This window comes from Saccharothrix sp. DSM 118769 (assembly GCF_052936295.1).
Genome location: NZ_CP193627.1, coordinates 8,523,388 through 8,580,228 on the forward strand (window position 1 = coordinate 8,523,388; position 56,841 = coordinate 8,580,228).

The 56,841-nt window shown below is 73.5% G+C and carries 52 protein-coding genes (2 of these 52 cut by a window edge); 27 read left to right on the top strand and 25 right to left on the bottom strand.

Features of this window, described 5'->3' with window-relative positions; all coding sequences use genetic code 11:
- Both ACRAKJ_RS36195 and ACRAKJ_RS36200 read left to right on the top strand, forming a co-directional pair.
- Positions 1-1,278 carry the 3' portion of a 1,4-alpha-glucan branching protein domain-containing protein gene (locus ACRAKJ_RS36195; protein ID WP_438924993.1) on the top strand. 255 nt of this gene lie to the left of the window's left edge, so 1,278 of the gene's 1,533 nt are visible here — the last part of the coding sequence; its start codon lies beyond the left edge, outside the window; the stop codon is at positions 1,276-1,278.
- Positions 1,279-1,318: 40 nt separating this feature from the next.
- A complete protein-coding gene (locus ACRAKJ_RS36200; RefSeq protein ID WP_438924992.1) occupies positions 1,319-2,569 on the top strand; it encodes a glycosyltransferase in 1,251 nt (416 codons plus the stop codon).
- A 15-nt stretch (positions 2,570-2,584) separates the two neighbouring features.
- Here the strand turns inward: ACRAKJ_RS36200 and ACRAKJ_RS36205 are convergent, their stop codons facing one another.
- A complete protein-coding gene (locus tag ACRAKJ_RS36205; protein ID WP_438924991.1) occupies positions 2,585-3,004 on the bottom strand; it encodes a winged helix-turn-helix transcriptional regulator in 420 nt (139 codons plus the stop codon).
- Between the two features lie 87 nt (positions 3,005-3,091).
- On the opposite strand from ACRAKJ_RS36205, the gene ACRAKJ_RS36210 reads away from it, so the two are divergent.
- Positions 3,092-3,934: an NAD(P)H-binding protein gene (locus ACRAKJ_RS36210; RefSeq protein ID WP_438924990.1), complete on the top strand. Its 843-nt coding sequence runs from the start codon at positions 3,092-3,094 to the stop codon at positions 3,932-3,934.
- A gap of 46 nt (positions 3,935-3,980) precedes the next feature.
- Here ACRAKJ_RS36210 and ACRAKJ_RS36215 read toward each other — a convergent pair whose 3' ends face one another.
- A complete protein-coding gene (locus tag ACRAKJ_RS36215; RefSeq protein ID WP_438924989.1) occupies positions 3,981-4,745 on the bottom strand; it encodes a DapH/DapD/GlmU-related protein in 765 nt (254 codons plus the stop codon).
- Between the two features lie 79 nt (positions 4,746-4,824).
- On the opposite strand from ACRAKJ_RS36215, the gene ACRAKJ_RS36220 reads away from it, so the two are divergent.
- Positions 4,825-5,772 (top strand): nucleoside hydrolase, encoded by a 948-nt coding sequence (locus tag ACRAKJ_RS36220; protein ID WP_438924988.1) that lies wholly within the window; start codon positions 4,825-4,827, stop codon positions 5,770-5,772.
- On the opposite strand, the gene ACRAKJ_RS36225 is transcribed toward ACRAKJ_RS36220, so the two are convergent.
- The 4 genes from ACRAKJ_RS36225 to ACRAKJ_RS36240 form a co-directional block, all read right to left on the bottom strand.
- A complete protein-coding gene (locus ACRAKJ_RS36225; protein WP_438924987.1) occupies positions 5,713-6,897 on the bottom strand; it encodes a THUMP-like domain-containing protein in 1,185 nt (394 codons plus the stop codon). The genes ACRAKJ_RS36220 and ACRAKJ_RS36225 overlap by 60 nt on opposite strands.
- Positions 6,897-7,868 (bottom strand): methyltransferase domain-containing protein, encoded by a 972-nt coding sequence (locus tag ACRAKJ_RS36230; protein WP_438924986.1) that lies wholly within the window; start codon positions 7,866-7,868, stop codon positions 6,897-6,899. The genes ACRAKJ_RS36225 and ACRAKJ_RS36230 overlap by 1 nt, the downstream gene beginning before the upstream one ends.
- Positions 7,858-8,637, bottom strand: coding sequence for an enoyl-CoA hydratase-related protein (locus tag ACRAKJ_RS36235; protein WP_438924985.1), 780 nt, complete (start codon positions 8,635-8,637; stop codon positions 7,858-7,860). Before ACRAKJ_RS36235 ends, ACRAKJ_RS36230 begins: the two co-directional genes overlap by 11 nt.
- A 73-nt stretch (positions 8,638-8,710) precedes the next feature.
- Positions 8,711-9,481 carry an ATP-binding cassette domain-containing protein gene (locus ACRAKJ_RS36240; protein WP_438925008.1) on the bottom strand — a complete coding sequence of 257 codons (771 nt, stop codon included), beginning with the start codon at positions 9,479-9,481 and terminating at the stop codon, positions 8,711-8,713.
- A gap of 176 nt (positions 9,482-9,657) precedes the next feature.
- On the opposite strand from ACRAKJ_RS36240, the gene glgX reads away from it, so the two are divergent.
- From glgX to ACRAKJ_RS36260, 4 genes are all read left to right on the top strand, one after another.
- Positions 9,658-11,766, top strand: a complete 2,109-nt coding sequence (gene glgX / locus ACRAKJ_RS36245) for a glycogen debranching protein GlgX (RefSeq protein WP_438924984.1) — start codon at positions 9,658-9,660, stop codon at positions 11,764-11,766.
- A gap of 466 nt (positions 11,767-12,232) precedes the next feature.
- Entirely contained in the window at positions 12,233-12,811 is a 579-nt protein-coding gene (locus ACRAKJ_RS36250) for a cysteine dioxygenase (protein ID WP_438924983.1), read from the top strand.
- Positions 12,808-13,194 (top strand): rhodanese-like domain-containing protein, encoded by a 387-nt coding sequence (locus ACRAKJ_RS36255; protein ID WP_438924982.1) that lies wholly within the window; start codon positions 12,808-12,810, stop codon positions 13,192-13,194. The genes ACRAKJ_RS36250 and ACRAKJ_RS36255 overlap by 4 nt, the downstream gene beginning before the upstream one ends.
- 209 nt (positions 13,195-13,403) lie before the next feature.
- Positions 13,404-14,510: a hypothetical protein gene (locus ACRAKJ_RS36260; protein ID WP_438926262.1), complete on the top strand. Its 1,107-nt coding sequence runs from the start codon at positions 13,404-13,406 to the stop codon at positions 14,508-14,510.
- Between the two features lie 8 nt (positions 14,511-14,518).
- Here ACRAKJ_RS36260 and ACRAKJ_RS36265 read toward each other — a convergent pair whose 3' ends face one another.
- From ACRAKJ_RS36265 to ACRAKJ_RS36275, 3 genes are all read right to left on the bottom strand, one after another.
- Entirely contained in the window at positions 14,519-15,004 is a 486-nt protein-coding gene (locus ACRAKJ_RS36265; RefSeq protein ID WP_438926263.1) for a hypothetical protein, read from the bottom strand.
- A 203-nt stretch (positions 15,005-15,207) separates the two neighbouring features.
- Positions 15,208-17,784: an alpha-glucan family phosphorylase gene (glgP, locus tag ACRAKJ_RS36270; RefSeq protein ID WP_438926264.1), complete on the bottom strand. Its 2,577-nt coding sequence runs from the start codon at positions 17,782-17,784 to the stop codon at positions 15,208-15,210.
- A gap of 154 nt (positions 17,785-17,938) precedes the next feature.
- The gene (locus ACRAKJ_RS36275; protein WP_438926265.1) at positions 17,939-18,169 is read right to left on the bottom strand and encodes a hypothetical protein; all 231 of its coding nucleotides are present in this window, start codon (positions 18,167-18,169) and stop codon (positions 17,939-17,941) included.
- Positions 18,170-18,292: 123 nt separating this feature from the next.
- Here ACRAKJ_RS36275 and ACRAKJ_RS36280 point away from each other — a divergent pair, with 123 nt between their 5' ends.
- From ACRAKJ_RS36280 to ACRAKJ_RS36315, 8 genes are all read left to right on the top strand, one after another.
- Positions 18,293-19,138, top strand: a complete 846-nt coding sequence (locus tag ACRAKJ_RS36280; RefSeq protein ID WP_438926271.1) for a Scr1 family TA system antitoxin-like transcriptional regulator — start codon at positions 18,293-18,295, stop codon at positions 19,136-19,138.
- A 2-nt stretch (positions 19,139-19,140) separates the two neighbouring features.
- Positions 19,141-19,323, top strand: a complete 183-nt coding sequence (locus ACRAKJ_RS36285; protein ID WP_438926266.1) for a DUF397 domain-containing protein — start codon at positions 19,141-19,143, stop codon at positions 19,321-19,323.
- A 285-nt stretch (positions 19,324-19,608) separates the two neighbouring features.
- Positions 19,609-21,585 carry a maltotransferase domain-containing protein gene (locus tag ACRAKJ_RS36290; RefSeq protein ID WP_438926267.1) on the top strand — a complete coding sequence of 659 codons (1,977 nt, stop codon included), beginning with the start codon at positions 19,609-19,611 and terminating at the stop codon, positions 21,583-21,585.
- Between the two features lie 151 nt (positions 21,586-21,736).
- Positions 21,737-23,548 carry a maltose alpha-D-glucosyltransferase gene (gene treS, locus ACRAKJ_RS36295; RefSeq protein WP_438926268.1) on the top strand — a complete coding sequence of 604 codons (1,812 nt, stop codon included), beginning with the start codon at positions 21,737-21,739 and terminating at the stop codon, positions 23,546-23,548.
- Positions 23,549-23,553: 5 nt separating this feature from the next.
- Positions 23,554-24,894 carry a maltokinase N-terminal cap-like domain-containing protein gene (locus tag ACRAKJ_RS36300; protein ID WP_438926269.1) on the top strand — a complete coding sequence of 447 codons (1,341 nt, stop codon included), beginning with the start codon at positions 23,554-23,556 and terminating at the stop codon, positions 24,892-24,894.
- Positions 24,891-27,236: a 1,4-alpha-glucan branching protein GlgB gene (gene glgB / locus ACRAKJ_RS36305; protein ID WP_447008807.1), complete on the top strand. Its 2,346-nt coding sequence runs from the start codon at positions 24,891-24,893 to the stop codon at positions 27,234-27,236. The genes ACRAKJ_RS36300 and glgB overlap by 4 nt, the downstream gene beginning before the upstream one ends.
- A 119-nt stretch (positions 27,237-27,355) precedes the next feature.
- Positions 27,356-28,732 carry a neutral zinc metallopeptidase gene (locus ACRAKJ_RS36310; protein WP_438924808.1) on the top strand — a complete coding sequence of 459 codons (1,377 nt, stop codon included), beginning with the start codon at positions 27,356-27,358 and terminating at the stop codon, positions 28,730-28,732.
- 85 nt (positions 28,733-28,817) lie between these two features.
- Positions 28,818-30,251, top strand: a complete 1,434-nt coding sequence (locus ACRAKJ_RS36315; RefSeq protein WP_438924809.1) for a neutral zinc metallopeptidase — start codon at positions 28,818-28,820, stop codon at positions 30,249-30,251.
- Positions 30,252-30,366: 115 nt separating this feature from the next.
- Here the strand turns inward: ACRAKJ_RS36315 and ACRAKJ_RS36320 are convergent, their stop codons facing one another.
- Genes ACRAKJ_RS36320 through ACRAKJ_RS36330 form a run of 3 tightly spaced genes read right to left on the bottom strand, consistent with a single transcriptional unit; the run spans position 30,367 to position 32,592 of the window.
- The gene (locus tag ACRAKJ_RS36320) at positions 30,367-31,353 is read right to left on the bottom strand and encodes a co-chaperone YbbN (RefSeq protein ID WP_438924810.1); all 987 of its coding nucleotides are present in this window, start codon (positions 31,351-31,353) and stop codon (positions 30,367-30,369) included.
- A 41-nt stretch (positions 31,354-31,394) separates the two neighbouring features.
- Positions 31,395-32,240 (bottom strand): SCO6745 family protein, encoded by an 846-nt coding sequence (locus tag ACRAKJ_RS36325; RefSeq protein ID WP_438924811.1) that lies wholly within the window; start codon positions 32,238-32,240, stop codon positions 31,395-31,397.
- A gap of 55 nt (positions 32,241-32,295) precedes the next feature.
- The gene (locus tag ACRAKJ_RS36330) at positions 32,296-32,592 is read right to left on the bottom strand and encodes an MTH1187 family thiamine-binding protein (protein ID WP_438924812.1); all 297 of its coding nucleotides are present in this window, start codon (positions 32,590-32,592) and stop codon (positions 32,296-32,298) included.
- A 44-nt stretch (positions 32,593-32,636) separates the two neighbouring features.
- Here ACRAKJ_RS36330 and ACRAKJ_RS36335 point away from each other — a divergent pair, with 44 nt between their 5' ends.
- Positions 32,637-33,140, top strand: a complete 504-nt coding sequence (locus ACRAKJ_RS36335; RefSeq protein ID WP_438924813.1) for a MarR family transcriptional regulator — start codon at positions 32,637-32,639, stop codon at positions 33,138-33,140.
- Between the two features lie 67 nt (positions 33,141-33,207).
- On the opposite strand, the gene ACRAKJ_RS36340 is transcribed toward ACRAKJ_RS36335, so the two are convergent.
- From ACRAKJ_RS36340 to ACRAKJ_RS36355, 4 genes are all read right to left on the bottom strand, one after another.
- Positions 33,208-33,522 (bottom strand): DUF3817 domain-containing protein, encoded by a 315-nt coding sequence (locus ACRAKJ_RS36340; RefSeq protein WP_438924814.1) that lies wholly within the window; start codon positions 33,520-33,522, stop codon positions 33,208-33,210.
- 60 nt (positions 33,523-33,582) lie between these two features.
- The gene (locus ACRAKJ_RS36345; RefSeq protein ID WP_438924815.1) at positions 33,583-34,626 is read right to left on the bottom strand and encodes an ABC transporter permease; all 1,044 of its coding nucleotides are present in this window, start codon (positions 34,624-34,626) and stop codon (positions 33,583-33,585) included.
- On the bottom strand, positions 34,623-35,537 hold the full coding sequence (locus tag ACRAKJ_RS36350) for an ATP-binding cassette domain-containing protein (RefSeq protein WP_438924816.1): 915 nt from the start codon (positions 35,535-35,537) through the stop codon (positions 34,623-34,625). The genes ACRAKJ_RS36345 and ACRAKJ_RS36350 overlap by 4 nt, the downstream gene beginning before the upstream one ends.
- Before the next feature lie 130 nt (positions 35,538-35,667).
- Positions 35,668-37,860: a GH92 family glycosyl hydrolase gene (locus ACRAKJ_RS36355; protein ID WP_438924817.1), complete on the bottom strand. Its 2,193-nt coding sequence runs from the start codon at positions 37,858-37,860 to the stop codon at positions 35,668-35,670.
- Between the two features lie 151 nt (positions 37,861-38,011).
- Between ACRAKJ_RS36355 and ACRAKJ_RS36360 the strand changes: the two genes are divergently transcribed.
- Genes ACRAKJ_RS36360 through ACRAKJ_RS36380 form a run of 5 tightly spaced genes read left to right on the top strand, consistent with a single transcriptional unit; the run spans position 38,012 to position 42,749 of the window.
- Entirely contained in the window at positions 38,012-38,995 is a 984-nt protein-coding gene (locus ACRAKJ_RS36360) for a substrate-binding domain-containing protein (protein WP_438924832.1), read from the top strand.
- Positions 38,992-40,002 carry a class I mannose-6-phosphate isomerase gene (locus ACRAKJ_RS36365; RefSeq protein ID WP_438924818.1) on the top strand — a complete coding sequence of 337 codons (1,011 nt, stop codon included), beginning with the start codon at positions 38,992-38,994 and terminating at the stop codon, positions 40,000-40,002. The genes ACRAKJ_RS36360 and ACRAKJ_RS36365 overlap by 4 nt, the downstream gene beginning before the upstream one ends.
- 4 nt (positions 40,003-40,006) lie before the next feature.
- A complete protein-coding gene (locus tag ACRAKJ_RS36370; protein WP_438924819.1) occupies positions 40,007-40,768 on the top strand; it encodes an ATP-binding cassette domain-containing protein in 762 nt (253 codons plus the stop codon).
- Positions 40,765-41,763, top strand: coding sequence for an ABC transporter permease subunit (locus ACRAKJ_RS36375; protein ID WP_438924820.1), 999 nt, complete (start codon positions 40,765-40,767; stop codon positions 41,761-41,763). Before ACRAKJ_RS36370 ends, ACRAKJ_RS36375 begins: the two co-directional genes overlap by 4 nt.
- 14 nt (positions 41,764-41,777) lie before the next feature.
- Positions 41,778-42,749: an ABC transporter substrate-binding protein gene (locus tag ACRAKJ_RS36380; RefSeq protein ID WP_438924821.1), complete on the top strand. Its 972-nt coding sequence runs from the start codon at positions 41,778-41,780 to the stop codon at positions 42,747-42,749.
- A 66-nt stretch (positions 42,750-42,815) separates the two neighbouring features.
- Here the strand turns inward: ACRAKJ_RS36380 and ACRAKJ_RS36385 are convergent, their stop codons facing one another.
- Both ACRAKJ_RS36385 and ACRAKJ_RS36390 read right to left on the bottom strand, forming a co-directional pair.
- Positions 42,816-43,454: a methyltransferase domain-containing protein gene (locus tag ACRAKJ_RS36385; RefSeq protein WP_438924822.1), complete on the bottom strand. Its 639-nt coding sequence runs from the start codon at positions 43,452-43,454 to the stop codon at positions 42,816-42,818.
- Positions 43,455-43,466: 12 nt separating this feature from the next.
- A complete protein-coding gene (locus tag ACRAKJ_RS36390) occupies positions 43,467-44,417 on the bottom strand; it encodes a hypothetical protein (protein ID WP_438924823.1) in 951 nt (316 codons plus the stop codon).
- 176 nt (positions 44,418-44,593) lie between these two features.
- Between ACRAKJ_RS36390 and ACRAKJ_RS36395 the strand changes: the two genes are divergently transcribed.
- Positions 44,594-46,132: an alpha/beta fold hydrolase gene (locus ACRAKJ_RS36395; RefSeq protein WP_438924824.1), complete on the top strand. Its 1,539-nt coding sequence runs from the start codon at positions 44,594-44,596 to the stop codon at positions 46,130-46,132.
- A gap of 13 nt (positions 46,133-46,145) precedes the next feature.
- Here the strand turns inward: ACRAKJ_RS36395 and ACRAKJ_RS36400 are convergent, their stop codons facing one another.
- The 5 genes from ACRAKJ_RS36400 to ACRAKJ_RS36420 all read right to left on the bottom strand — a co-directional run bounded on the left by ACRAKJ_RS36400 (position 46,146) and on the right by ACRAKJ_RS36420 (position 51,386).
- Positions 46,146-46,826, bottom strand: coding sequence for a response regulator (locus ACRAKJ_RS36400; protein WP_438924825.1), 681 nt, complete (start codon positions 46,824-46,826; stop codon positions 46,146-46,148).
- Positions 46,827-46,850: 24 nt separating this feature from the next.
- Positions 46,851-48,425, bottom strand: coding sequence for a GAF domain-containing protein (locus ACRAKJ_RS36405; protein WP_438924826.1), 1,575 nt, complete (start codon positions 48,423-48,425; stop codon positions 46,851-46,853).
- A 78-nt stretch (positions 48,426-48,503) separates the two neighbouring features.
- Entirely contained in the window at positions 48,504-48,902 is a 399-nt protein-coding gene (locus ACRAKJ_RS36410) for a pyridoxamine 5'-phosphate oxidase family protein (RefSeq protein ID WP_438924827.1), read from the bottom strand.
- A 331-nt stretch (positions 48,903-49,233) separates the two neighbouring features.
- On the bottom strand, positions 49,234-50,199 hold the full coding sequence (gene meaB, locus ACRAKJ_RS36415; RefSeq protein WP_438924828.1) for a methylmalonyl Co-A mutase-associated GTPase MeaB: 966 nt from the start codon (positions 50,197-50,199) through the stop codon (positions 49,234-49,236).
- Positions 50,199-51,386: an acetyl-CoA C-acyltransferase gene (locus ACRAKJ_RS36420; RefSeq protein ID WP_438924829.1), complete on the bottom strand. Its 1,188-nt coding sequence runs from the start codon at positions 51,384-51,386 to the stop codon at positions 50,199-50,201. Before ACRAKJ_RS36420 ends, meaB begins: the two co-directional genes overlap by 1 nt.
- Before the next feature lie 124 nt (positions 51,387-51,510).
- Here ACRAKJ_RS36420 and mce point away from each other — a divergent pair, with 124 nt between their 5' ends.
- The 3 genes from mce (at position 51,511) to ACRAKJ_RS36435 (ending at position 54,925) form a co-directional block, all read left to right on the top strand.
- Positions 51,511-51,954 (top strand): methylmalonyl-CoA epimerase, encoded by a 444-nt coding sequence (mce, locus tag ACRAKJ_RS36425; RefSeq protein WP_438924830.1) that lies wholly within the window; start codon positions 51,511-51,513, stop codon positions 51,952-51,954.
- Positions 51,955-52,291: 337 nt separating this feature from the next.
- The gene (gene ccrA / locus ACRAKJ_RS36430) at positions 52,292-53,605 is read left to right on the top strand and encodes a crotonyl-CoA carboxylase/reductase (RefSeq protein WP_438924833.1); all 1,314 of its coding nucleotides are present in this window, start codon (positions 52,292-52,294) and stop codon (positions 53,603-53,605) included.
- Positions 53,606-53,674: 69 nt separating this feature from the next.
- Positions 53,675-54,925: a chromosome segregation protein gene (locus ACRAKJ_RS36435; RefSeq protein ID WP_447008808.1), complete on the top strand. Its 1,251-nt coding sequence runs from the start codon at positions 53,675-53,677 to the stop codon at positions 54,923-54,925.
- A gap of 72 nt (positions 54,926-54,997) precedes the next feature.
- Here ACRAKJ_RS36435 and ACRAKJ_RS36440 read toward each other — a convergent pair whose 3' ends face one another.
- On the bottom strand, positions 54,998-55,708 hold the full coding sequence (locus tag ACRAKJ_RS36440; protein WP_438926049.1) for an alpha/beta fold hydrolase: 711 nt from the start codon (positions 55,706-55,708) through the stop codon (positions 54,998-55,000).
- 38 nt (positions 55,709-55,746) lie between these two features.
- Between ACRAKJ_RS36440 and ACRAKJ_RS36445 the strand changes: the two genes are divergently transcribed.
- Positions 55,747-56,277, top strand: coding sequence for a GNAT family N-acetyltransferase (locus tag ACRAKJ_RS36445; RefSeq protein ID WP_438926050.1), 531 nt, complete (start codon positions 55,747-55,749; stop codon positions 56,275-56,277).
- Here the strand turns inward: ACRAKJ_RS36445 and ACRAKJ_RS36450 are convergent.
- On the bottom strand, positions 56,253-56,841 hold the 3' portion of the coding sequence (locus ACRAKJ_RS36450) for an alpha/beta hydrolase (RefSeq protein WP_438926051.1). It continues 167 nt past the right edge of the window; only the last 589 of its 756 coding nucleotides appear in the window; its start codon lies off the right edge, out of view; its stop codon occupies positions 56,253-56,255. The two genes, ACRAKJ_RS36445 and ACRAKJ_RS36450, sit on opposite strands and share 25 nt — an antisense overlap.

Sequence of the window (56,841 nt, forward strand, 5' to 3'; positions counted from 1 at the left end):
GACGACCCGTACTCGCTGCGCGGCCTGCACGACTGGCTGGGGAACTGGCAGCTGCGGGCGCACGGCGCGGCCCGCCGCCTGCCGGACCTCGCGACCTACGAGCACCGGGCGTCGGCGTGGGCGCTGGAGCGCTTCGAGTCGCGCTGGCGGCACGGCTTCTCGCCCGTGCTGCGGTCCCTGGTGGACTCGCGGGTCGTCGAACTGCTCGGCGGGCCGGCCGCGCACCCGTTCCAGCCGCTGCTGGACCCGCGGCTGCGGGCGTTCTCGCTGCGCACCGGCCTGGCGGACACCGCGCTGCGGGTCGGCTCCGCGCCCGAGGGGATCTGGGCGCCGGAGTGCGCCTACGCGCCGGGCATGGAGCACGACTACGCGCGGGCCGGCGTGCGGCGGTTCCTGGTGGACGGTCCGTCGCTGCGCGGCGACACCGCCGCGGGCCGCCCGGTCGGCACCTCCGACGTGGTCTGCTTCGGCCGGGACCTGGAGGTGTCCTACCGGGTGTGGTCGCCCAGGGTCGGCTACCCCGGCGACCCGGCGTACCGCGACTTCCACACCTACGACCACCCCAGCGGGCTCAAGCCGTCCCGGGTGACCGGCAAGGGCGTCGCGCCGGAGGACAAGCTGCCCTACGAGCCGGGCGCGGCGGCGCTCGCCGTGCGGCGGCACGCGGCGGACTTCGTGGACGTGGTCGTGGCGCGGCTGCGGGCGCTCAGGGAGCGGCACGGCAGGCCGTCGCTCGTGGTGGCCGCCTACGACACCGAGCTGTACGGGCACTGGTGGCACGAGGGGCCGCTGTGGCTGGAGGCCGTGCTGCGGCTGCTGCCCGAGGCGGGCGTGCGGGTCACGTCGCTGCGCGGCGCGGTGGAGGCGGGGCACGTGGGCGCGCCCGTCGAGGTGCCGCCGTCGTCGTGGGGCGCGGGCAAGGACTGGCACGTGTGGAACGGGCCGCAGGTCGCCGACCTGGTGGACCTCAACGCGTCCGTGCAGCGGGAGCTGCTGGAGCTGGACCTGTCCGGCCCCGCGCGGTCCCCGGTCGCCGACCAGGCGGTGCGCGAGGCGCTGCTGGCCCTGTCCAGCGACTGGGCGTTCATGGTCACCAAGGACTCGGCCGCCGACTACGCCCGCTACCGGGCCAAGGTGCACGCCGACCGGTTCGCCGAGCTGGCCGCGCTGCTGCGCGCGGGGGCGCCGGCCGCCGGGCGGGGGCTGTCCCGCGCCCGCGAGCTGCGCGCGGTCGACGGCCCGTTCGGGCACCTCGACGCACGGGGGCTCGCCCGGTGATCGGTCGAACCGCACCCGCCGGCGAATGCGAGGATGCCCCATGCGCGTGCTGATGTTGTCGTGGGAGTACCCGCCGGTCGTCGTGGGCGGGCTGGGCAGGCACGTGCACGCGCTGGCCACGTGCCTGGCGGCGCAGGGGCACGAGGTCGTCGTGCTGTGCCGGCAGCCCGCGGGCACGGACGCGGTGACGCACCCGACGTCCGACGAGGTGGTCGAGGGCGTGCGGCTGGTGCGCGTCGCGGAGGACCCGGCGCACCTGGTGTTCGAGCGCGACCTGGTGGCGTGGACGCTCGCCATGGGCCACGCCATGACCCGGGCCGGGCTGGCGCTGCTGCGCGGGTGGCGGCCGGACGTGGTGCACGCGCACGACTGGCTCGTGACGCACCCGGCCGTCGCGCTGGCCGAGGCGGCCGGGGTCCCGCTCGTGGCGACCGTGCACGCGACCGAGGCGGGCCGGCACAGCGGCTGGCTGTCGCAGGTGCTCAACCAGCAGGTGCACTCGATCGAGTGGTGGCTGGCGAACCGGGCGGACGCGCTGATCACCTGCTCGTCGGCGATGCGGACCGAGGTGGCGCACCTGTTCGAGGTGGAGCCGTCGCCGATCACCGTGCTGCACAACGGCATCGAGCCGCGCCGGTGGCGGGTGCGCGCGGCGGACGTGGCGGCGGCCCGCGCGGCCCACTCCCCGACCGGCGCGCCGCTGCTGCTGTTCTTCGGCCGCCTGGAGTGGGAGAAGGGCGTGCAGGACCTGCTCGCCGCCCTGCCGCGGGTCCGCCGCGCCCACCCCGGCACGCGCCTCGTCGTGGCCGGCACCGGCACGCACCGCGAGTGGCTCGCGGAGCAGGCCCGCAAGCACAAGGTGCGCCGCGCGGTCGACTTCGCCGGCCACCTGCCCGACCGCTCCCTGGCCGCCGTCCTGGCCGCCGCCGACGCGGTGGTCCTGCCGTCCCGCTACGAGCCGTTCGGCATCGTCGCCCTGGAGGCCGCCGCCGCGGGCGCGCCGCTGGTCGCCTCCACGGCGGGCGGCCTGGGCGAGGTCGTCCTCGACGGCCGCACGGGTCTGTCGTTCCCGCCGGGCGACGTGGAGGCGCTGACCGCCGCCGTGCGCGCCGTGCTGGACGACCGCCCCTCCGCCGCGCGCCGGGCGAAGGCCGCCAAGGCCCGCCTGGCGACCGACTTCGACTGGCGCCGCATCGCCGCCGGCACCGCCGAGGTCTACCGCGCGGCGACCGTGCGCGGCCGCGACCCCCTGGGCAGGCCGAAGATCGCGACCGGCAACGCGTTCCTCTGACCCGCGCGCCGGGGGTCAGCCGCGCGGTGGACCGGACGCGACCTGGTCCTCGTCGTACCGCCGCCGGGCCTCCAGCACGTCGGGGACGTGGTCGCCGACCCAGTCCAGCACGACGCCCAGCCGAGCGGTGAACCGGCGACCCAGCGGGGTGAGGGCGTAGGTCACCCGCGGCGGGGTCGCCGGTTCCACCTCGCGCGTCACCAGGCCGTCGCGGACCAGGTCGCGCAGGTTCTGCGAGAGCACCTTCTCGCTGATCCCGCCGGCCAGGTCGCGCAGCCGGTGGAAGCGCCGGGGGCCGGGGAACAACGCGGTCAGCAGCACGATCCCCCACCGGCTGGTGGCGTGGCGGAACAGCACCTGCCCCGGGCAGTCGGGGTGAAACCCGTCACCCGGCGCCCACGCGGGGTCCTGCTCTTCCCGGACTCCTACCGCCACGCCCGGAGCTTACCCGCGGGTGCGCCCTTACCCGGCGGGTCGTCGCGCGCCTACGGTCGCGGCCGACGACGAGGAGGGGTTCCGTTGGTGCGAGGCGAGGTCCTGGTGACGGGCGCGACGGGGAACGTGGGCGCGCAGGTGGTCCGCGGGCTGCTCGCGGCGGGCGAGGTGCCGCGGGCGCTGAGCCGGCGGGCGGACGCCGGGCTGCCGGACGGCGTCGAGGTCGTGCGGGGGCACCACTTCGACCCGGCGACCCTGGAGGCGGCGCTGGTCGGCGTCGACCGGGTGTTCCTGGTGTGGCCCGCGTTCACGGCGGACGCGGCCGACGCGGTGGCCGGGGTGATCGGCGCGCGACGGGTGGTCCTGCTGTCCTCCGGGGCGGTGGTGGACGGCGTCGAGGAGCAGCCGCACCCGATCGGGCGGTTCCACGCCGAGGTCGAGCGGGCGGTCGCGCGGGCCGGGGCGGGGTGGACGTTCCTGCGCCCGCACGGCTTCGCCGCCAACACCCGCGCCTGGGCGCCGGACGTCCGCGCCGGTGACGTGGTGCGGGGCGCGTACGGGCGGTCGGCGGCGACGGCGATCCACGAGGCCGACGTCGCGGCGGTGGCGGTGCGGGCGTTGACGGAGGACGGGCACGCCGGGGCACGCTACGAGCTGACCGGACCGGAGGTGCTGACCAAGGTCGAGCAGGTGCGCGTCATCGGCGAGGTCGTCGGCCGGCCGCTGCGCTGGGAGGAGCTGTCCCGCGAGGAGGAGCGGGCGCGGTCGCTGTCCTGGCTGCCGGGGTCGGTGGTGGACGCGGTGCTCGACGGCCAGGCCGCGATGGTCCACCGGCCGCTGCCCCCGACGAGGACGGTCGAGGAGGTGACCGGCACGCCCGCGCGCCCGTTCCGCGAGTGGGTGGCCGACCACGTGGACGACTTCCGCTGAACCCGCCCCGGCCGGCTGGTCCCGGGGCCGCCCCGGTGGCCCGGGGTCAGCCCTGCCCGGCGTCGGCGGAGCCGTTGCGCGACCGCTCCAGCGCCTCCCGCGCCTTGCGCGCCATGTCCGCCACCGCCGCCCGCCGCACGGCGTCCGCCTCGTAGTCCGCCCGCCGGTCCTTCACGACGCGCGCCGGGATGCCGACGGCGATCTTGTAGTCCGGCACGTCGCCCCGCACGACGGCGTGCGCGCCCAGCACGCAGCCCCGCCCGATCCGCGTGCCGCGGGTGACGGTGACCTTCGTGCCGAGCCAGCAGTCCGGGCCGATGCGCACCGGGGACTTCACGATGCCCTGGTCCTTGATCGGCAGGTTCACGTCGGCCGTCACGTGGTCGAAGTCGCAGATGTAGACCCAGTCGGCGACCAGCGTGGCCGCGCCGATCTCCACGTCCAGGTAGCAGTTGACGGTGTTGTCCTTGCCGAACACCGCCTTGTCGCCGATGCGCAGCGAGCCCTCGTGGCAGCGGATGGCGTTGCCGTCGCCGATGTGCACCCACCGGCCGATCTCCAGCCGGCCGTAGCCGGGGCGGCAGTGCAGCTCGACGCCCTTGCCGAGGAACACCATGCCGCGCAGCACCACGTGCGGGTTCGCGATCCGGAACCGCAGCAGCCGCCAGTACCGGACCAGGTACCAGGGCGTCCAGGCCCGGTGCCGCAGCACCCAGCGCAGCGACGCGAGGGTGAGGAACCGGGCCTGCTGCGGGTCGCGGTGCGACCGGCGCCACCTCGTCCACACGGGAGCGCCCCACATGCTCGTCACGCGGGCACTCTAAGCCGGCGCCCGACCGCCGACCCCGGCACACGGGTCGCGCGGCGGCGGCGTGGCAGGATCGGAGCACGTGACGACACCTCTCATCATCGACACCGACCCGGGCGTGGACGACGCCTTCGCCCTGGCCCTCGCGGTCGCCAGCCCGGAGGTGGAGCTGCTCGGCGTGACCACGGTGTTCGGCAACGTCGCCCTGCCCGACACCACGGAGAACGCCCTGCGCCTGCGCGCCCTCCTGGGCCGCGAGGACGTGCCGGTCGCGGTGGGCGCGTCCCGCCCGCTCGTGCACCCGCAGCCCCGGCTGTCCAGCGCGCACGGCTCGGACGGCCTGTCCGGCTTCCGCCACACCCTGCCCGAGCCGACCGCGCCGGTGGACGGGCGCGACGCCGTCACGCTGCTGCGCGAGCTGCTGGAGGCCGCCGACCGGCCGGTCACGGTCGTGCCGGTCGGCCCGCTGACGAACATCGCCCTGCTGCTGGCCGCGCACCCGCACGTGAAGCCGAAGATCGCCCGCCTGGTGATCATGGGCGGCGGCCTGGAGGGCGGCAACGCCACCGCCTCCGCCGAGTTCAACCTGTGGTGCGACCCGGAGGCGGCGCGGCGCGTGCTGGCCGACGAGGACGTGCCCACGACCCTGGTCACGATGGACCTGACCAGCCGGTGCGCGGTGAGCAGCGGGTGGTTGGGCGACCTGGCGAAGACCTCGCGCCGGGCCGCGAAGCTGGTCGGCCTGACCCCCGACTACCTGGCCACCTACCGCCGCTTCCTCGGCATCGACGGCATGGCGGTGCACGACGCCGTCGCGGTCGCGGAGGCGGTCAGCCCGGGTCTGCTCACCACCGCCGCCTACCCGGTGGACGTCGAGTGCGCGTTCGGCCCGAGCCGGGGCGCGGTCGTCGCGGACCGCCGCCTGGACGCGCCCGCCGGTCGGCGCGTGGACGTCACGACGGGCGCGGACCTACCGGCCGTGCGCGACTTCCTGTTCGAGCGGCTGGGTGCGCTCGGCGACGGCGAGTAGGCACACCGGCTGCCGGCCGATCCTGGTCAGCACGACGGTCCGCTCGACCGACCCGCTGAGCTTCAACCGGCGGCGCAGCGCGTTCGGGTCCACGTCGAGGCCGCGGACCAGGATCTCCAGCCGGCCGACGTCGTGCGCGCGCAGGAGCGCCTTCAGGGACTTCTCGTTGTAGTGGCCGTGCTCCAGGACGCGGAACGCGCGCACGCCCGGCGGCGGGGTCGGGCCGGTCAGGTAGGCGATGCGCTCGTCGAGCTGGGCGAGGCCGTGGCGGGCGGCGTAGTGGCGCACCAGGCCGGCCCGCACCACGGCGCCGTCCGGGTCGACCAGCCACTCGGCGGGCGGGGTGACGGGGCAGTCGTCTGGGTCGGCGGAGGTGATCGTCCACCCGGCGCCCGAGGAGGACAGCACGGACGCCCGCCGCGCCACGCCCGGCGTGGCCAGGCCCCGGGTCCACAGGCACGCCTCGCGCACCGCGCCGTCCAGCGAGACCAGCTCGACCTCGTCGGCCCACGGCGCGACCGCGAAGTCCACGCCGGGCGAGCACTTCACGGCCAGGTCGCGGCCCGCGAAGGCGTCGGCGAGCCCGTCCAGGGGCGGCAGGAAGTCGGCCGGTCGCCACGTGCGGCGGCCCGCCGGGTCGCGCCGCGCCGGGTCGGCCAGCACGGGCACCCGGCGCGACACCGGGCGCAGGGCGTCGGCGCGCACCACGACCGCGCCGGGCACGTTGTGCCGGGCCATGGCCAGCCGCACCGGGTCGAGGTCGGAGCCGAACGACCCGGGCGGCAGCGCGGCGAGGTCCGCGCCGACCGAGCACGTCACGTCGTGCGCCGGACCGGTGAAGCGGCGCGCCCGGTGCACGGCGACCGGGTGCGCGGTGGCCTGCTGGAGCGCGTCGGCGGTGAACAGGCCGTCCTCCGCGAACGGCACCCGCCCGACGGCCTTGCGGCGCAGCAGCAGCGTGTCGAGCACGGCCGCGAAGCGGTCCGGGGAGACCGCGCGCGCGGCGGCCACGTCGGCCAGCCGCGACGCGTCGGTCAGCGGCAGGCCGGACAGCGCCGACAACGCGGCGCGACCGGCGTCGGAACGCAGGTGCGCCACGTCGTCGAGGCTGAACGAGTACCCCACTAGACCGGCTTGCGGCCCGTCACGGAGACGTTGTAGAAGACCTCGCGCGGCAGGACCTTCGACAGCACGTTCTCGTCCACCCAGGACAGGCGCTGCCACGTGCGGTAGGCGAACATCGCCCAGCCGAAGCCGAGCTTCTCGCGCGGCACGGCGGCCTCGAACGTGCGCACCGGCCACCCGAACAGCGCGGCCGACAGCTCCTCGGTCACCGCGCGCACGTCCACCGCGCCCGCGCCCCGCGCGGTCCGCTCCAGGTCGCCCGGGTCGAACGTGTGCAGGTCCACGACGGCCTCCAGCGCGGCGGCGCGGGACGACTCGTCCAGCTCCTCCTGGGGCCGGCGCCAGTCGTTCAGGGGGCCCAGCTTCGTCACGGTGGTGGTCAGCCACCAGGTGAGCTGCCCCAGCTTGCGGGCGTAGAAGTTGCCCACGTTCGTGGGGTCCCCCGCGAACACGAACGTGCCGCCGGGCTTGAGCACCCGCAGCACCTCGCGCATGGCGGCGGGGATGTCCGGGATGTGGTGCAGCACCGCGTGCCCGACGACCAGGTCGAACGTGTCGTCGTCGTACGGGATGCGCTCGGCGTCGGCGACCCGGCCGTCCACGTCCAGCCCGAGGCCCTCGGCGTTGCGCAGGGCGACCTGCACCATGCCGGGCGACAGGTCGGTCACGGACCCCTTCTTGATCACACCGCCCTGCATGAGGTTCAGCAGGAAGAAGCCGGTGCCGCAGCCCAGCTCCAGGGCGTGCTCGTACGGGCCGGTCCCGCCCGCGACCGCCCGGAAGCGGTCGGTGGCGTAGGTGATGCAGCGCTCGTCGTAGGAGATCGACCACTTCTCGTCGTACGTGCCGGCTTCCCAGTCGTGGTAGAGCACGTTCGCGAGCTTGGGGTCCTGGTAGGCGGCCCGCACCTCCTCCGCGGTGGCGTGCGGGTGGGGCGCGGGGTCGACGGGACCCTCGGGATCAACGGCCACTGAACTTCGCCTTCCCCGGGCCGTTCTCGATGAACGACGCCATGCCGGTCTTCTGGTCCTCGGTCGCGAACATGGCCGCGAACAGCTGGCTCTCCAGCTTCAGGCCGCTGCCGAGGTCGGTGTCCAGGCCGCCGTCGATCGCGGCCTTGGCGGCGGCGTAGGCGCGCACCGGCCCGTTCACGAACTGCCCGGCCCACCGCTTGGCCGCCTCGTAGACGTCGTCGGGCGCGACGACCTCGTCCACCATGCCGATGCGCAGCGCCTCCTCGGCACCCACGAACCGGCCGGTGTAGACGAGGTCCTTGGCCTTCGACGGGCCGATCAGCCGCGGCAGGCGCTGCGTGCCGCCCATGCCGGGGATGACGCCGAGCAGGATCTCCGGCTGGCCGACCTTGGCGTTGTCGCCCGCGACGCGCCGGTCCGCGCACAGCGCCAGCTCGAAGCCGCCGCCCAGCGCGTAGCCGGTGATGGCCGCGACGGTCGGCTTGGGGATCTCCTCGACGGCCCGCAGCGCCGAGGAGAACGCGCCCGCGCGGGCGGCCATCTCGGCGTAGGACAGCCCGGCCATCTCCTTGATGTCCGCGCCGGCCGCGAACACCTTCGGACCGCCGTAGACGATCACCGAGAACACGTCGGCGCGGTCGGTCGCCTCCAGCGCGGCGGACCGGATCTCCTCCTGGACCTGCCTGTTGAGCGCGTTCATCGGCGGGCGGTCCAGCCGGATGGTGCCGATCCCGCCCTCGACTTCGAGCTTCACGAACTCAGCCACGCAGTCCTCCTCGACCGTGCGTCGGTAGCCGCCTCGCAGGTTACTACTGGGTAGCCCGAACGGCCGTCGAGCCTCACGCCCGCTTGCGGCGGGCGAAGTAGCGGTCGCCCGCGCGCTGGAGCTCCAGCGGCTGGTCGAACGTCTTGGTCAGGTTCTCCTCGGTCAGCACGTCGTCCAGCAGGCCCTGCGCCACCACGCCGCCCTCGCGCAGCAGCAGCACGTGCGTGAAGCCCGGCGGGATCTCCTCCACGTGGTGCGTGACCAGCACCATCGCCGGCGCGTCCGGGTCGAGCGCCAGCTCCGAGAGCCGCGCCACGAGGTCCTCGCGCCCGCCCAGGTCCAGCCCCGCGGCCGGCTCGTCGAGCAGCAGCAGCTCGGGGTCGGTCATCAGCGCACGGGCGATCAGGGTGCGCTTGCGCTCGCCCTCCGACAGGGTGCCGAACGTGCGGTCGGCCAGGTGCTCGATGCCCAGCGCGCCGAGCAGCTCCTTCGCGCGGCCCGTGTCGAGCTTGTCGTACTCCTCGCGCCACCGGCCCAGCACCGCGTACCCGGCGCTGACCACCAGGTCGACGACCTTCTCCTCGTTCGGGACGCGGTTCGCCAGGGCCGCCGAGCACAGGCCGATGCGCGGGCGCAGCTCGAACACGTCGGTCTTGCCGATCCGCTCGCCGAGCAGGTGCAGCTTGCCCTTGGTCGGGTGCAGCTCGGCGGCGGCCAGGCGCAGTAGCGTCGTCTTGCCCGCGCCGTTGGGGCCGAGCACGACCCACCGCTCGTCGAGCTCCACGCCCCAGTCCACGTCGCCGACCAGCGTGGTCTTGCCACGTCGAACCGAAACACCCTGCATGTGGATGACCAGATCTTCGTTTTCCACGCTCGTCCTCGCCCCGATCGACACCAACCCCGGGCCATTGTTCTGCAAAGCCCCCGGCGGGCGGTGCGGTGGGTGCGGGTTCGTGTGACGTTCCGGTCGCGTGGCGCGCTCATCCCCAAACAGTCGGTGGCTACTGGAAGGATCGCGGTATGCCAGCCGACTCGATCCTGCTTGCCGGCCGACCGTTCCCCCTCGGGGCCCACCCCGAGGCCGGAGGTGTGCGCTTCGCGGTCTCCGCCCCGCCCGCGGACGCGGTCGAGGTGTGCCTGATCAGCGAAGACGGCACCGAGGAGCGCGTGGAGCTGACCGAGCGCACGTTCGGCGTGTGGCACGGCCTGATCTCCGGCGTCACCCCCGGGCAGCGCTACGGCTACCGCGTGCACGGCCCGTACGACCCGTCGCGCGGCCTGCGCGCCAACCCGGCGAAGATCCTCGTGGACCCGTATGCGACGAGGATCACGGGCGCGCTGACCGACCTCGACGCCGCCCTCGGCTACGTGGGCGACCCGATGCTCGGCGGGCCGTCGCCGGTCGACTCGCTGGGCAGCGTGCCGCTGTCCGTGGTGACCTCGCCGGGCGGGCCGGACACGGGCGTGAAGCCCGAGGTGCCGTTCGAGGAGGCGGTGGTCTACGAGCTGCACGTCAAGGGCTTCACCCAGCGGCACCCCGGCGTGCCCCAGCACCTGCGCGGCACCTACCTGGGCCTGGCCCACCCGTCCGTCGTCGAGCACCTGACGCGGCTGGGCGTGACGACGGTCGAGCTGCTGCCCGTGCAGGCGTTCCTGGACGAGCCGTCCCTGGTCAAGGCCGGTCGGCACAACTACTGGGGCTACTCGCCGCTGGCGTGGTTCGCCCCGCACCCCGGCTACGCCAGCGAGCCCGGCCGCGAGGTCGAGGAGTTCCGCACGATGGTGTCCGCGCTGCACTCGGCGGGCATCGAGGTGCTGATCGACGTCGTCTACAACCACACCTGCGAGGGCGGCCCGGAGGGGCCCACGCTGTCCTACCGGGGTTTCGACGCGCCCGGCTACTACCTGCACATCGACGGCGGCGGCACGCTCGACATCACCGGCTGCGGCAACACCACCGAGGCCGGGTCGCCGCAGTTCGTGCGCCTGGTGACCGACTCGCTGCGGTACTGGACGACCGAGCTGGGCGTGGACGGGTTCCGGTTCGACCTGGCGTCCACGCTGGGCCGGCCGGGCGGGCGCGGTTTCGACCGGGCGTCGGCGATGCTCACCGCCATCACCTCCGACCCGGTGCTGTCGCGGTGCAAGCTGATCGCCGAGCCGTGGGACGCGACCGGCGACGGCTACCGGGTGGGCGACTTCGGCGTGCAGTGGGCCGAGTGGAACGGCCGCTACCGCGACACCGTGCGCGACTACTGGCGCGGCATGACGAGCGTGCGCGACCTGGCCTACCGACTGTCCGGGTCGTCCGACCTGTACGCCGACGACCTGCGCCGACCGTGGCAGTCGATCAACTTCGTGACCGCGCACGACGGGTTCACGCTGCGCGACCTCGTGTCGTACAACGACAAGCACAACGAGGCCAACGGCGAGGACAACCGCGACGGCACCAACGACAACCGGTCGTGGAACTGCGGCGTCGAGGGCGAGACGGACGACGCCGAGGTGCTGGCGCTGCGCGCCCGGCAGGCCCGGAACCTGTTCGCCACGCTGCTGCTGTCCACCGGCACCCCGATGCTGACCGCCGGTGACGAGCTGTGGCGCACCCAGCTCGGCAACAACAACGCCTACTGCCTGGACGACGAGACGGCGTGGGTGGACTGGGAGCTGTCGACCGAGGCCGAGTCGATGCTGGCGTTCGCCCGCCGGGTCATCGCGCTGCGCGCGAACAGCCCGGCGCTGCGGCAGCCCGCGTTCTTCGACGGCCGCACCACGCCGTCCGGCGCGCCGGACCTGGTGTGGTTCCGGCCGGACGGGGAGGAGATGGCCGAGACGGACTGGTTCGACGACGGCCGCCGCTTCCTCGGCATGTGGATCGACGGCTCCACCTCCCTGTCCCGCTCGCGCGACGGCGAACTGGTGTCCGACGACTCGTGGCTGCTCCTGCTGCACGCCGGCGCCGAGCCGCTGGAGGTCACCCTCCCGGGCCCGGAGTACGGGGGCCGCTACGAACCGGTGGTCGACTCGACGACGGCGGACGGCTCGCCCGCCACACCGGGCAGCTTCGCGGCGGGCGACCCGGTGGTGCTGGGCAGCCGGTCCCTGCTGCTGCTCCGCGTGCCCGGCTGACCGCCGCCCGTCGACGGTTGCCCGGGCCGGGCCGACGGTTGCCCGGGCCGGGCCGACGGTTGCCCGGGCCGGGCCGGCGGCCGCCCAGCGTGACGACCGCCGGCCCGACCCGCGCACCCCTCCGCCGGTCCGGCCGGGTGCGCGCTGGGCGCTGGGCGCTCCCGCAGGCTCGTCGGGGACACGCGGGGAGGGCTCGCGGGGGCGCGCCCACATCACCCGGAATGCTCGGCCACCGAGTCAATCCTGGCTGTTGAGAGCACTTGAGCGGGGTACCCGGGATCGTGACAGGATGCCGACGTGGCCCGCCCGTTGCTCACCTGGCGCGACCGCACGATCGACCTCCTCCTGGTGGCGTCGTGCGGCTGTAGCCGGACGCGACGCGGCCGGTAGAACACGCTGGGCACACCGGAAGCCGCGTCGCGTCTTGATCGCTACCCACACGCACCGTAGCCATCAGGAGCGACCAGTGACCTCGACGATCCCCCGTGCCGACCTGCACCCGAAGTTGGACGTGCGGCTGCTGCGCGACATCATCCACCCCGACCGCGACCTGTGGACGCCGCGCGAGCTGCGCGAGCTGACCTCCACCGTGGCCTCCGAGCTGACCACCCCGCTGCTGGAGATCCTCCGGTACGACCCGGGGCGGCGCTGGTGGGCGCGCCTCGGGCTGACCGAGGGTGTGGAGCTGTGGCTGCTGAGCTGGCTGCCCGGCCAGGGCACCGAGCCGCACGACCACGGCGGCGCGGCGGGCTCGTTCACCGTGCTGACCGGCGAGCTGGCCGAGGACTACCGCTACCCGGGCGGGCCGGTCCGCAGCGCGGCGCGCCCCGTCGGCAGCGCCCTCGGGTTCGGCGCCGGTCGCGCCCACCAGATGGTGAACCGGGGCACGGCCGGCGCGGCGAGCGTGCACGCCTACTCGCCGCCGCTGGTGCCGACGCGGGAGTACCCGAGCCTGCTCGACATCCCGGACGAGATCCAACCCCTGCCCGCGCTGCGGCTGCCGCTGGAGCGGCTGCGCGAGCTGGCCGACCAGGAGGGCCCGTGAGCGTCGAGCTGTACTTGGAGGAGGCGCGGCGGTCGCTGACCCGCGTCGAGCCGCACGAGCTGGCCGGGCTCACCGACGCGCTGGTCGTCGACATCCGGCCGCAGCACAACCGCGCCGCCGAGGGCGAGGTGCCGGGCTCGGTGCCGGTGGAGCGGATCGTGCTGGAGTGGCGCCTGGACCCGAACGGCGAGTGGCGCATCCCCGGCTTCACCGCCGAGACCACCGTGGTCGTCCTCTGCAACGAGGGCTACTCCTCCAGCCTCGCCGCGCGCGACCTCCAGCGCATCGGCCTCCCCAACGCGACGGACCTGGTGGGCGGCTTCCGCGCCTACGCCGCGACCGGCCTCCCCGTCCGCCCCGGCCCCACCCCCGCCATCACCTGACCCGACCGCATGACCCGAGGGTCGCGACCGCATGACTCGCGCGTCCCCAACGCATGACTCGCGGGTCGCGAACGCATGACTCGCGCGAGTCATGCGTTGGGGACCGGCGAGTCATGCGCTCATGACTCGCGAGTCATGCGTTCGCGACCGGTGAGTTGTGCGTTCGGGGGCGGGGGAACCCGTGGCGGGCCGGTAGCGTCTCCTGCTCTGTGTGGAAATGGCTGACCGGGCTGGTCCTGGTGGTGTTGGCGGTCTGGCGGCCGAGCGCGGCGGGGTTCGCCGGGGCCGCGGTGGGGGCGTGGGCGCTGCCCGCGCTGATCCAGCTCGGGCTGCTGGTGGGCGCGCTCGCGTTCGGGGTGCGGGTGCCGCTGGTCGTCATCGGCGTGGGCGGTGAGCTGCGCACCTGGACCGGCCCGCGCCGGCGGGTGGTGTGGCGGACCGTGCCGCTGCTGTTCAGCGTCGGCCTCAGCTCGGTCAAGGCCCCGGTGCGCAGGCGGCTGTTCCTGACCGCGCTCACGTCGCTGGTGCCGGCCGCGGCGGCGGCGGCGGGGGCGTGGCTCGGGTCGGGGCACGGGTTCTGGCGGGGCTTCGCGGTCGCCGGCACGGCCGTGCTGGTCAACGCCCTGTGGCCGAGGCGCGGCGCGGGCACGACGTCGTCCGGCTGGTTCCTGTTCGCGCTGCCCCGGCTGACCGGGCGCACCGCCGAGGAGTACGAGGCGACGCCGCTGCTCAACGAGGTGACGGACCTGCTCGCGGTCGGCGACCTGGACCGGGCCGAGGTGGTCGTCGAGGAGATGGCGCGGCGGCACCCGACGCTGCTGCTGTCGACGTCGGCCAAGGTCGCGGTGCTGACGCTGCGCACCCGGTACGCCGAGGCGCTGCACGCGGTGAGCACCCTCGTCGGCCGCACGGACCTGGAGCCGCGCGACATGGCGTTCGTGATGGCCGAGATGGCGAGCGCCACCGCCAACGCCGTGGAGGGCGGCCAGCTGCCCGCCGACATCGGCCTGCCCGCCGCGCGCCGGGCCGTGGAGGGCGCGATGGAGCTGGGCTACCCGCGCTACCGCTGCACGGGCACGTTGGCGCAGCTCGCGCTGCTGGAGGACGACCACGCCACCGCGATCACCCTCGCCACGCAGGCCGGGCACGCCAGCGAGAGCGGCCTGGGCAAGGCGGACGCGCTGGCCACGATGGCCCGCGCGCAGATGGCGTCCGGCGACAACGCGGCGGCCCGCCGCACGCTCGTGGAGGCGGTGGAGCTGGCCGGCTGGATGCCCCGCGTGGCCGAGACCAACGCCCGGCTCAACCTCGTGTGAGACGGGGGTCAGGCGGGCGGGGCGGGCATCGTGGGCAGGCCGCCCTCCGGCGGGGGCAGGGCGCAGTGGGACAGCAGGTCGTTGAGCGTCTTGAGCACGCCCGACACCTCGTTCTTCAGCTTGCCCGGGTCGGGGGCGACGGCGCCGGGCACGACCTTGGCCAGCACGCTGTAGACCCCGGCGAACGAGGCCATCGCGCCGGACGCGCACAGCTCCGGGCCGGCGAACGCCTCACCGGCGGGTGGTGGCGCGCTCACCGGCGGCAGCGGCAGGCACCTCGCGCCCTGCATCGCGGTCAGCAGCCCGAGCGCGTCGCCGAGCGCCTCCGCGACGGCCTTGCCCTGGGGCGGCTCCGCCACCGCGCCGTCGACCACCTTCTTCACCGACGCCGACAGCTGCGCCACCAGGCCCGCGCACGCCGGGGGCGGTTCGGCCCCGGCCGAGGGGACGGCGAGGACCGCCCCCAGCACGGCCAGGGAGACAGCGGACGCCACTGATGTGCGGATCGTTCCCATTCGCCCTCCGGTGACCACCCACCACCCGTCGGTGGATCGTTCGACGATTGAGCGTAAGCCGCCGAACAGGGCTCTACCAGCGGAAACGGGGTTTTCACCCGAAGGTCGAACGCGGTTCTGAAGTGGTCGCGCGCACGCGGTCAGGATGACCGCCGGTCACCGCCGGCGGTCACCCGACCGGGTCACCAGCCCGCGAGCACCACGCGACCGAGTTCAGCCGGTGACGCCAGCAGGTCGTGCCGGGGCAGCACGCGCACCGTGTACCCGACGGCCCCCGCGTGCGGCAGCGGCACCTCGACCTCGTAGTTGCCGTTGCCCGCGTAGTCCATGCCGTGCGTGACCACGTCGTACAGCTCGTCCGAGTCGCCGACCCGGCCGAGCGCCACCTGCACGTCCACCTCGGACGGCTCCAGCCCGGCCAGCTCGACCCGGGCCCGGACGGCGACCGGCGCGCCGAGCAGCGGCGCGGCCGACCCGTTGAGCGAGAGGTCCGAGTCGAGCACCCGCACCCGCGTCCACGACGCGCGCAGCCGCTGCCGGTAGGCGGCCAGCTCCTTGGCCCCCCGGTAGCCCTCGCCGACGACCGAGGCGGCCGAGGCGGCGGCGGGCGCGTACAGGCTCTCCACGTACTCGCGGACCATGCGCGACGCCTGCACCGCCGGGCCGAGCGAGGCCAGCGTGTGCCGGACCATGGCGAGCCAGCGCGTGGGCACGCCGTCCTCGCCGCGGTCGTAGAACAGCGGTGCGACCTGGTTGCCGAGCAGGTCGTAGAGCGCCGCGGCCTCCAGGTCGTCGCGCCGCGTCGGGTCGGTGACGCCGTCCGCGGTCGGGATGGCCCAGCCGTTGCTGCCGTCGTACAGCTCGTCCCACCAGCCGTCGCGGATCGACAGGTTGAGGCCGCCGTTGAGCGCCGACTTCATGCCGGACGTGCCGCACGCCTCCAGCGGGCGCATCGGGTTGTTCAGCCACACGTCGCAGCCCCAGTACAGGTACCGGGCCATGGACATGTCGTAGTCGGGCAGGAACACGATCCGGTGCCGCACGCCCGCGTCGTCGGCGTAGCGCACGATCTGCTGGATCAGCGCCTTGCCGCCGTCGTCGGCCGGGTGCGACTTGCCCGCGACGACCAGCTGCACCGGCCGCTCGGGGTGCAGCAGCATCGCGCGCAGCCGCTCCGGGTCGCGCAGCATCAGGGTCAGCCGCTTGTACGTGGGCACGCGGCGGGCGAAGCCGACGGTGAGCACGCCCGGGTCGAACACGGAGTCGGTCCAGCCGAGCTCCAGCGCGGACGCGCCGCGCTGGAGCCAGGACGCGCGGGTGCGCCGGCGGACCTCGTCGACGAGCTTGCCGCGCAGGTCGTTGCGCAGCTCCCACAGCCGCTGGTCGGTGACCGGCTCGAACCCGCGCAGGCCCACGCCCGGGTCGCCCTCGGACTCGCCGAGGAGCCTGCTCATCTCGGTCGCCGCCCACGTCGGGCCGTGCACGCCGTTGGTGACCGAGCCGATGGGCACCTCGGTGGCGTCGAAGCCGGGCCACAGGCCGCGGAACATGTCGCGGCTGACCCGGCCGTGCAGCTTGGACACGCCGTTGGCGCGCTGCGCGAGCCGCAGGCCCATGTGGGCCATGTTGAACAGCCCCGGGTTCTCCTCCGCGCCGAGCGCGAGGACGCGCTGCGTGTTCACGCCGGGGAGCAGGGTCTCGGAGCCGAAGTAGTGCTGCACGAGGTCGACGGGGAACCGGTCGATGCCCGCCGGCACGGGGGTGTGCGTGGTGAACACGGTGCCCGCGCGCACGGCGGCCAGCGCCTGGTCGAAGTCGAGGCCCTGGCCGGTGACCAGCTCGCGGATGCGCTCCAGGCCGAGGAACCCGGCGTGCCCCTCGTTGGTGTGGAACACCTCGGGCCCCGGGTGGCCGGTCAGGTCGCAGTAGGTGCGCACGGCCCGCACGCCGCCGACGCCCGCGAGGATCTCCTGGCGGATGCGGTGGTCCTGGTCGCCGCCGTAGAGGCGGTCGGTGACGCCCCGCAGGTCCTCGTCGTTCTCCTCCACGTCGGAGTCGAGCAGGAGCAGCGGGATGCGGCCGACCTGGGCCTTCCACACCTTGGCGCGCAGCACCCGGTCGCCGGGCATGGCGACGTGGACGAGCAGGGGCGCGCCGGACGGCTCGGTCAGCAGCTCCAGCGGCAGGCCGCGCGGGTCGAGCACCGGGTAGTGCTCGATCTGCCAGCCGTCGAGGCTCAGCGCCTGCCGGAAGTAGCCGGACCGGTAGAGCAGGCCGACCGCGATCAGCGGCACGCCCAGGTCGGACGCCGCCTTCAGGTGGTCGCCGGCGAGCACGCCGAGGCCGCCGGAGTAGTTCGGCAGGGCCTCGGTGACGCCGAACTCCATGGAGAAGTAGGCGACGGCCGACGGCAGCGGCGGGAGGTCGTGGTCGCCGTGCTCCCGGCGCTGCCGGACCTCGTCCTGGCGGCGCTGGAACCAGCGGGGGCCGGTCGTGTAGCGGTGCAGGTCGTCGGCGAGCGCCCGGACGTGGGCCAGGAACTGCTCGTCGCCGGCGAGCGCGTCGAGGCGCTCGGGCGACACGGTGGAGAGCAGCCGGAGCGGGTCGCCGCTCTCCGCCCACAGTTCCGGGTCCACGGACGCGAACAGGTCCTGGCTGGGCTGGTGCCAGGTCCAGCGCAGGTTGGTGGCGAGGGTGCCCAGCGCCCCGAGGGGCTCGGGCAGGCTGGCTCGGACGGTGAACCGGCGAAGTGCTCGCATGGCGTCGGACCTTATCCCCCATCCAGCGGTGTCGAGCAACGGTCACCCGAACCGATGCAGGGACCGATACAGCCGGACCTGCGACAACGCTTCCCTGCAAGTTATTTCGCAGAAGCGGCGCAAGCGTTAACAGGGGTGGCGGGAACCCGCATGATCAAGCCCCCGATCGTGTGACACCGCGCCCGGCCGCCGCAGCCCGATAATCGATCAGGGCTTGCGGGAACAGCGCGGCGCACTCCTCCAGCACCCCCTCCGCCAGGACCAGCTGGAAGGTGTTGTCCCCCTGGAACGAGAACTCGACCGCCCCGTCCTCGACGTCGACCACGTGACCCACCCGGGTCCCGTCGTGCGCCTTGACCCACCCACCGGCTTCCACTCGTCCCACGGCGTTGTCTCCTCTGCTTGATACATCTGCTTGTTGTCCCTGCTTAACACCCCTTACCTAACCTGCTTTAAGCAACTTGTGTAAGTACTCGAAGGAGTGATCGTGGGCCAGACCGCCCAGACCATGCCCCGCCGACTGTTCGGTGCGGAATTGCGCCGACTGCGCCTGCGCGCGCAGCGGTCACAGGCTGAGGCGGCTCGGGCGATCGGTCGCGACCAGGGCCGGATCAACAAGGTCGAGGCAGGTCGGAGCAACCTCCGCACAGAGGAGCTGGACCTGCTCCTGACCTTCCTGGGGGTCACCGCCGACGAGCGCGTTCGCATGCTTGATTTGAGCGTCGAAGCACGAAAAAGGTATCCGAGATCACGTGCTTATGTAGATCAGCTACCGGACTCGTACCGCCGGTTCGCGACCCTTGAAGCGCAGGCCAGCGTGATCATGACGTACGAACGGGGCATTTTCCCGGGGCTGCTCCAGACCGGGGAGTACGCCGAGGCGGTGATGCGCGCCGGGGACGGGCTGTGGTGGGAACCGTCCTACGAGGAGCGGGCCAACCGGGTCGCGTTCCGGCTGGAGCGGCAGCGGCTGGTGCTCGACTCGACCCCGCCGCGCAGGGCCGAGTTCATCGTGACCGACGACGCCCTCACCGCCGGGTTCGGCGGCCACGAGGTGATGCGGCGGCAGGTCGAGCACCTGCTGGAGGTGGCGGGCAGGCCGGGGATCGGCGTGCGGCTGCTGTCGGCGCGGACCAGGGACAACCCGGCTTCCCACGCCGGGTTCACCCTCCTGCGCTTCGAACCCCCGTCCCCGGCGGTCGGCTTCGCGTCGGTGGCGTACGGCCCCTCGCCCTACCTGGACGACCCGGCCGACACTGGCCACCTGGGCCGGGTGTTCGAGTGGCTCAAGCGGTTCTCGTTCGACCCGGCAGAATCGAAGGACGTCCTGCGAGAGGCACTGAGGAGGTTCTGACCATGTCCGCGACCCCCACCGACTGGTTCAAGAGCAGCTACAGCGGCGCGGCCACCGACAACTGCGTGGAGGTCCGGTTCGCCGGCTCCGCCGTCGGCGTGCGCGACTCGAAGAACACCCGCGAGTCCCTGACCGTCTCCCCCGCCGGCTGGGCGGCCTTCACCGGGGCGCTGCGCCGGCGCTGACCGGCCCGCGGGCACCCCACCGGCGTGCGCTCCACCCCGCCATCGTTGATCATGTTCACCGGAGGTTCCCGCGCCGTCGCCCGAACGGTGACGGCGCGGTAACCGGGCGGGACCTCAAGACCTGAGAACCTGCCCTCCACGGCGAGAACCACGTGCTCGTCACGTGTGCGACACCGGCAAACGGGGTAGGAACAGCAGGGTGGGTCCCGGTGACGGCTGGTCCGGCCGCTGCGGGCAGACTTGACCGTGCACGCGTCACACCAGGTGAGAGGGGCGCTGCTGCCGATGAGTGGACGACTCGGGATCGACGACGTCTCCCCGATCGTGAGCGGTGGTCGCTACCCGGCGAAAGCCGTGGTCGGCGAGCACGTTCCGGTCGAGGCGACGGTCTGGCGCGAGGGGCACGACGCCGTCGCCGCCACCGTCGCGTGGCGAGGGCCGAACGACCGGGTCGCCAGACAGGTCCGCATGGTCCCCGTCGGCACGGGGCTGGACCGCTGGGCGGCCACGATCGTGCCCGACGCCGAAGGCGCCTGGACGTTCCGGGTGGACGCCTGGAGCGACCCGTGGGCGACCTGGCTGCACGCCGTCGAGGTGAAGATCGCCGCCGGGCAGGGACCGGAGGAGCTGGCCAACGACCTGGAGAGCGGCGCACTGCTGCTCGACCGCGTCTCCCGCCGCCCCGACCGCCGCCGGGAGAAGCCGCTGCTGGCCAACGCCGCCGCCGCCCTGCGCGACGAGCACCGGCCGCTGGCCGAGCGGGTGGCCCCCGCGCTGGCGGCCGACGTCCGCCAGGTCATGCACGACCACCCCGTGCGCGAGCTGATCACCAAGGGCAAGCCGCAGAAGGTCTGGGTGGACCGCAAGCGCGCCGCGTTCGGCTCCTGGTACGAGTTCTTCCCCCGCAGCACGGGCGGGGTCGACGAGTCGGGCGTCCCGGTGCACGGCACGTTCGCCACCGCGACCCGCGAGCTGGACCGCGTCGCCGCCATGGGCTTCGACGTCGCCTACCTGCCGCCGATCCACCCCATCGGCCGGGTGAACCGCAAGGGCCCCAACAACACGCTGCACGCCACCGAGGACGACCCGGGCTCGACGTGGGCCATCGGCGCGGACGAGGGCGGGCACGACGCGATCCACCCGCAGCTGGGCACGATCGAGGACTTCGACGCCTTCGTGGCCCGCGCCCGCGAGCTGGACCTGGAGGTCGCGCTCGACCTGGCCATCCAGTGCGCGCCCGACCACCCGTGGGTGCTGAAGAACCCGGAGTGGTTCACCACCCGCCCCGACGGCTCGATCGCCTACGCGGAGAACCCGCCGAAGAAGTACCAGGACATCTACCCGGTCAACTTCGACAACGACCCGCAGGGCATCTACAACGAGGTGCTGCGCGTCGTCCTGCACTGGGTCGACCACGGGGTGAAGATCTTCCGGGTCGACAACCCGCACACCAAGCCGCCGGACTTCTGGGCGTGGCTGATCTGGGCGGTCAAGGACCGCCACCCGGACGTGCTGTTCCTGTCCGAGGCGTTCACCCGCCCGGCCCGCCTGTACGGCCTGGCCAAGCTCGGCTTCACGCAGAGCTACACCTACTTCACCTGGCGCACGACCAAGGAAGAGCTGACCGAGTTCGGCAACGAGCTGGTCGCGCACTGGGACGAGGCGCGCCCCAACCTGTTCGTGAACACGCCGGACATCCTGCACGAGTCGTTGCAGGTCGGCGGTCCGGGCATGTTCGCGCTGCGCGCGGCGCTGGCGGCGACGATGGCGCCGACCTGGGGCGTGTACTCGGGCTACGAGCTGTTCGAGCACGAGCCCGTGAAGCCGGGCAGCGAGGAGTACCTGAACTCGGAGAAGTACCAGCTCCGCCCCCGCGACTACGCGGCGGCGGTGGCCGAGGGCAGGTCGCTCGAACCGTGGTTGCGCAAGCTGAACGCGATCCGCCGGGCCCACCCGGCGCTCCAGCAGATGCGAACACTGCGGTTCCACCACGTGGACAACCCGGCGCTGATCGCCTACTCCAAGCAGGACCCCGACAGCGGCGACACGGTCGTCGTCGTGGTCAACCTCGATCCCCACGACGCGCAGGACGGCACCGTCTGGCTGGACCTGCCCGCGCTCGGCGTCGACTGGCAGGAACGGCTGATCGCGCACGACGAGGTCTCCGGGGAGACCTGGGACTGGGGGCAGGCGAACTACGTCCGCCTCGAACCCTGGCGCGCCCCGGCGCACGTCGTGGGCGTGCTGCGCCGATCCGGCTGACGCCGGTCCGGCCGGGTCCGGCGGTCCGCGAGGCCCGCCGACCCGGCCGACAACCGATCCGGTCCCCTTTTCACGCAGTCCCCGCGCCCGTCGTCGAGCGCGCGGGACGATCGAACGTACCCCCAATGAGGTGGGACGAGGTGGAGCACAGATGCACGAAGAGGTCCGACCCGACGCCGCCCTGGTAGGGCTGGAGGACGTCCCCCACACCGGTGAGGGCATCCGCGCGGACGGCATGCTCGTCGAGCCGCAGGCCGAGGACTTCCGCTCGGCCAAGCTGGTGCCGCGCGAGCCCGGCTGGTTCAAGGGCGCGGTGTTCTACGAGGTCCTGGTCCGGGCGTTCAGCGACTCGAACGGCGACGGCACCGGCGACCTGCGCGGTCTCGCGTCGCGGCTGGACTACCTGGAGTGGCTCGGCGTGGACTGCCTGTGGCTGCCCCCGTTCTACGCCTCGCCGCTGCGCGACGGCGGCTACGACATCTCCGACTTCCGCGCGGTGCTGCCCGAGTTCGGCACGGTCGAGGACTTCGTCTACCTGCTGGACGAGGCGCACCGGCGCGGCATCCGGGTGATCACCGACCTGGTGCTCAACCACACGAGCGACGCGCACCCGTGGTTCCAGCAGTCGCGGGCCGACCCGGACGGGCCGTACGGCGACTACTACGTCTGGAGCGACGACGACCAGAAGTACCCGGACGCGCGGATCATCTTCGTCGACACCGAGTCCTCGAACTGGACCTACGACCCGGTGCGCGGCCAGTTCTACTGGCACCGGTTCTTCTCCCACCAGCCGGACCTGAACTTCGAGAACCCGCACGTCCAGGAGGCCATGCTGGACACGCTCCGGTTCTGGCTCGACCTGGGCATCGACGGGTTCCGGCTCGACGCCGTGCCGTACCTGTTCGAGCAGGAGGGCACGAACTGCGAGAACCTGCCGCGCACGCACGACTTCCTCAAGCGCTGCCGCAAGGTCGTGGACGACGAGTACCCCGGGCGCGTGCTGCTGGCCGAGGCGAACCAGTGGCCGTCGGACGTGGTCGAGTACTTCGGCGACCCGGAGGTCGGCGGCGACGAGTGCCACATGGCGTTCCACTTCCCGCTGATGCCGCGCATCTTCATGGCCGTGCGGCGCGAGTCGCGGTTCCCCATCTCGGAGATCCTGGCGCAGACGCCGCAGATCCCGTCCGGCGCGCAGTGGGGCATCTTCCTGCGCAACCACGACGAGCTGACGCTCGAGATGGTCACCGACGAGGAACGCGACTACATGTACGCGGAGTACGCCAAGGACCCGCGGATGAAGGCGAACATCGGCATCCGCCGCCGACTGGCGCCCCTGCTGGAGAACGACCGCAACCAGCAGGAGCTGTTCACCGCGATGCTGCTGTCGCTGCCCGGCTCACCGGTGCTCTACTACGGCGATGAGATCGGCATGGGCGACAACATCTGGCTCGGCGACCGGGACGCGGTGCGCACGCCGATGCAGTGGACCCCCGACCGCAACGCAGGGTTCTCCTCCTGCGACCCCGGCCGGATCTACCTGCCGGTGATCATGGACCCGGTGTACGGCTACCAGGGGCTCAACGTCGAGGCCCAGCTCAACAACCAGTCCTCCCTGCTCAACTGGACCCGCCGGATGATCGAGGTGCGCAAGCAGCACCACGCGTTCGCCGAGGGCGACTTCACCGACCTGGGCGGGTCCAACCCCAGCGTGCTGGCCTACCGGCGTCGCTACTGCCGGCCCGACGGTCGCGAGGACGTCGTGCTGTGCGTGAACAACCTGTCGCGGTTCCCGCAGCCGGTCGAGCTCGACCTGTCCGAGCACCGCGGTTCACGGCCCGTCGAGCTGACCGGTGGCGTCCGGTTCCCGCGCATCGGCGACCTGTCGTACCTGCTCACGCTGCCGGGCCACGGCTTCTACTGGTTCCAGCTCGTGGACGCGGGCGACGACAGCGAGAGCAGGTGAAGGACGTGACCGAACCGCACGACCTGGTCGACAAGGTGGTGACCGAGCTCCCCGCGTGGTTGCCGGAGCAGCGGTGGTTCGGCGGCAAGGACCGCCCGATCACCTCGGTCCGCCCCCTCCGGACGGCCGTGCTGCGCGAACGGGAGCCGCTGCTGGTGCACCTCGTGGTGGAGGTGGAGCAGCACGACCGGCGCGAGCCGTACCAACTGCTGGTCACCGACCAGCCGGACAACCACGACGCGACGGCGGACTCCGAGCTGACCGGACCGCTGCTCGACCTGATCGCGGAGGGCCGCGAGGTCGACGGGCTGGTGTTCGCGCACGAGCCCGGCGTGGAGCTCCAGACCGGCCTGCGCGGCCGGCGCATCACGTCGGAGCAGTCGAACACCTCGCTGGTGTTCGGCAGCCAGTACATCCTCAAGCTGTTCCGCAAGCTCACGTTCGGCGAGAACCCGGACCTGGTGCTCCAGCGGGCGCTGCACGAGGTGGGCTGCGAGCACATCGCCCGGCCGCTCGGGTCGATCACCGGCGAGCTGGACGGCCGCCGCACGACCGTCGGGATGCTCCAGCAGTTCCTGCCCGACGCGGTGGACGGCTGGGCCATGGCCACCACGAGCGTGCGCGACCTGATGGCCGAGGGCGACCTGCACGCCGACGAGGTCGGCGGCGACTTCGCGGGCGAGGCGCAGCGGCTGGGGCAGGCGGTGGCCACCGTGCACGCCGACCTGGAGCGCGCGCTGGGCACCGAGCACGCCGACGCCGACGACATCGAGCGCAGCGTCCAGGCGATGATCACCAGGCTGGACGACGTGGTCGCCCGGGTGCCCGCCCTGGAGCCGTACGTGCCGGCGCTGCGCGAGGCGTTCGAGCAGGCCAGGGACACGCCGGGGGCCATCGCGATCCAGCACATCCACGGCGACCTGCACCTGGGCCAGGTGCTGCGGACCGTCCACGGGTGGCTGCTGATCGACTTCGAGGGCGAGCCGGGCGCGCCGATCGCCGAGCGGACCGCGCTGCGGTCACCGCTGCGGGACGTGGCCGGGATGCTGCGGTCGTTCGACTACGCGGCGCACCAGCTGCTCGTCGGCCGGCCGGAGGACCACCAGCTCGCCGTGCGGGCGCTGGAGTGGTCTCGGCGCAACCGGGCCGCCTTCACCGAGGGCTACGCGGAGTCGGCGTCGGCCTCGGTCGGCGACCCGCGCAAGCGCGGCTACCTGCTGCGGGCGTTCGAGCTGGACAAGGCCGTGTACGAGGTCGCCTACGAGCACGCGAACCGACCGGAGTGGTTGACGGTCCCGTTGTCGTCGATCGCCCGCATCACTGGAGAGGGAGCGGTGCAGTCATGATCTCGCCCCAGGACGTCGACCGGCTGCTGGCCGGGTCGCACCACGACCCGCACTCGGTGCTGGGCGTGCACCACGTGCCCGAGGGCGTGGTGGCCCGCGCCCTGCGGCCGGGCGCGTCCGCGGTGGCCGTGATGGCCGGTGACAAGAGGGTCGAGCTGGACCGCGTCACCGACGGGCTGTTCGCGGGCGACCTGCCCGAGCACCCCGGCGACTACCGCCTGGAGGTCGAGTACGGGTCGCACGTCGTCGAGGTGGACGACCCGTACCGGTGGCTGCCGACGATCGGCGAGCTGGACCTGCACCTGATCGGCGAGGGCCGCCACGAGCGGCTGTGGGACGTGCTGGGCGCGCACGTGCGGACCTACGACACGCCGAACGGCGTGGTCACGGGCGTGTCGTTCGCGGTGTGGGCGCCGACCGCGCGGGGCGTGCGGGTGTGCGGCGACTTCGACGGCTGGGACGGCCGGGCGAACCCGATGCGGTCGCTCGGCTCGTCCGGCGTGTGGGAGGTCTTCATCCCCGGCGTCCCGGCGGGGACCCGGTACAAGTACCGCATCCTCGGCCAGGACGGCGCGTGGCACGAGAAGGCCGACCCGATGGCGTTCGCCACCGAGACGCCGCCCGCGACCGCGTCCGTGGTCACCGAGTCGCGGCACGCGTGGGGCGACTCGGAGTGGCAGGCCAGGCGGGACGCGACGCAGTGGGTCAACGCGCCCGTGTCGGTGTACGAGGTGCACCTCGGCTCGTGGCGGCCCGGCCTGTCCTACCGGGAGCTGGCGGTCGAGCTGGCGGACTACGTGGAGTCGGCCGGGTTCACGCACGTCGAGCTGATGCCGGTGGCCGAGCACCCGTTCGGCGGGTCGTGGGGCTACCAGGTCACCTCGTACTACGCGCCCACCTCGCGGTTCGGGTCCCCCGACGACTTCCGCCACTTCGTCGACGTCCTGCACCAGCGGGGCATCGGCGTGATCATGGACTGGGTGCCCGCGCACTTCCCCAAGGACGCCTGGGCGCTCGCCAAGTTCGACGGCACCGCGCTCTACGAGCACCCCGACCCCCGCCGCGGCGAGCACCCCGACTGGGGCACGCTCGTGTTCGACTTCGGCCGCAACGAGGTGCGCAACTTCCTCGTCGCGAACGCGCTGTACTGGATCGAGGAGTTCCACATCGACGGCCTTCGGGTCGACGCGGTGGCCTCCATGCTCTACCTCGACTACTCGCGGCAGGCCGGGCAGTGGCTCCCCAACCAGTACGGCGGCCGGGAGAACCTCGACGCCGTGCGGTTCCTCCAGGAGCTCAACGCCACGGTCTACAAGCGGCACCCCGGCGTGGTGATGGTCGCCGAGGAGTCGACCGCGTGGCCGGGCGTCACGCGGCCCACGCACCTGGGCGGGCTCGGGTTCGGCTTCAAGTGGAACATGGGCTGGATGCACGACACCCTGCACTACCTGTCGCGCGAGCCGATCCACCGCTCGTTCCACCACAACGAGATCACGTTCTCGCTGGTGTACGCGTGGAGCGAGAACTTCGTGCTGCCGCTGTCGCACGACGAGGTCGTGCACGGCAAGGGCTCGCTGTGGCAGCGGATGCCGGGTGACGACTGGAACAAGGCCGCGGGCCTGCGGTCGCTGCTGGCCTTCATGTGGGCGCACCCCGGCAAGCAGCTGCTGTTCATGGGCGGCGAGTTCGGCCAGCGCGGCGAGTGGTCGGAGTCCCGGTCGCTGGACTGGCACCTGCTCGACGACCCGCTGCACGCGGGCCTGCGGTCGCTGATCGCCGACCTCAACGGGGTCTACAAGGCGTGCCCGGCGCTCTACAGCGCCGACGACCGCCCCGAGGGCTTCTCGTGGATCGACGCGAACGACTCGGGCGGCAACGTGCTGAGCTTCCTGCGCGTCGGCGACGACGGGTCGCTGCTGGCGTGCGTCGCCAACTTCTCCGGTCAGCCGCACCACGACTACCGCGTGGGCCTGCCCGCGGCCGGCCGGTGGCGCGAGGTCGTGAACACGGACTCGGCCGTCTACGGCGGTTCGGGCGTGGGCAACCTGGGCGTCGTCGAGGCCGAGGAGAGGCCGTGGCACGGGCGCCCGGCGTCCGCGGTGCTCCAGCTGCCGCCGTCGGGCGTGCTGTGGCTGACCCCGGAGCAGCCGGTGGCCGGTGAGACGGCGGCGATGGCGTTGTCCGAGGTGAGCGAGTCGGGTGAGGTGACGGAGGCGCCGAAGGTGGTGCGCACGCCGGGATCGGCCCCGACCGCCCCCGCCCCCGCGGGTGGGGCGGACGCGGCGGCTGGGGCGGACGCGACCGGCGGGGTGGACGCGGCCGGCGGGATCACCGGGCCCTGAGGTCCGGGCGACGCGCGGCGGGGGTCCTCGTGGGACCCCCGCCGCGCGTCGCGGGCCGGGCGGGAACGACCTGGCTCGTCCGCCACCCCGCGGGGGGTCGCGGCAGGCACAATGGTCGAATGCGGCTCGCTTCGGCTCGGCTGGTCCTGCTGGCGACGGTCCTCGTCACGACGACCGCCTGCACGCACCTCGTGGCGGGCACCCCCTCGGCCGGTGACTCGGTCACCAGGGGCACCGTCGACCCCGCGTTCATCCAGGGCACCGACGGCGGCCCCATCGACCAGTTGGCGGCCACCGCCGTCACCGACGTCGACACGTTCTGGCGGGAGGCGTTCCCGGCGGCGTTCGGCGAGCCGTGGCAGCCCCTGGAGGGCGGCATCTACTCGGTCGACACGTCCGACCCGGCCGCGAAGCCGCCGCCGTGCACGGAGAAGGCCAGCGACGTGGAGGGCAACGCCTTCTACTGCCCGAGCGCCGACGCCATCGCCTGGGACCGGGCCGCGCTGCTGCCGGTGCTCAAGGAGCAGTTCGGCGACGCCGCCGTGGTGATCGTGCTGGCCCATGAGATGGGCCACGCCGTGCAGAACCGCATGGGCATCACGCCCGAGGCGGAGCGGCGCGACCCCGAGAAGTACCCGACGATCCTCACCGAGGCGATGGCCGACTGCTTCGCCGGCGCGTTCGTCAAGTGGGTGAACGACGGCAGGTCCGAGCACCTGGACATCGGTTCGGACACGCTCGACTCGGCGCTCGGCGCGCTCATCACGTTCCGCGACCCGGTCGGCACGTCGCCGGACGACCAGTCGGCGCACGGCAACGCGTTCGACCGGGTGTCCGCGTTCCAGGACGGCTACCAGCAGGGCACGAAGTTCTGCGCGGCGATGACCGTGCAGAACCGGCCGTTCACGCAGCAGGCGTTCACCAGCGCGGACGACCGCGACCGGGGCGGCAACCTGCCGTTCGACGAGATGCTGGAGTCGATCACCCCCGACCTCAACGCCTACTACAAGGCGCTGGTCGAGCGCGCGGGCAAGACGTGGACCGAGCCCAGGGCGACGCCCACCGAGGACGAGCCGGCCTGCTCCGGCGACCAGGGCCCGGTGGCGTTCTGCCCGGCGGAGAAGTCGGTGGAGATCGAGGTCGAGCGGGACCTGCCCGAGCTGCACGCCGAGATCGGCGACTACGCGACGGGCGTGCTGCTGGCCAGCCGCTACGGCCTGGCCGCGATGTCCCAGGTGGGCGTGGACGTCGAGGGCGAGGCGGCGGCGACCGGGGCGCTGTGCCTGGCCGGGTCGTACACGCGCGAGGTGTTCACCCGGCAGCAGGGCTTCGGCCTGTCCCCCGGCGACCTGGACGAGGCGGTGCGGGTGCTGCTGGCGTACGACTACGCGGCACGGGACGCGAGCGGCGGGACGTCCCTCGACCCGGGCTTCCGGCGCGTCGAGGTGTTCCGCGGCGGCGTGCTGGAGGGCGTGGGCTCCTGCGGGGTGGGCTGAGGGATTCGCCGGCCCCCACCCGAACGGGCGATCCGCTGGGTAGGGTTCGGGATCACACGCGAACCGCGGGACGATGGGGCTGGGCATGGGGCGACGGGCTTCTCTCTTCACGGCGCTCGTCGCCGTCGTGTCGTTGACGGGGTGCACCCAACTGGTGAGCGGCGAGGGCCGCTCCGAGCGCCCGGACGTCACCAAGGTGTCCGGGCTGGAGATCACCACCGGGGAGAGCGGGCCGAAGCCCGGTGTGCCCGACGCCGACCTCCAGGTGGAGAACGGCGACGGCGGCGAGATGGACCGGCTGGCCATCAACACCCTCGCCGACGTCGAGGAGTACTGGTCCGAGCAGCTGCCCGAGGTGTTCGGCGTCGAGTTCCAGCCGGTCAAGCGGCTCGTGTCGTACGACTCGAACGGCAAGGGCGTCGAGATCTGCCGCACCAACACGGCGGGCGTGGCCAACGCGTTCTACTGCTCCCTGGACGACTCCATCGCGTGGGACCGGGGCGAGCTGCTGCCCATGCTCGACGACGCGTTCGGCCCGGTGGCCGTGGTGACCGTGCTGGCGCACGAGATGGGCCACGCCGTGCAGTACAAGCTCGGCGACAAGGGCGGCATCAACCAGGCCACGCCGACGATCATCAAGGAGCAGCAGGCCGACTGCTACGCGGGCAACTTCTTCCGCTGGGTCGCCGAGGGCAAGTCCGAGCACTTCCGCATCTCCACCGGGCCCGGGTTGAACCAGGTCCTGGCGACGATGTTCTTCATCCGCGACGCGGCGGGCACGTCCGCCGAGAAGCAGGGCGCGCACGGCAGCGCGTTCGACCGGGTCTCGGCGTTCCAGTTCGGCTTCGCGGGCGACCCGGCGCGGTGCGCCGCCATCGACGAGGCCGAGGTCAAGGCCCGCATCACGCAGCAGAAGTTCGACGCGCAGGACGAGGACCAGGGCTTCGGCAAGGGCAACCTGAAGGTCGACGACCCCCGCTACCTGGAGCTGCTGGAGCAGTCGCTCCAGGACGCCTACAAGCAGTCCGGCGCGACGCCGCCCGCGTTCACCACGGAAGAGGACGACTGCCCGGACGCCTCCGAGACCTCGCCCGCGTCGTACTGCCCGGCGACCAACTCGGTGGCCATCGACCTGGCCGACCTGGTGAAGATCGGCACCCCGCCCAAGCGCGGGCAGAAGGGCGGGATCGGCGACTTCGCCGCGTTCGCCGAGATCGCGTCCCGCTTCGCGCTGTCCATCCAGAAGGCGACGGGCTACTCGCTGGAGGGCCCGGCGGCGGGGCTGCGGACGGCCTGCCTGACCGGCGCGTGGGCGGGGACGACGACGGGCAGCTCGGCGCGGCTGCGGCTGTCGTCGGGTGACCTGGACGAGGCCGTGGCCGAGCTGCTGGCCGACAAGAGCCTGATCGCGGCGGACGTGAACGGGACCGTGGTGCCGTCCGGCTTCGCGCGGGTGGAGGCGTTCCGGGACGGCTTCTTCGAGGGTTCCGGGCTGTGCACGCGGAAGTACTCGGGCTGAGCGGGAGCACTGGGGCTGATCCGACTCGCGGGACGAGACGCGGATCACCCGTCAGGCCCAGCGAGACGCGACGAGGGGCCCGCCCGGACCGGGCGGGCCCCTCGTCGCGCACGGGTCAGAACAGCGCGCTGGCCAGGTTGCGGCGGGCCTTGGCGACCCGCTCGTCGTCCGCCGGGAACAGCTCGAACAGCGACACGAGGTGCTCGCGCACGCGGTCGCGGTCGTCGCCGAACACCCGGCGCACGGTGTCGACCAGGCGCTTGAACGCCTGCTCGACGTCGTTCGTGGCGACCTCCAGGTCGGCGGCGGCCAACTGGGCGGCCACGTCGTCCGGGTTCGCGTCGGCCTTGGCGATCGCGTCGCCGCCGACCTCCTCGGCGCGGGCGGTGAAGCGGACCTGGGCCAGGGCGGCCTTCGCGTCGGCGTTGCCGGGTTCGGCGGCCAGGATGGCCTCGTAGGCGGCCTCGGCGGCGGCGAAGTCGCCCTGCTCGAAGGCTTCCTCGGCGGCGACGAAGCGGGGGTCCTCGGGTTCCGGTTGCGGTTCGCCGCCGACGGCGTCGGGCCGGTTGGCCTCGGCGGCCTTGATGCCGGGCAGGCGGTCGCGCAGGGCGTCGAGCAGGCGCGCGACCCACTGGCCGAACTCGGCCTCCGGCAGGGGGCCCGCGAAGGCGTCGATCGGCTGGCCGCCGGCGATGGCGACGACCGTGGGCACGGACTGGACGCCGAACACCTGGCCGATGCGCGGGCTCGCGTCCAGGTCGACGCGCGCCAGCAGCCAGGTGCCGCCGCCGGCGCGGGCGGCCCTCTCCAGGACCGGGGAGAGCTGCCCGGCCTCGGGGCTCCACGACGCGGTCAGCTCGACCACGACCGGGACGTCCAGGGAGCGCTCGACGACGGACTGGAACGTCGCCTCGGTGACGTCCAGGACCCACGGGCTCGGACCGGCGTCCGGCCCGGCGTCCTGGCCTGCTCCCGCGGGCGGGGGTGGGGTGGAGGAACGCTGCCTCGCGGCATCGGCCCGGGCCTTGAGCGCGCCGAGGTCGACGGCCCCGGACAGCGCGGCGGACAGTGCGGCGGTCTTGCGCGGGTCTGGCCTTGTCACGCCCCCATCCTGGCACGAGGGCCGCGCGGGGCCACGTCGGGTCAGCCGGTGATCTGGGCGACCGGGTCGATGCCCATCGGGTTGGTCCGCATGGCCTCGTTGAGGTGCCCCAACCGGAGGGCGACGGGGGTCATCAGCTCGGCGAACCTGGCCGCGTCCGCCCCCGCCCAGCAGTCGCGCGCGGCGTCGTCGGTGGCGCGTTCGACGTCCTCGCGCAGCGCCCGGCCGGCCGGGGTGAGGTCGTCGCCGACGAGGCCGCGTTCGCGCAGGGCGGACTCGGCGGCGGCCCACTCGTCCCCGTCCCAGCCGCGCGCCTTGCGCAGGTAGGCCGCGTCGAGGCCCTTGTCCGCGCCGAACAGCACCAGCGCCTCGCACGGGCCGAGGCCGGCCGCGACCAGGGCGGCGACGTGGGCGTCGCCCCGCGACTCGCGCAGCACGGTGCACGCCCACCACAGCGCGAGGTGCGGTTCGCCCGGCACGGGCAGCGCCCGGTTCGCGGCGGCCAGCACCCGGCCGGCCAAAGGGGTCGCGCCGGCCGCGCGGCAGGCCAGGTCGGCGGCCTCGGCGAGGTCGAGCGACTCCAGCATCCGCCGCAGCGCCCGGTCGACGCCCTCCAGCCGCGCCTCCAGGTAGCGGGCGGGCGTGGCCACGTCCCACGCGTCGGGCACGGCGCGGGCGACCATCCGCGGGTGGAAGCTGAAGAACGCGGCGGTCACCACCTCCGGCGGCACGGCGCCCAGCGGCGCGGCGCGCATCCCGAAGTAGCCCATCCAGCCGCCCTTGCACCCGAGCGCGTCGGTGGCGGCCCGGGACTCCGGGGAGAAGTAGGTGACGTCGTGGTAGGTCTCGAACCGGACCCAGAGGTCGCGGGGCGTCGTACCGCTCATCCCGCCAACTTAGTAGGACGTCCTACTTCTCCGCCGGCCCCGAAGACGCGGCCGGTCAGTCGGCCAGGTGGGCTTCCAGGCGCTCCACCTTGGCCGTCAGCTGGCCGGTGTGGCCCGGCCGGATGTCGGCCTTCAGGACCAGGCCGACCCGCGGCGCGGTGGCCTGCACGGCCTCGGTCGCCTTCTTCACCACGGCCATCACCTCGTCCCACTCGCCCTCGACCAGGGTGAACATGGCGTTGGTCTCGTTCGGCAGGCCCGACTCGCGCACCACCCGCACGGCCTCGGCGACGGCCGCCGCCACGCCCTCGGACTCCCCGCCGAGCGGGCTGACACTGAACGCGACGAGCACTGCTGCCTCCTGGTGGCCGGGTACTGACTGGTAGCTTCGGCGGCATGACGTCCCAGCCGCTGCCGTTCGACCCCATCGCGCGTGCCGCCGAGCTGTGGGAGAAGCGGATCGGACCGTCGACGGCGATGGCGGCCGTCACGAGCGTCATGCGAGTACAGCAGATCATCCAGTCCGCCGTGGACGCCGCCCTCAAGCCGCACGGCCTGACGTTCGCGCGGTTCGAGGCGCTGGTGCTGCTGACGTTCTCCCGGGCGGGCAGCCTGCCGATGCGGGTCATGGGCGAGCGCCTCCAGCTGCACCCGACCAGCGTCACCAACATCGTGGACCGGCTGGAGGCCGACGGGCTGGTGCGCCGCACCCCGCACCCGACGGACCGCCGCACGACGCTGGTGGAGATCACCGAGGCGGGCCACACCCGCCGCGAGTCCGCGACCGAGGCCGTGACGGCCGTCGGGTTCGGCCTGCGCGGGCTCACCGACCGGCAGACCGAGCAGCTGACCGACCTGCTGGCCAAGGTCCGCCGCGCGGTCGGCGACTTCGAGGACTGAGGTCCGGTCGACCGGATGGGGACGCGCCCCGGGGGACGCGCTCAGGGGACGCGCCCGGGGGACGCGCTCAGTCGTTCGCGGTCCGGGTCCCGGTCAGGCGGCCGGTCCTCGCGGCCCAGCGCTCGAACACGACCGTGCCGAACGGCGGGATGCTCGCGAACAGCGCCCAGAACAGGGTCTTGCGGTCCCACTGCCCGGCCATCATCAGCGTCACGAGCACGTAGCCGACGAACACGACGCCGTGGACCGGCCCGAAGACCTTCACGCCGATCTCGTTCTGGACCACCACGTACTTGAAGAACATGCCGAGCAGCAGCCCGGCCCAGGACACCGCCTCGGCCAGGGCGAGGAGGCGGAAACGGCCGACGGGGCTGGAGAGCATGCCCCCATTGTGGTGGGTGACGGCGCTCACCGGCCCCGCGGGGTGTCCGGTTCGCCGGGTTCAGTCCTCCCAGCGGAAGACGCGGGAGGCAACGAACCCGACCACGAGCGTGAAGCCGACCAGCACGGCGGACGGCACCAGCAGCGCCTCCACGCCCTTGCCGCGCACCAGCACGTCGAGCATCCCGTCGTTCATGTGCCGCAGCGGGAACGCGTACGACACCGCCTGGAGCCAGCCCGGGGCGTTCTCCACCGGGAAGAACGTGCCGGACAGGAACGCCATCGGCATGATGATCAGGTTCGCCGCGCCGGACGCGGATTCCTCGGTCTTGCAGAACGCGCCGACCAGCATCCCGATCGCGAAGAACGCCGTCGTGCCGAGGACCAGCAGCGGCAGCGCGAGGTACCAGTGGCCGGTGAGCCTGAGGCCGAACAGGGGCAGCAGCGCGACCGCCACGAACACGACGCCCTGGGCGAGCGCCGTGCCGATCGAGACCAGGATGCGCGAGGTGAGCACGGTGGTCGTGCTGACCGGGGCGAGCCGGATGCGCCGCAGCACCTGCTTCTTGCGCCACGACACGAGGGTGAGCGCCGCGCCGAACACGCCGGAGAAGGAGACCGCCCACGACAGGATGCCGGGCGTCAGGTACTGGATGGGCTTGAGCGAGGCGTCCTCGACCGGCTCGGCGGCCAGGGTGAACGTCGGCGCCACGTTGGCCGCGCCGATGTTGAGCTTGTCCACCACGCCGGACACGATGCCGACGACGGTGCCCGCGGCCACCTGGTCGCTCGCCGCGAACGCCAGGTCGACCCGGTTGCCGTCCGCCACCACTGCGGCGGGCAGGTCGCCGTCGTCGACCTTCCGCCGGGCCTCCTCGGCGGTGCCGTAGCGCTCCAGCTCCAGCGCGCCGGTCTGCTCCAGGGCGGCGAACACCGGGCTGTCGCCGACCGCGCCGATCCTGGTCCGGTCGTTGCCCGAGTCGCCGAGCAGCAGGCCGAACACGACCAGGAACAGCAGCGGGAACAGGAACACGAAGAACAGCGACATGCGGTCCCGCAGGAAGCCCTTGGCCATGGCCGCCGCGAGGCTCTTGAACGCGGTCACGCGCGGTACTCCCGTCCGGTCAGGTCGAGGAACACGTCCTCCAACGTGGCCGTCCGCACCTGGAGCCCGTCCAGGGTGCCGCGCTCGGCCAGCGCCGACAGCACGGGCGCGGGCCTGCGGGTGGAGATGGTGAGCGAGACCTCGTCCTCGTGCGCCTCCTCGACCCCGGTGATGGCGCGGGCCGCCTCCGTGGTGAGCGCGCCCTTCTGGAGCACGACGTGGGTGGGCGCGTCGAGGCCGCGCACCAGCGTGGCGGGCGCGTCCATGGCGAGGACCCGGCCGCGGTCCATGATCGCGACGCGGTCGCAGAGGATCTCGGCCTCGTCGAGGTAGTGCGTGGTGTAGACGATGGTCTTGCCGCGGGCCTGGATCGCGCGCAGCACGTCCCACAGGTTGCGGCGGGCCTGCGGGTCGAGCGCGGCGGTCGGCTCGTCCAGGAACACCACGTCGGGGTCGTGCACCAGGGCGCAGGCGATGGACAGCCGCTGCCGCTGGCCGCCGGAGAGCTTGTTCTCCTGCACGTCCGCCTTGTCGGTCAGGCCGACCAGCTCCAGCATCTCGTCGGCGCGGCGCGCGGTGACGCCGTACAGCGAGCCGAACGTCTGGAGCTGCTCGCGCGCGGTCAGCTTCTCGAAGAAGCTCGACGCCTGGAGCTGCACGCCGATGCGGGGCAGCAGCTCGGGGTTGCGCGGCCACGGTTCGACGCCCAGCAGCGTCACCCGGCCCGCGTCGGGCTTGCGCAGGCCCTCCACGATCTCCAGCGTCGTGGTCTTGCCCGCGCCGTTCGGCCCGAGGATGCCGAAGAACTCCCCCTCCGCCACGGTGAACGAGACGCCGTCCACCGCCTTCAGCCCGCCGTAGCTCTTGCGGATGTCCGCAACCACGACCGCCGGTATGCGTGCCCCAGTCATGGCTGGAACGTAGTCCCCGGACACCCGCCCGCGGCGCGGATCGGGGCGGTCACGACCGAAGTGGACGGTGATCGATACCTTCGTAGGGCCGCGCGGTCGCACTGCGCGCGCCCCCGACTACGAGCAGTGCTCACGTGCCCCAGGTCGCCTCGGCCGGGTCGTCGGTCAGCTCGTGCGCGACGGTCGTGCCGGAGGTCAACCGCTCCCACGGGAGCCGCACGTCGTGCCACGGCTCGTCGCCCACGCGCAGCGCCCGCGTGTACTGGAGCCGGGACGGGTCGGCGCCGGGCGCGGTGATCGTCAGGTCGCGGCCGTCCTCCAGGCGCACGACGGCGCGGGCGAACCTCGGCGCGTTGAGCACGAACTCCCCCGTGCCCGGCGTCACCGGGTAGAGCCCGAGGGCGCCGAGGACGTACCAGGCGGACATCGTGCCGAGGTCGTCGTTGCCGGTGACCCCGTTCGGCGCGTCCACGAACAGGGTCTGCGCCGCCCGCACCACCGCCGAGGTCCGCCACGGCGCGCCGAGGAGCGCGTACACCCACGGCGCGTGCAGGTCCGGCTCGTTGTTCGGGTTGTAGCGGAACTGGTTGTAGTACTCGTACGGCCCCACGACCCACTTGTCGCGCACGGTCCCCGCCGGGTCGGCGAGCAGGTCGGGCAGGGCGAAGAAGTCGTCCAGCCGGGCCAGCGCGGCCTCCCGCCCGCCCAGCAGCCCCACCAGCCCCTCGACGTCGTGCTGCGCCAGCCACTGGTACTGCCACGCGGTGCCCTCGTGGAAGCCGTCCGGCCCCTGCGGGCTGAACGGGGTCAGCCACGCGCCGCCCGCCACCCTCGGCCGCGGGAACCCGCGGAAGCCGCGGTCGGTGACCGAGTCGTCCCACAGCGCGCGGTGGTTCAGGCCCCTGGCGCGCAGCGCCGCCGCGTCCTCGTGGTGGCCCAGCGCCTCGGCCATGATCGACAGCGCGTGGTCGGCCAGCGCGTACTCCAGGGTCGCGGACGCGCCGTGGTGCGGGTCAACGTCCTGCCCCTTCTTCGGGAAACCCGGGTCGTGCGGCACGAACCCGTCCGCGAGGTAGGTCGGGTTGCCCGCCCGGCCCTCGAACGGCGAGGACGCGGGCGGCACGGACGTCGCGTTGCGCCGCAGCGCCGCGTAGGCCCGCTCCTCCAGGCCCTCCAGCGCGCCGAACCGCCACAGGTCGACCAGGAACGGGGTCACCGGGTCGCCCGTCATGGTGTTGGTCTCCTGGTCGGCGTACGCCCAGCGGGGCAGCCACCCGCCCTGCTCGTGCACCGCCAGCACGGACCGGGCGACGTCCCGCGCGCGGCCCGGCCGCAGCAGCGCGAGCAGCTGGTTGTGCGCGCGGTAGGTGTCCCACAGGGAGAAGTACTCGTGGTAGGTCCAGCCGTCGGCGCGGTGCACCCGGCCGTCGAACCCGCGGTAGCGGCCGTCCACGTCGTTGCCGGTCAGCGGTTGGAGCAGCACGTGGTACAGCGCGGTGAAGAACACCACCGGGTCGTCGGTGTCGACCTCGACGCACCCCAGCTCGCGCCGCCACTCGTCCTGAACGGCGGCGCGCAGCTCGTCGAACGACCTGCCGCGCGCCTCGACCAGGTTCCCGGTCGCGCCCTCGGCGTCCACGTGCGAGAGGGCGGTCGCCACCGTCACCGGGCCGTCGCCGTCGAACGACACCCACCGGCCGCGCAGCCCCTCGCCGCCCGACTCGCCGCCCCAGCCCCCGGTGTCCCGGAACGGCCGGTCGAACGTCGTGGTGAACCACGTGGTGTACGGCTTCCCGCCGCAGAACGCCTGCGCGGTCACGGTGCCCGCGAGCGTCCGGTCGTCCACGACCCGCACGGAGCTGCCGGACACGGGTTCCCGGTCGTTGGCCTGGCCGACGTTCACCAGCACGTGCGGCGTCGACCCGGCGGGGAAGGTGAACCGCTCGACGCCGGCGCGGGTGGTCGCCGTGCACTCGGCGGTGATGCCGGACGCCAACCGCACCCGGTAGTAGCCGGCCTCGCCGACCTCGCCGTCGTGGGTGTACGCCGAGCCGTACCGGCGGTGGTCGAACGACCGCGGCGGCCCGAGCGCCGGCAGCACCGGCACCAGCCCGCCCTGCTCCCAGCAGCCCGCGCCGGACAGGAAGAAGTGCCCGAAACCGCGGATGACCGGGTCGTCGTAGCGGTAGCCCGCGTAGTGCGACCCGACCGGGCTGGAGTGGGCCATGCCGAACGGGGCCGACGCGCCGGGGAACGTGTTCCCGTCGTCGCGGGTGCCGATGAACGTGTTGACCCACCCGACCGGGTCGAGGTCTGCCGCCACACCCCCACCCTAGCCACCACCAGCGGGTCCTGTCCGGTTCAGGACAACGCGGGCGTTGACATCCCCCGTGCCCGGGGTGTGTGATCCGACCACTATGACAACGTTGTCCCCGAACGGCGCGGCGGGCGCCCGCAAGGTGCGGCGCGCCACGATGAACGACGTGGCGCGGCTGGCGGGCGTCAGCATCAAGACCGTCTCGCGCGTGGTGAACGACGAGGCGGGCGTGCACCCCGCGACGGCCGAGCGGGTGCTCGCGGCGATCGACCAGCTGGGCTTCCGGCGCAACCTCAGCGCGCGCAACCTCCGCCGCGGTTCGTCGACGGGCACCATCGGCCTGGTGCTGGAGGACGTGGGCAACCCGTTCTACTCCGGCGTGACGCGCGCGGTCGAGGAGATCTCCCGGCTGCGCGGCCGGCAGGTGATCACCGGCTCGTCGGACGAGGACCCGTCGCGGGAGCGCGAGCTGGCGCTGGAGTTCTGCTCGCGCCGCGTCGACGGGCTGCTCATCGTGCCCGCCGGGTTGCAGCACGGGTACCTGGTGCCGGAGATGCGCGCCGGCACGCCGGTGGTGTTCCTGGACCGCCCGGCGGGCGACGTCGTGGCGGACACCGTGCTGGTGGACAACATCGGCGGCACCGCGGAGGCCGTCGCGCACCTGGCGTCGTTCGGGCACCGCAGGATCGCGTTCCTCGGCGACGCGCCGGACATCTTCACCGCCAACGAGCGCCTGCGCGGCTACCGCGAGGGCTGCGCGCGCACGGGCATCGGCTACCACGAGTCGATGGTGGTGATGGGGCCGCACGACGAGCGGTCCGTGCGCGCGGCGCTCAAGGGCCTGCGCGAGCTGGCCGACCCGGCCACCGCCGTGGTGACCGGCAACAACCGGATCACCGTGCACGCGCTGCGCGCCCTCGCGGGCTGCGACTCGCGCCCGGCCCTCGTGGGCTTCGACGACTTCGAGCTGGCCGACCTGCTGTCGCCGCCGGTGACCGTGATCGCGCACGACGCGAGCGCGCTCGGCAAGGCGGCGGCCGACCTGCTCTACGCCCGGCTCGACGGCGACGGCACCCCACCGCGCCGCGTCGTCCTGCCGGTGCGCTTGGTGGCCCGTGGATCAGGAGAGGTACCCGTATGAGCTCCGACACCCAGCCCGTCTCGCTGCCGGCGAACCAGCCGCGCCAGTTCTACCGGGGCGGGGCGGCCATCGCGGCGCTGCGGAACGAGGCCGTCGCCGACCACGGCCCCGAGGACTGGGTCGCCTCGACGACCACGCAGTTCGGCAAGGACGAGGCCGGCCTGTCCCGGCTGCCCGACGGGCGGTGGCTGCGCGACGCCGTGGCCGCGGACCCGGTGACGTGGCTCGGCGAGGAGCACGCGGCCGAGTTCGGCGGGGACACCGCGCTGCTGGTGAAGCTGCTCGACGCCGGGCAGCGGCTGCCCGTGCACTGCCACCCGTCGAACTCCTTCGCCGAGCGGCACCTCGCCTGCCGGCACGGCAAGACCGAGGCGTGGATCGTGGTCGGCACCACCGGCCCCGACCCGACGGTCCACATCGGGTTCCGCGAGGACGTGCCCGCCGACGTGGTCGCGCGGTGGGTGTCGGCGCAGGACTCGGCGGCGATGCTCGGCGCGCTCAACGCGGTCCGGGTCTCCCCCGGCGACACGGTGTTCGTGCCCGCGGGCGTGCCGCACGCCATCGGCGAGGGCGTGTTCATCGTGGAGCTCCAGCAGCCCACGGACTTCTCCGTGACGCTGGAGTGGGAGGGCTTCCTCGCCGACGCCGAGGCGGGGCACCTGGGCCTGGGCTACGACAAGGCGCTGGACTGCGTGGAGCGCCGCGCCCAGTCGCCCGACGACCTGGTGCTGCGCACCCGCGCGCGGACCGGCGCGTCGGTGCCGCTGCTGGGCGCGCAGGCCGACCCGTTCTTCCGCGCCGACCGGCTGCACGTGTCGGGCACGGCGGCGCTGGAGCCCTCGTTCGGCGTGCTGGTGGTGCTGGAGGGCGCCGGCACGGTGGGTCCCGTCGCGGTGCACCGGGGCAGCACGCTCGTCGTGCCGCACGCGGCGGGCGAGGTCGAGGTGACCGGCGACGTCGTCGCCGTCCGGTGCAGGCCGCCACTGGTGTCGAGCCTCGGGAGCTGACCGCATGGCCTTACCCCTGTTGGACGCACGGGAGTTGGTGAAGCACTACGGGAGCGTGGAGGCGTTGCGCGGCGCCTCGTTCACCGCGCACGCGGGCGAGGTCGTCGCGCTCGTCGGCGACAACGGAGCGGGCAAGTCGACGCTGGTGAAGTGCCTGTCCGGGGTCGAGCGGCCGGACTCGGGCACGGTCCTGCTCGACGGCGAGCCGGTCGTGCTCGACTCGCCGGTGGCGGCGCGGGCGCTGGGCGTCGAGACCGTCTACCAGGACCTGGCCGTGGCGCCGGACCTGGACCCGGCGGCGAACCTGTTCCTCGGGCGCGAGCTGCGCCGGGCCGGGCTGCTCGGGAAGCTCGGCGTGCTGGACGAGAAGGAGATGCGGCGCCGCGCCGCGCGGTCGTTCGAGGACCTCGGGGTGTCGCTCCCGGACGCGGGCGTGCCGATCGGCTCGCTGTCGGGCGGGCAGCGGCAGGGCGTGGCGGTGGCGCGGTCGGTGGTGTGGGCGAGCCGGCTGGTGTTCATGGACGAGCCGACCGCCGCCCTGGGCGTGGTGCAGCGCGGACGGGTGCTCGACGTCGTGCGGCGGGTCCGCGACCGGGGCCTGGCGGTGGTGCTGATCAGCCACAACATGCCCGAGGTGCTGGCCGTCGCGGACCGCGTCGAGGTGCTGCGGCTGGGCCGGCGGGTGGCCCGGTTCGAGGCGGCCTCCACCACCGTGGAGGAGCTGGTCGGCGCGATGACCGGCGCGCTGTCCCAGGAGGGGGCGTGACCGGCCCCGGCTCGCTGGCGCGGCGGCTCCTGGGCGCGAACACGCTGTGGATCGGCGTGGTGCTGCTGGTGCTGGTGGCGGTGTTCGGCGCGCTGCGGCCGGACGCCGTGCTGACCGCGTTCACGCTCCAGACCACGCTGGTCGAGACGTCGGTGCTGCTGGTGCTGTCGGTCGGCATGACCTTCGTGGTCGTCACGGCCGGGATCGACCTGTCGGTGGGGTCGGTGCTGGTGTTCTCCGGCGTCACGTCCGCCACGGTGATGAACGCCCTCCACGGCGGCGACGCCACCGGCGCGGGGTGGGGCACGGTCGCGGTCGGCCTCGCCGTGGCCCTGCTGTCCGGCGCGGCGTGGGGGCTGCTCAACGGCGTGCTGGTCGCCCGCGCGGGCATCCCGCCGCTGATCGTGACGCTCGGGTCGTTCGGGGCGGCGCTCGGCGCGGGGCAGCTGCTGTCCGGCGGGTCGAACGTCAGCGGCGTGCCGGACGCGCTGGGCGACGGCCTGGGCACCGGGACCTGGTTCGGCGTGCCCGCCCTCGTGCTGCTCGCGGCGGCGGTCACCGCGCTCGGGGCGCTCGTGCTGGGCACGACCGCGTTCGGCAGGCACACCCGCGCCATCGGCTCCAACGAGGAGGCCGCCCGCCGGGCCGGCATCCCGGTGCGCGGGCACCTCGTGCGGGTGTACCTGCTGGCGGGCGTGCTGGCCGGGCTGGCCGGGTTCATGGCGCTGGCCTACTTCCGGGTCGCGTCGATCACCGGGCACGACACCGACAACCTCAACGCGATCGCCGCCGTCGTGCTCGGCGGCACCAGCCTGTTCGGCGGGGTGGGCTCGGTGGTGGGCACGGTGCTCGGCGTCTTCATCCCCGCCGTGCTGCGCAAGGGGTTCGTGATCGTCGGCGTGGACGTGTACTGGCAGCCGGTCGCGGTGGCGGTGGTCCTGGTCGCCGCCGTGTGGTTCGACCAGTCGCGGCGAAGGGCGCGTGATCAACACTAGGTGAGAGGGAGAACATGTCATCGAGGACGGTTGCCCTTGTCCCGCTCTTGTCAGTGGCCTTGCTGACCGCGTGCGGCGGCGGGCAGATCGGCGACACCGGGGGCTCCGGTGACGCGAAGAAAATGGTGCTCATCCCGGGGGTGGCGGCGGAGCCGTTCTACACCTCCCTGGAGTGCGGGTTCCGCGAGGCCGCCGGCGCGGCCGGGTACTCGGTCGACGTGCAGGCGCCGGCGAAGTTCGACCCGGTGCTCCAGGCGCCCATCGTGACGGGCGTGCTGGCGAACCGGCCGGGCGCGGTGCTCATCGCCCCCACGGACGACAAGGCGATGGCCGGCCCGGTCAGGCAGCTGGTGGACGCCGGGATCGAGGTCGTCGAGGTCGACACCAGGCTGGAGGACAGGTCGATCGCCGCGTCGACGGTCTCCTCGGACAACGAGCAGGGCGGGCGGCTGGCCGCGCGGACCCTCGCCGACCTGGTGGGCGGCGGTTCCGGCTCGGTGCTCGTGCTCGACACGAAGGCCGGTACGTCCACCACCGACGCCCGCGCGAAGGGCTTCGAGGAGGAGGTCGCGAAGCACCCGAACCTGCGGTACGTCGGCCGGCAGTACACCGACAACGAACCGGACCAGGCGGCGTCCAAGGTGACCGCCACGCTCGCCGCCAACCAGGACCTCGTGGGCGTGTTCGCGACGAACCTGAACACCGGCGAGGGCGCGGCCACCGGGCTGCGCAACGCGGGCCGGACGGGCTCGGTCAACCTGGTGGGCTTCGACGCCTCCCCCAAGCAGGTGGAGGACCTGCGGTCGGGCGTCGTGCAGGCCCTGATCGCCCAGGACCCGGCCACGATCGGCCGCACGGGGGTCGAGCAGGCCGTCGCGGCGCTGGAGGGCAGGCCGGTCGAGCGCGAGGTCGAGACCGACCTGGTGGCGCTGACCAAGGCCGACATGGAGGCGAACTCGGAGTACTTCTACAAGCAGAAGTGCTGAGCCCCCGGACCGCGGCCCGGTGGCCGGCCGCGTGCCGGTCACCGGGCCCCGGTCACCGGGCCCCGGTCACCCCGCGCGCGCCAGCAGGCGCCCCTGGGGGAACCGCTCCCCGTCCACCGGCTCGCGCAGCACCCGGCCGACCTCGGTGAACCCGGCGTCGCGGGCGAGCGCGGCGAGGTCGTCGACCGGCCAGCGGTAGGCCGTCACCACCCGGTGGTCGAACGTCGCCACCGGTCCCCCGCCGGCCTCGAAGAAACCGAGCAGCAGGGGCGCGCCCGGGACGAGCACCCGGCGGAACTCGGCGAGGTACGCGGGCAGGTCGGCCGGCGGGACGTGGATGACCGAGTACCAGCACAGGACGCCGTGCAGCGACCCGTCGGGCAGGTCCAGGGCGTCCATCGAGCCGACCTCGAACCGCAGGTCCGGGTGCGCCGCGCGGGCGAGGTCGACCATCACCGGCGACAGGTCGACGCCGAACGCGTCCAGCCCGAGGTCGCGCAGGCGCGCGGTCACCCGCCCGGGACCGCAGCCCAGCTCGGCGACGGGCCCGGGGCCGGCGGCCCGCACGTGCTCGGCGAACGCGGCGAGCACCGCGCGGTCCAGCGGGACGCCGTCGAGGTCGTGGCGGGGAAGTTCGGCGTAGCGGACGGCGACGGAGTCGTAGGCGTCGGCCGTCGCGCGCAGGTGCGTGGGGAGTCCGGTCACGGACCGGGGAGCCTAGAGGTACTTGTTGGCCAGCTCCGAGTACTCCTTCTCCAGGTCGTCGGCCAAGTACGCGACGTACGCCCACGGCACGTCGTGCACGTGGTCGCGCATGCCGATCAGGTGGCGCTTCGCGCGCGGCGCGTCGTCGGCCAGGGCGAAGGCCGCCGCGAACAGGTTGTGGGCCTGGAGGGCGCGCGGGTGGGGCTTGGTCGCGGTCGACTCCCACCGGTCCGCGGCGGTGGCGATCTCGTCGCGGTGGCGGCTGAAGTAGCGCATCTTCAGGGTGGCGATCCTGAGCGCCGACCGGGACTGCACGGCGTCCTCGAACTGCTCCAGGAAGATCTCGAAGTGGGCCAGCGGCAGCATGGCCACGACCGGGTCGCCGGGCGGCGCGGCGTCCACGCTGCCCTGGGCGAACGCCATCATCTCCTCGGCCGAGCCGCCCCACTTGGCGGCCAGGATCTGCAACCGCGTCCAGTGCGCCGGGTACAGGGTGGGGCAGCGCGCGGCGATCTCGCGCCACACCTCGTCCTTCTGGTCGCGGTCCACCTGGAGGCCGAGGCCCGCGGTCTGGAGCTGCGCCCACGGCACCGCGTCCCGCGGCAGGAGCTTCGCGGCCTCGTGCAGCGGGCCGACGGCCTTGCGCAGGGTGCCGAAGAAGACCTTGAACCGGTCCTTGCCGACGCTGTCCGCGCGGCCCGAGCCCCGGATCGCCCACGCCTCCCGGATGAACGCGGTGCCCGCCAGCAGCCACAGGTCGGGGTCGGTGTTGCCCTTGGCCAGCTCCAGCAGCTCGTCGGCGTGCCCGATGGCGTGCTCGCCGAGCACCTCGGCCCGCAGCGCCCGCACCTCCGGGTCGTCCCGGCACTCCGCGAGAACCGTGGTGGCCGCGCGCAGGTGGCCCGCGTCCATCTCCTCCGCCGCGATGTCCAGGATCGCGTCGTCGTACGTGTGGTCCCGCACCACCTCACGAGCGACCGCGGCAGGCCGCTTCCTCCGGAAAATCCCCACTCCAGCGACCTTACTTTCCTCCGAGCCCGACCGGCCCGAGTCTTTCGTGGAGCCGAACAGGGCCGTTCTGCGGTTGTCCTCCACCCTACGCACGCGCTGGGGTGGAGACCTCGACCGGAGGGGGATCGATGAGGAGAGCACCGACCACCACGCTGACCACCGCGTTGTCCGCCGCACTGACCGCCGCGCTGCTCACGGCGATCACGCCGGCGGCCGCGCCGGCACTCGCCCAGGCGCGGCCCGGCCCGCACCACGACCAGGCGCTGACCTGGGCGCCGTGCACCGACGTCCCGGGCCTGGAGTGCGCGACGTACACCGCGCCGCGGGACTGGCGCACACCCGGCGACGGCAGGTCCGTCACCATCGCCGTGAGCCGGCTGAAGGCCCGCGGCGAGTCGCGGGGCGCCGTGCTGACCAACCCGGGCGGCCCCGGCGCGCCCGGCCGCACGCTGCCGCTGCTGTACGCCGAGCGGACGAGGCTGGTCCAGGACCGCGACGTCATCGGCGTCGACGTGCGCGGCACGGGGGCGAGCACGAACGTCACCTGCGGCGGGTTCGACTTCCTGGCGCTCACCGACCCGCGCGACCGCCGCCGGGCCAACGCGAAGCTGATCTACGACGGCGCCGAGCTCCAGGCCACGGCCTGCCGGACCAGGTCCGGCGAGCTGGGCGAGGTGGTCAACACCGAGCAGACCGTCCACGACCTCGACCTGCTGCGCCACCTGCTCGGCCGGGAGCGGGTCGACTGGGTCGGCTACTCGGGCGGCAGCCGGCTGGGCGCCTACTACGCGACCTACTTCCCGGACCGGGTCGGCAAGTTCGTGCTGGACTCGAACCCCGAGTTCACCAGCACGTTCCAGGACGTGTTCGACAACTTCGGGTACGGCTTCGAGCGGCGCTTCCGCGTCGACTTCCTGCCGTGGGTCGCGAAGTACGACGCCCTGTACCGGCTGGGCACGACCGCCGAGCAGGTCCGGCAGTCCTACGAGCGGACCCGCGCCGCGCTGAACGCGGAGCCGGCGGCGCTGCCCGGCGGCACCCTCGTCGACGGCGTCCTGCTCGACGTGCTCCTGATCCGGGCCCAGTACTCCAAGACCGCGTTCCCGGAGGCGGCGGCGCTGTTCTCGCAGCTCGCGCGGGGCGACGCGGGCGCGGTGACGGCCGCGGCGGCGCTCGCGCGGTACCCGGACGCGTCCAACGGCGCCCTGTACGCGACCGCGTGCAACGACACGGGGTTCCGCCACAACCGCACCACCCTGGCGCTGGAGGCCGAGCGGCTGGGCCGGCGGTACCCGCTGATGGGGTACTACCAGTTCCTCGCGCCGTGCGCGTCCTGGGACCGGCCCGCGCTGGAGCTGAGGGAGCCGACCGGCCGGGGCGTGCCGCCGGTCCTGATGGTGCAGTCGGTGCGCGACCCGGCCACCCCGCTGGAGGGGGCGCGGGACGCGCACCACCGGTTCGCCGGCTCGCGGCTGCTGACCGTGACCGACGAGGGCGACCACGGCGTCTACGGCTTCGGCAACGCGTGCGTGGACGACGTCGTGGAGTCGTTCATCGTCGACGGGGTCGTGCCCCCGGTCGACTCGACGTGCCCCGGCGTGCCGCTGCCCGACCCGACCGCGCCCGCCGCGCAGCAGCGGCGACCGCTCGTGGGCTACCCGCTGTAGCCCCCGGCCCGGGTCACGTGCCGTAGCCGTTCCCGGGGGGACCACCGGTGGCGCCGCCCGTCTGCCGACGGCGGGCGGCGTACACCCCGGCCTCGGTGCGCCGGTCGAAGCCCAGCTTGTGCAGCAGCGAGGAGACGTAGTTCTTGACCGTCTTCTCCGCCAGGTAGAGCCGGCTCGCGATCTGCCGGTTGGTCAGGCCCTCGGCGATCAGGTCGAGGATGCGCCGCTCCTGCGGGCTCAGCGCCGCGTAGCGCGGGTCCTCGACCGGTCCGCCGCGCAGGCGCTGGAGCACGGTCGCGGTCACGCCCGAGTGCAGCAGCGACCCGCCCGCGGCCAGCGTGCGGATCGCGGACACCAGGTCGTTGCCGGACACCTGCTTGAGCATGTAGCCGGCCGCGCCCGCCATGATCGCCCCGAACAGCGCCTCGTCGTCCGAGTACGAGGTCAGCATCAGGCACGCGGGCGGCGGCTGGACCGTCGAGCGGATCTCGCGGCACACCGTGACGCCGTCGCCGTCGGGCAGCCGCACGTCGATCACGGCCACGTCCGGCCGGTGCAGGGCGGCGGCGGACACGGCCGCCGCGGCGCTCTCCGCCTCACCCACGACCTCGATGTCCGGTTCCACGGCGAGCAACTGCTGGAGCCCCCTGCGGACGATCTCGTGGTCGTCGACGAGCAGCACCGAGATGGACAAACCCTCTCCCCTCCCCTAACACCGTCACCGCGTGGTCAGCGGCACGGACCACGTCACCGTCACGCCCCGCCCCCCGGCCGAGTCGACGTCGCAGGAACCGTCCCACCTCGTGGCCCGGGCCGCCATGTTGACCAGACCACCGGTGTGCCGGTTGCGCCCCGCGGGCAGGCCGGCGCCGTCGTCGCGCACGACGAGCCGCAGCCACGTCGCCGCGCGGTCCACCGACACCTCGACGTCGACCCTCTTCGCCGACGCGTGCCGCGCCGCGTTGGCCAGCGCCTCGCGCAGCGTGGCGAGCAGGTCGGGCCGCACGTGGTCGGGCACCACCGAGTCGACGGGGCCGTCCAGCGCCAGCGCGGGCTCGAAGCCGAGCAGGCGGGTCGAGTCCTGCACGACCCGGCGCAGCTGGACGCGCAGGTCGGCGTCGCCCGCGGGCGACTCCTGCAACGAGAAGATGGTGCGCCGGATCTCCCGGATCGTCTGGTCGACCTCGGTGACGAAGTCCTGCAACCGCTGCGCCACGAGCGGCTGCTCGACCAGGCCGTTGAGGCCCTGGAGGCCGAGGCCCAGGCCGAACAGCCGCTGCACGACGAGGTCGTGCAGGTCGCGGGCGATGCGGTCGCGGTCCTCCAGCACCGCCAGCCGCCGCCCCGCGCCGGTGGCCCGGGTGAACTCCAGGATCAGCGCGGCCTGCCGGGCGAACGACTCGACCAGCGCCACGTCCGGCGCGTCGAACCCCACCTGGCCGCGGGCCCGCGCCACGAGCAGCACGCCGAGCACCCGTTCGCCCGCGGCCAGCGGCACGACCACCCCCGGGCCGACCCGGGCCGGCAGGCCGGGCAGGCCGTCGAACACCTTCGCGCGGCCGGTCCCGAACACCTCGCGCGCCGCGCCGCCCTCGCGGGACACGTCGAACCCGCGCAGCTCGCCGTCCATGACCCGCACGGCCAGCTCGCCCTGCGGGTCGGGCAGCGCCAGCACGGCGATCAGCCCGTCGGCGGCGAGCCGGGCGCGCACCGCGACCAGCCGCAGCGCGTCCCGGTCGGGGGTGCCGGTGAGCAGCGCGTTCGTCACCTCGTTGGACGCCCGCAACCACACCTCGCGCTGCCGCGACTGCTCGTAGAGCCGGGCGTTCTCGATCGCGATGCCCGCCGCCGCGGCCACCGCCACCACCACCTCCTGGTCGGCGAGGGTGAAGTCCGCGCCGTCCTCCTTGTCGGTGAGGTAGAGGTTGCCGAACACCTCGCCCCGCACGTGCACGGGCACGCCGAGGAAGCCGGGCGAGGACGGGTCGAACGCGGCGCCCCAGGACTCGTGCGGCCCGACCGGGTGGTGGCCCTCGCCGTGGGTGAACTCCAGCAGCTGCCGGTTGGGTCCGACCACGGCCAGCGCGCCGTACCGCGCGCCGACGAGGCTGCACGACGACTCCACGATGCGGCGCAGCACGTCGGGCAGCGACAGGTCGCTGGCGAGCGAGACGACCGCGGCGAGCAGCCGGTGCAGCCGCTCCTGCGACACGATCGCCTCGGCGGTGCGGTCGGTCAGCTGGCGGAGCAGGCCGTCCAGGCGCACCGCGTTGGCGTCGGGGGGACCGGGCACCGTGGGACCACCCTCGGGACGTGGGGGTTGCGCTGGCGTGGGATCGCGCTGGGGGACCACCGAGGGTAGCGCCTGCCGCTACGGGATGCGACGGCCCGTGAGCACTTCCAGGTCCACGACCAGGTAGTGATCGGGCAGGCCGTGGCGGCGGGCGGCCAGGGGCAGCTCGCGCAGGCGCCGGAGACCCGGCTCGTCGTCCACCTCGGTGACGTGCCCGATGGCCATCACCGACCAGCCCTTCGACAGGTCGTGGGCGATGTCGTCGATCTCGAACGCGACGATCGTGTCGCGGGCGACCAGCGTGGAACTGCCCTCGGGAACGCGCAGCACGACGCGCTCGCCGTCGACGACGTAGGGCACGGGGTGCACGACGGGCAGGGCGCGGTCGGTGTAGACCAGCCGCCCGATGACGGCCGTCCGCAGCAGCTGCATGCACTCCTCGCGGGAGAGGACCTGAAGTCCAGCGGCGTCGTACATCGCACCTCTTCGTCCCCCGGGTTGCCGGACTAGAACGTTCTGCTCTGTGATCGTCCTTGCCTAGAGGCGGAAGTCCCGGCTTCGACCTGGCACCCGGATGGGGGATTTCCGGCAATACCCGAACGGCAGCGGCCGCATTCCCCCGCCACCCCACCCCGACCAGCCAAAACCCGAGAGTCCAACGCCCAAGCCCCGAGAGTCCAACGCTCACGACCCGCGAGTCCAACGCTCAGGACCCTTGAGTTCTGCATTCGCGACTCACGGCGTTAGGAATGAGCGCATGACACGGCGGTCACGAGCGCATGACTCGCGGGACAGGTGCACGGCGGCGTCAGGCGCCGACGCCCTCGACGAGCCGGTCGGCGGCGGCGTACGGGTCCAGCTCACCCGCGACGACCCTCTTGGCCAGGGTCTCCAGGGCGGCACCGCCGCGCAGCCCGCCGAACCGCGACCGCAGCCGCTCGACGGCGATGGCCTCGATCTCCCCCGCCGCACGCGCGGCACGCCGCCGCTCCAGCTCACCGCGCTCGACCAGCCACGCGCGGTGGGCCTCGATCGCGTCCACGACGTCGTGCACGCCCTCGCCGCGCGCCGCGACGGTCTTCACCACCGGGGGCCGCCACAGGCCGCCCTCCCGGTCCCGCCGCCCCAGCGAGATCACGTGCTTGAGGTCGCGGGCGGTCTGGTCGGCGCCGTCGCGGTCGGCCTTGTTCACCACGAACACGTCGGCGATCTCCAGGATGCCCGCCTTCGCCGCCTGGACGCCGTCCCCCATGCCGGGCGCGAGCAGCACGACGGCGGTGTCGGCCAGCGACACCACCTCGACCTCGGACTGCCCGACGCCGACGGTCTCCACGAGCACCACGTCGCACCCGGCCGCGTCGAGCACGCGCAGCGCCTGCGGCGTGGCCCAGGACAACCCGCCGAGGTGGCCGCGCGTGGCCATGGACCGGATGAACACGCCGGGGTCGGTGGCGTGCTCCCCCATCCGCACCCGGTCGCCGAGCAGCGCGCCGCCGGAGAACGGCGACGACGGGTCGACGGCCAGCACCCCGACCCGGTCGCCGCGCTCCCGGTACGCCTTGACCAGCGCGGACGTGGACGTGGACTTGCCGACGCCGGGCGCGCCGGTCAGCCCGACGACCCGCGCGTTCCCGCAGTGGGGCGCCAGTGCCGCGGCCACGTCGCGCAGCCGCGGCCCGGCCTCCTCCACCAGCGAGATGAGCCGGGCGACCGCGCGCGGTTGTCCCTCGCGCGCGCGGTCGACCAGCTCGGCCACGTCGACGGCGCGGGCCACTAGACCTTGGGGACGCGCACGATCAGCGCGTCGCCCTGACCTCCGCCGCCGCACAGCGCCGCCGCGCCCACGCCACCGCCGCGGCGCTTGAGCTCCAGCGCGAGGTGCAGGGCGATGCGCGCGCCCGACATGCCGATCGGGTGGCCCAGCGCGATCGCGCCGCCGTTGACGTTGACCTTCTCCTCGGGCAGGCCGAGCTCGCGCGTGGAGACGATGCCGACCGCGGCGAACGCCTCGTTGATCTCGACCAGGTCGAGGTCGGCCGGGTCGATGCCCTCCTTGGCGCACGCGGCCTTGATCGCGTTCGAGGGCTGCTGGTGCAGGCTCGCGTCGGGGCCCGCGACCACGCCGTGCGCGCCGATCTCGGCCAGCCAGGTCAGGCCCAGCTCCTCGGCCTTGGCCTTGCTCATCACGACCACGGCCGCCGCGCCGTCGGAGATCTGCGACGCCGAGCCCGCGGTGATGGTGCCGTCGGGGGCGAACGCCGGGCGCAGCTTGGCCAGGGTCTCCGCGGTGGTGTCGGCGCGCACGCCCTCGTCGGTGGCGAACTCGACCGGGTCGCCCTTGCGCTGCGGGATGAGGACGGGGGCGATCTCCTCGTCGAACACGCCGTTCTTCGACGCCTCGGCGGCGAGCCGGTGCGAGCGGGCCGAGAAGGCGTCCTGCTCCTCGCGGGTCAGGCCGTGGCGGGCGTTGAACTTCTCCGTGGACATGCCCATCGCCACCTGGTCGAACGCGCAGAACAGGCCGTCGTGGGACATGTGGTCGAGCATCGTGACGTCGCCGAACTTGAACCCGCCGCGCGACTTCTGGAGCAGGTGCGGCGCCTGCGTCATGGACTCCTGGCCACCGGCCACCACGATGTCGAACTCACCCGCGCGGATCAGCTGGTCGGCGAGCGCGATGGCGTCGATGCCGGACAGGCACACCTTGTTGACGGTGAGCGCCGGCACGGTCATCGGGATGCCCGCGTTCACCGCGGCCTGGCGGGCGGGGATCTGGCCGGCGCCGGCGGTCAGCACCTGGCCCATGATCACGTACTCCACCTGTTCGGGTGAAACTCCCGCGCGCTCCAGCGCCGCCTTGATCGCGACGCCGCCGAGCTGGGCGCCGGAGAAGTCCTTCAACGATCCGAGCAGTCGCCCCATCGGGGTTCGGGCCCCGGCGACGATGACGGAACCGGACACAGCAGCCTCCACAGCGGGTGTAAGCGGTTGTTAACACGCCACGATACCCACGGTTACTTAGGAGTAGCCTTGTGAGACGTCGCACAGCGGGACCTGCACCGATTCGGGAGTTATGTTCGCCGGCATGGAAGAACTACGCGGCTTCGTCACCGCCATCGACCACGTGGGCATCGCCGTCCCCGACCTCGACGACGCGATCGCGTTCCACCGGGAGCACTTCGGCCTGGAGGTCGTGCACGAGGAGGTCAACGAGGAGCAGGGCGTGCGCGAGGCCATGCTGCGCGCCCCCGGCGACGACGGGAGCGGCACGGCCGTGCAGCTGCTCGCGCCGCTGAGCCCGGACTCGACGATCGCGAAGTTCATCGGTCGCGCGGGCCCCGGCCTCCAGCAACTGGCCCTCCGGGTGTCCGATGTGGACGCCACGGCCGACGCGCTGCGCGACAAGGGGCTGCGCCTGCTGTACGAGGGCGCCCGCCGCGGCACGTCGGACAGCCGGGTCAACTTCGTGCACCCCAAGGACGCGGGCGGCGTGCTGGTCGAGCTGGTCGAACCCGCCGCCGGCCGCTGAACCGCTGCCGCTGAACCGCCGGTACCGCCGCCGCACCTGACGACCACGCCCCACCCGACGAGCGCGCCCTTCGACGACGCGCCGGACGAGCGCGCCCTCCGGCGACCCTTCGGGTGTCCGCCCGCCCGGCGACCCGCACCCCCGCCCTCTCCGGGCACCCCCGATGCTCCGCCCGGTCGGCCACCGGGTCAAGGGCGACCGTTCGGGGGAAAGGGCAGTGCGGTGGCTCACAGCTGTGTCTTCTGAATCGGTTACCCGTGGGTAACCTCCGGCAACCTGCGTGGACCTCTTGAGCGCCACGACATCTCCGAACACCCCCGACCTGGGAGGGAACGCCGTGCAGAAGATCCTCGACGCGATCCTGGCCGACGAAGTGGACGCGATCGGATCGCTCGACGTACCGGAGACCTACCGGGGCGTGACGGTGCACGCCGACGAGGTGGGCATGTTCGAGGGCCTCGCCACCAAGGACAAGGACCCGCGCGAGTCGCTGCACGTCGACGAGGTGCGCACCCCCGAGCTGGGTCCGGGCGAGGCGCTGGTGGCCGTGATGGCCAGCGCGATCAACTACAACACCGTGTGGACCTCGATCTTCGAGCCGGTGTCGACGTTCTCGTTCCTGAAGAAGTACGGCGGCCGGCACGATCAGCCGTTCCACGTCGTCGGCTCCGACCTGGCGGGCGTCGTGCTGCGCACCGGGCCGGGCGTCAACGCCTGGAAGCCCGGTGACCGGGTGGTCGCGCACTGCCTCGACGTGCAGCTGGAGCACCCGGACGGCCACGGCGACACCATGCTCGACCCGGAGCAGCGCATCTGGGGCTTCGAGACGAACTACGGCGGCCTCGCGGAGATCGCCCTGGTCAAGGCCAACCAGCTGATGCCGATGCCCGCCCACCTCACGTGGGAGGAGGCGGCGTCGCCCGGCCTGGTGAACTCCACCGCCTACCGGCAGCTCGTGTCGACGAACGGCGCGAACATGAAGCAGGGCGACACCGTCCTGATCTGGGGCGCCTCCGGCGGCCTCGGCTCCTACGCCACGCAGTTCGCGCTCAACGGCGGGGCGACGCCGGTGTGCGTCGTGTCGTCCCCGGAGAAGGCCGAGATCTGCCGCCGCATGGGCGCCGAGCTGATCATCGACCGCAGCGCCGAGGGCTACCGGTTCTGGAAGGACGAGCACGAGCAGGACCCGCGCGAGTGGAAGCGGTTCGGCGCGCGGATCCGCGAGCTGACCGGCGGTGACGACCCCGACATCGTGTTCGAGCACCCGGGCCGGGAAACGTTCGGCGCGTCCGTCTACGTCGCCAAGCGCGGTGGCACCATCGTGACCTGCGCCTCCACCAGCGGCTTCATGCACCAGTACGACAACCGCTACCTGTGGATGCACCTCAAGCGGATCATCGGCTCGCACTTCGCGAACTACCGCGAGGCGTGGGAGGCCAACCGGTTGGTCGCCAAGGGGAAGATCCACCCGACACTGTCCAAGGTGTACTCGTTGGAGGACACCGGGCAGGCCGCGCACGACGTCCACCGCAACGCCCACCAGGGCAAGGTCGGCGTGCTGGCGCTGGCCCCCGAGGAGGGCCTGGGCGTCCGCGACCACGAGCTGCGGGCGCGCCACCTGTCCGGGATCAACCGTTTCCGGGGCGTCTAAAGCGAAATCACCCCCGGTGTGCGGCGCTCGGGTGACCGCCGCGCACCGGGAGCGGGTAGCGTGCACGCCATGGGCCTCGCCGACGACCGTGACCTTGTCCCCCTGGGCTCCGGCTTCGACATCGTCAAGCGCGGGTACGACCGTGCCCAGGTCGAGGACCACCTGGAACGACTCGACTCCGACCTGCGCCTGCTCGCGGCCGACCGCGACGCGGCGGTGTCGCAGACCAACGACCTCGCCCGCCAGTTGGAGGCGGCCCGTTCGGAGGTCGGCGAACTGCGCGGCCAGGTGGAGCGGCTGTCGCTGCCGCCGACCACGCTGGAGGGCCTGAGCGAGCGGTTGCAGCGGATGCTGCGCCTCGCCCAGGACGAGGCCAACGAGATCAAGGCGCGCGCCGAGGCCGAGGGCGGGCACATCCGCGCCAAGTCGGAGGCCGACGCGGCGGCGCTGCGCGCCCGGTACGAGAAGCTGATCGCCGACCAGGAGCGGCGGCGCACCGAGATGGAGGCCGAGCACCGGGGCGTCCTGGAGAAGGCCCGCGCCGAGGCCGAGAAGATCGTGGGCGAGGCGCGCGAGGCGGCGGCCAAGCTCGACGCGGAGTCGCTCCAGCGCCGCACCACGGTCGAGGAGGACTTCGAGATCGCGATGGCCGCGCGCCGGGTCGAGTCGATGAAGACCCTGGCCGAGACCGAGGCCGCGTCGAAGGGCGAGGCCGACCGGCGGGTGCGCGAGGCCGCCGAGGAGGCCGCCCGCGTGCGCGCCCAGGTCGCGCAGGAGCAGGCGGCGTCGACCGCCGAGGCGCAGCGGCTGGTGCGGGAGGCCACCGAGGAGGCCAACCGCCGCCGCCACGACTCGATCAGCGAGGCGACCGCGCGCGTCCAGGAGGCCACCGACGAGGCCAACCGCCGCGTCCGGGAGGCCACCGAGGAGTCGAACCGCCGCGTCACCCAGGCCGCGCAGAAGGTCGAGGCGCTCCGCCAGCTGCGCAACCGGCTGTCGCAGCAGCTGCACTCGGTCCGCACCGCCCTGCACGACGTGACGCCGCTGCTGGACCCGCTGGAGGAGGAGAAGCCGCAGGCAGCGGCCCCCGCCCCGGCACAGCCGCCCGCGCCGGCCACCGCCGCCGCGCCCGCCGCCCCGGTGGCCCCGTCCCCGGCCGGCCCGTCCCCGGTGCCCGCCGCCGCCGAGGAGTCGAAGCCCGAGCCCGTCGCGGCCGGTGGCGCGTCACCGGCCCCCGCGCCCGGCGCGAAGCCCGCACCGGACGGCCCGACCCAGAAGATCGCCCGGCCGAACCCGAAGGCGCAGGCGGGCAAGCGCTAGCCGTGCCCCGGCCGGTCCCGGTGGTCGCCACCGGGACCGGCCGCACGGCTCAGGTCGTTCCCGCGGGGCTCGTCACAGGTCCACGCGCTGCCGCCAGGCCACCACCGCCGCCGCGAACGCCGCCGGGTCCTCCACCGGCGACAGGTGGCCCACGCCGGGCAGCTCCACCAGCTCCGCCCGCCGCAGCACCGCCGCCATCTCCCGGGCCGACTCGGGCGGCGTGAGCCGGTCGTGCTCCCCGACCAGCACCAACGCCGGCACGTCGACGTCCGCGAGCAGCCGCGTCGAGTCCGGTCGCGCGGCCATCGCCCGCTGCGCCCACACCACCTCGGCCGGGTCACGGCCCAGGACCGCTTCACGCAGGCGGTCGACCACGGCGTCGTCCGGCTCGGGCCCGAGCAGCCCGGGGAGCACCGCGTCCGGCACCCAGCCGACGCCCTCGGCCTCCACCCGCGCGGCCATCGCCAGCCGGTTCGCCCTGGCCTCGTCGGTGTCCGCGCCGGACCGCGTGTCGGCCAGCACGAGCCCGGCGACCCGCTCGGGCGCGCGCCGCAGCAGGGCCATCGCCACGTAGCCGCCCATGGAGCAGCCGCCGACCACGGCGCGCTCGACGCCCAGCCGGTCCAGCTCGGCCAGCACGTCCTCCGCGATGACCACCAGATCGGGTGAACGATCACCGCCGCGCTGGTCGATCGTGACGGGTTTCAGCTGGTCACGCACCCCGTCCCACATCCGCGAGTCGAGCGGGAACGCGTGCAGCAGCACCAAGGGCAAGGAATCCACACCCCGGATTGTCGGTCCCCGTCGATAGCGTCGCGACCATGACCTCGAACCCGGACCCGATCCGCACCGACCGCCTCCTGCTCAGGCGCGTCGGGCCGGGCGACGTGCGCTCCGCGATCACCGTGCTGTCCGATCCGGGGACGAACCGCTTCAACCCACCCGGCCCGCCGTCCGCCGAGCAGGCGGCGGCGATGCTGGTGGAGTGGCAGGCCCACTGGGCGCGCGACGGCATCGGGTACTGGGCGGTGGAGCTGCCGGAGACCGGGGAGGTCATCGGCTTCGGCGGGCTGCGCCACCACGAGCTGGACGGGGAACCGGCGCTCAACCTGTTCTACCGGTTCCGCCCCCGGCACTGGGGCCGGGGCTACGCCCCCGAGATGGCGCGCGCGGCCGTCGAGTGGGCCGCCCTGGCCCGGCCGGACCGTCCGGTGGTGATCATTACCGACCCCGACAACACGCCCTCCCAGCGCGTCGCGGAGAAGCTGGGCTTCGCGCACGTGGGCGACAGCAGGACCGTCGAGGGGCCGGTGCTGGTCTGGCGGCGTCAGGAGGTCACGATGGCCACCTGACGCCGCTCGTGAGGGCCGGACCAGGTGCGCGGCAACGGCGTGGGCACCTCGGGCACGGCCGCGGCGACGATCGCGTCGAGCACCTCGTCGGACTGCCCGACCATGAGGTGCCCGGCCCCGGGGAAGTCGATCACGTCCGCGGTCGGGATGCCCGCGCCGAACCGCCGCCTGGCCGGTTCCGGGGGCAGGAAGGTGTCGTGCTCGGGCACGAGGCACACCACCGGCTTGCCCGAGCGCGACCACACGCGCAGGTGCTCCTCCTCGCTCCACCGCAGGGGCGGGGAGATCAGCACCGCGCCCTGGACGCGCGGGTCGCACCCGTGCATCAGGGCGAGGTCGGTGCCGAACGACCAGCCGACCAGCCAGACGGCGGACAGGTCGCGCTCGGCCGTGAACGCCAGTGCGGCGGCGACGTCCAGCCGCTCGCCCACGGCGTGGTCGAACGCGCCCTCGCTGCGCCCGGCCTCACTGGCCGTCCCGCGCGTGTTGAACCGCAGCACCGCGAGGTCGGCCAGGGCGGGCAGCCGCCACGCGGCCTTGCGCAGCAGGTGGGAGTCCATCATC

Excerpts from the sequence above, each read along its gene's own strand:
- ACRAKJ_RS36200 (WP_438924992.1), top strand. The coding sequence starts at position 1,319 with ATGCGCGTGCTGATGTTGTCGTGGGAGTACCCGCCGGTCGTCGTGGGC.
- ACRAKJ_RS36240 (WP_438925008.1), bottom strand. The coding sequence starts at position 9,481 with ATGCAGGGTGTTTCGGTTCGACGTGGCAAGACCACGCTGGTCGGCGAC.
- glgX (WP_438924984.1), top strand. The coding sequence starts at position 9,658 with ATGCCAGCCGACTCGATCCTGCTTGCCGGCCGACCGTTCCCCCTCGGG.
- glgP (WP_438926264.1), bottom strand. The coding sequence starts at position 17,784 with ATGCGAGCACTTCGCCGGTTCACCGTCCGAGCCAGCCTGCCCGAGCCC.
- ACRAKJ_RS36280 (WP_438926271.1), top strand. The coding sequence starts at position 18,293 with ATGCCCCGCCGACTGTTCGGTGCGGAATTGCGCCGACTGCGCCTGCGC.
- ACRAKJ_RS36285 (WP_438926266.1), top strand. The coding sequence starts at position 19,141 with ATGTCCGCGACCCCCACCGACTGGTTCAAGAGCAGCTACAGCGGCGCG.
- ACRAKJ_RS36290 (WP_438926267.1), top strand. The coding sequence starts at position 19,609 with ATGAGTGGACGACTCGGGATCGACGACGTCTCCCCGATCGTGAGCGGT.
- treS (WP_438926268.1), top strand. The coding sequence starts at position 21,737 with ATGCACGAAGAGGTCCGACCCGACGCCGCCCTGGTAGGGCTGGAGGAC.
- glgB (WP_447008807.1), top strand. The coding sequence starts at position 24,891 with ATGATCTCGCCCCAGGACGTCGACCGGCTGCTGGCCGGGTCGCACCAC.
- ACRAKJ_RS36310 (WP_438924808.1), top strand. The coding sequence starts at position 27,356 with ATGCGGCTCGCTTCGGCTCGGCTGGTCCTGCTGGCGACGGTCCTCGTC.
- ACRAKJ_RS36315 (WP_438924809.1), top strand. The coding sequence starts at position 28,818 with ATGGGGCGACGGGCTTCTCTCTTCACGGCGCTCGTCGCCGTCGTGTCG.
- ACRAKJ_RS36325 (WP_438924811.1), bottom strand. The coding sequence starts at position 32,240 with ATGAGCGGTACGACGCCCCGCGACCTCTGGGTCCGGTTCGAGACCTAC.
- ACRAKJ_RS36335 (WP_438924813.1), top strand. The coding sequence starts at position 32,637 with ATGACGTCCCAGCCGCTGCCGTTCGACCCCATCGCGCGTGCCGCCGAG.
- ACRAKJ_RS36340 (WP_438924814.1), bottom strand. The coding sequence starts at position 33,522 with ATGCTCTCCAGCCCCGTCGGCCGTTTCCGCCTCCTCGCCCTGGCCGAG.
- ACRAKJ_RS36350 (WP_438924816.1), bottom strand. The coding sequence starts at position 35,537 with ATGACTGGGGCACGCATACCGGCGGTCGTGGTTGCGGACATCCGCAAG.
- ACRAKJ_RS36360 (WP_438924832.1), top strand. The coding sequence starts at position 38,012 with ATGAACGACGTGGCGCGGCTGGCGGGCGTCAGCATCAAGACCGTCTCG.
- ACRAKJ_RS36365 (WP_438924818.1), top strand. The coding sequence starts at position 38,992 with ATGAGCTCCGACACCCAGCCCGTCTCGCTGCCGGCGAACCAGCCGCGC.
- ACRAKJ_RS36370 (WP_438924819.1), top strand. The coding sequence starts at position 40,007 with ATGGCCTTACCCCTGTTGGACGCACGGGAGTTGGTGAAGCACTACGGG.
- ACRAKJ_RS36380 (WP_438924821.1), top strand. The coding sequence starts at position 41,778 with ATGTCATCGAGGACGGTTGCCCTTGTCCCGCTCTTGTCAGTGGCCTTG.
- ACRAKJ_RS36395 (WP_438924824.1), top strand. The coding sequence starts at position 44,594 with ATGAGGAGAGCACCGACCACCACGCTGACCACCGCGTTGTCCGCCGCA.
- ACRAKJ_RS36410 (WP_438924827.1), bottom strand. The coding sequence starts at position 48,902 with ATGTACGACGCCGCTGGACTTCAGGTCCTCTCCCGCGAGGAGTGCATG.
- mce (WP_438924830.1), top strand. The coding sequence starts at position 51,511 with ATGGAAGAACTACGCGGCTTCGTCACCGCCATCGACCACGTGGGCATC.
- ACRAKJ_RS36435 (WP_447008808.1), top strand. The coding sequence starts at position 53,675 with ATGGGCCTCGCCGACGACCGTGACCTTGTCCCCCTGGGCTCCGGCTTC.
- ACRAKJ_RS36445 (WP_438926050.1), top strand. The coding sequence starts at position 55,747 with ATGACCTCGAACCCGGACCCGATCCGCACCGACCGCCTCCTGCTCAGG.